The organism is Nostoc favosum CHAB5714 (assembly GCF_020829495.1).
Classification (GTDB): Bacteria; Cyanobacteriota; Cyanobacteriia; order Cyanobacteriales; family Nostocaceae; genus Nostoc; species Nostoc favosum.
The window spans coordinates 56984-114654 of record NZ_JAIVFQ010000009.1; the positions used below are offsets into that span (position 1 = coordinate 56984).

The following is a 57671-nucleotide window of genomic DNA, read 5'->3' on the forward strand; positions in this document are numbered from 1 at the left end:
TAGAACCCTTCACCGATCGCTTTACAAATCAGAGGCAAAAAACGCGATTTTGTGAGGTTTTTAAATTAGGAATTATGAATTAGGTTGGGCTACGACTACGCCAAAAACTAATGTCAGTAAGAATGCTACCATGTTTATTACATTCAAGGACACACACTAAGTTTTTTATTTTCTTCGGGATGAGTTATAAAGTAATCTTTGAGGCGATCGCATCCTTGATGCAGCAGTTCATCTAATCCCCGCATACGCCACACAATTGCTGTATTGTCCTCACTGGCTGTAGCCAGCAGTTTACCATCAGGGCTAAAATCTGCGCTTCTCACAGTGCCTTGATGACCCGTAAATTCTGCCACCTGTTGTCCTGATAAATTCCACAGTCTAGTTGTGTAGTTTGCTGAAGATGTAGACAGCAGCTTACCATCCCGGCTGAAAGTTATTTGTGTGACTCTACCTTCATAAGTCTTAAATTCTTTTAACTGCTTTCCTGAATAATCCCATAACCTAACGATACCATCATCTCCAGCTGTAGCCAGTTTCTCCTCTTTGGGGCTAAAACCGACAGTGTTAACATAGCCCCTATGACCCAGCAATGGTTTAAACCGCTTGCTATTAAGATTCCACAGCAATGCCGTCCCATTTTCTCCAACTGTAGCTAGCAGCTTGCCATCTGGACTAAATCTAGTGGTCTCAACTTTACCTTTGTGCGGAAATTGTTGCAACTTGGTTCCTTTGAGATCCCACAGTTTCGCCATGCCATCATCTCCAGCAGTAACAAGCCTATCTCCTTCGTTATTAAAATTGATACTCCGTATTGCTTGAGTATGTCCCTCGAAAGGTTTCAAAGGCTTTAACGGTTTTCCGGTGCGCGTCCAGAGCTTTATTGTGCCATCTTTTCCACCTGTAACAATTAGGTCTTCTGTTTGTTTTGGGCTAAAACGCACACTGTTGACACCGCCTTGATAGGCTTGGAATGGTTTTATCAGCTTCCCTTCAAGAGTCCAAAGCCTAATGTTATCATCCTCTGAAGCTGTAACTAGTAAGTTGCCATCTGGGCTAAAACGCACACTGCTAACAGCTTTTTCATACCCCTTTAGTTTGATTAAGGGATTTTTGGGTTTGATTAATGATTTTCCTGGAACTGCCCAGAATCTTACCGTGCCATCATCTTTTCCAGCGGTGGCAAGAGTCTCTCCTTCGCCATTAAACCGGATGCTCACAACACTGCCCTGATGACCCAGAAATTCTGCTTCTAGTGTTCCCTTGAAATCCTTCCATAGCCTTACTTTGCCATCGCTACCTGATGTAGCAATCAAACCATCGTTGGGAATACGAACTGTCTCAACACCTTCCCGATGAGCCTCAAATTTTGCCAGCTCTTCTCCAGCAAGATTCCATAGCCGAACTGTACCATCATCTCCAGCAGTTGCAACTTGCTTTTTCTTGGGGTAAAACCAGACACTGTTAACACTACATTTTTTAGTATCCTTGACACTGCATTCATGACCCTTAAATGTTGCCAATTCTGCCCCCTTGATATCCCAAAGCTTTGCCAAGCCATCCTCTCCAGCCGTGGCAAATTGCTGAATATTATCAGGATTAGGATTAAGGCTTTTGATACTTCCTTGATGGGCATCTATTGTTAAAACAGGTTCTCTATTGAAACGCCACAGTTTGACTTTGCCATCATCTCCAGTTGTTGCCAGCAGGTTGCTCTTGGGAAGAAAACGAACGTTATTGACACTACATTTATCACCATTTTTTGGTCGGTCGTATTCTTTTAACTGCTGGCCATTGACACATTTATGATGCATGGATGTTATTAAAGGAGGTGACTGCTGAGTTGTTGAGACATTCCACACTTTTACCCAACCGTTACTTGCACCTGTAGCCAGTATTGTTTGATCTTCACTAAAATCGATACTTTTGATACTGTTATTGTGCAGTATGGGCTTTTTCAATTCCTTTCCCCGGAAATTTCGCCATGTAACCGTGCCATCTTCTCCACCGGCAACAATTAACTCTTCTTGTTTGTGTTTCTTAAAAAAACGGATACTGTTTACACCTTTTTGGTAAGTATTGATTTGATTTGTTTGATGAATATTATCCAGAATCTTCTGCAAAGCTAGCAGTGGACTTATGGCTGGACAGTCTTGCAAACATTGACTATTCCAAAAAGCCATCTTTTTGACCTCTTGTCCGGCTTCCATTGCTGACACTAAAGTTTCGATTTCTCCAGCGCCAGACTCAAAATTTCTTAAAGCAGTGACTCCTGAGCCTTCAACCTCAGCTGTCCATCGTAGCCAAAATGCAACCATAGCTAGGATTGAGACTATTACTAAACCACTAGTCAGCCCAAATAGAGTAAGCTTGCGGCGGCGTTCTTTTTGTTTACGATCGCGATCGCGCAATGCTAAACTCTGCTGGATGAAATCTTGCTCTGCTTGGCTCAACTCATCTTGGCGCTGCTTGAGCCAATTTTCTGCCTCCGCTAGGGGGACACCTCGCAGCAATGGCCCCTCATCTTGTCCGGCATTTTCCCACTGACGCATTCTCGATCGCAATAATTCTTGCCAAGTGCGAAAAGAGCGATCGCTCTCCATCCAACCGTGCAGTCGTCCCCATTCCCGAATCAAGGTTTCATGGACAATCTCTACTGTTTCTTTACCAGCAGTTTGATCACGTCCAGTTACCACTAGCCGCGCATCAGCCAAACGCCTCACTAAATCCCAGTTACTTTCTCCCACCTCATTTTTGGTAGCTAGTCTGCGGGTGTCTTCTGTGCCTTCCCCAGGCCGCACCAGTTGGACAAATATTTGCTGTGCTTGTTGTTGCTCCTCTGGATTGAGCCTAGCAAACTCGGCTTCTGCATGGTTCGCCAACGACTTTTCTACACCACCGATGGCTTCGTAAGCAGCATGAGTCATTTGGCGATTTTGCTGTTGTGCCCACAGTTGCGTCAAAGTAAATTCTAGTAATGGCAAATTCCCTGGTGAATCCGCCACTGCTCTGAGAATCCGCTCTGCAAGCCCCTCTTCTAACCTTACCCCTTGCTTGTTTGCAGGTCGAGCGATCGCTTGCTGCAATTCTTCTCGGTTCATCGGAGCAAGTTTTAAATCAGCATTCTGCAAAGCATCGGCGAAACGACGATCAGAAAGTGCATATCCCAGAAAGTCAGCTCGCAAGGTCAGCAAAAGGGTAAAATTCTGTACCAGTTTAGCCGCTTCTAATAATTGATTTAAAAATAGCTGGCGTTCTTTAACATCTGAGCAAGAAGTATAAAGTTCCTCCAATTGATCGACCACCAGTAACAGGCGGTTATCCTCGTTCTCTGACAAAATTCGGGATAAAAAAGTATGTGCTAGTTCTCCCTCTCGCAACGCACCAGCTAATTTTCTGGCATCAATATCTTGTTGTATCTTCGTTTCATTTGGTTCACGCAGGCGTACAATTACTACTGCTAATTCATCTACAGGATGAGTTTTTGGGCGAAAAGATTCGATGAGCCAATTGCCTTGCTGGCGTAAATGCGGAATCAAACCTGCAAACACTACGCTAGATTTACCACTACCAGACGCCCCAATTACCGCTACCAATGATTGTTTTTGGACTGTATCTACTAGTTTCTGTGTGAAAATATCCCGCCCAAAGAAAAATCTTGTATCTTCTTCCCGGAAAGGAAATAAACCGCGATAGGGACAAGAGGCAATAGCTTGCTCACGCAACACAGACCATTCACTCACCAACACTTGTGTGGGAATCATAAACCCAACTTTAGCTTCTGGTCGGTTGATGTCTACTGCTACTGCTATTCCTGCTATACCCTGAAGCTCACGATCCCATATAGGCGCACCACTGAAACCAGGCTCTAGTTTATAACCTGGTTGTTTCACATCCTCTACCTGCACCCAACCTTTAGCTGTGCGTCCACGTAAAACGCCAGTAGCCCAAACCCCATCTGGTTGTCCCGCTGGAAAACCCAATACTCCGAAAGGATGTCCCGCCCAATCATCAGATGTAATTAATGGTGCGAGTAGAACTTTATCTGGAGGAGAATGTTTTAATTCCAATCCAGCAATATCTTCTACTGCCATACTAGGATTCACAGGTAGCCAGAAAACAACCTGAGCTTGGAAGAGTTGTTTAGCTGCCACTAACGGAAAGTCCAAGGTGATTTCTGCATCTGGCATTTGGGCAGTTGTTCTAGAAAGTCCCAAGGCATCAGCTACCACATGGGCGCAGGTGAGGATGTACTTTTGGGAAACTAAGAAACCAGCACCAATTACTTTGCCACCGTTAGAGTAAATCCTGACAATAGATAACTCAAGGGGTGCTGCCATTTTGTGAATCTCTTTTCCACTTCAGGGTGATTTCATAGTTGACTTCACTATTACCTGAAGCTACAACCGCCCCAAGTTGAGCGCTAATCTTGATGCCAAACTTGACTTCCACTTCATCTGCCGGCTGTTTGATGCTGCCTATTTTGGTAATAATCGCATTAGCTATCGGCTTGACGGTTTCTAGGGCTGACTCGAAAGTTTGTGTAGCTTTATCAACCACTTGGTCTCGCAAACCGATGCGATCGTCGGTCTGTGCTGCTTCGTCTACTTCAACAAGAATGGATTCGCCACTTTCAAGAGGAAATTCTACTATGCGTTTCACAACAAACTTATAAAATTGGGTATAAATACGTAAAATTCAATTTACATTGATTGTAGAAGGTTTTCTATTACTTGAAGTTCCCAGATAATGCGACTTTTAGAATCTAACGATAATTTTGCAGATCCAAATACGTTGATCAGAAATATGCCGAAAACCCTTGAGGTTGAAACAGATTAAAACTGGCTCAAATCAACTAACCACCGCCAACAATAGTTACTACTTCTAAGCGATCGCCTGGTTGCACTTTTGTTTGCGGCCAAAACTGGCGATGTAAAATTTCGCCGTTATACTCCACAGCCACCAAGCGGGGGTTAAAACCCAACCGTTGGAGCAAGTCGGGTAAAGAAGTTTGAAACGAACAGCTATGGGTTTCCCCATTTACCTGAACCGTAATTTCATTAGACATAAATAATGTGGGGAATGGGAGATTGGGAATTGATTGTTTACTTTGGACTAATGACTAATGACTAATGACTAATGACAAATGACTAATGACTCTTTCAAAGTTCTGGTTTAATGCGATTAAGTTGGGAGAGCAAATATTGCGTCACTAGAGTAGGTTGTTCGGCTTGCATGAGCGATCGCACCACCGCTACACGTTCGGCTCCGGCATCGATCACATCATTGATATTATTGGCATCTATTCCTCCAATGGCAAACCAGGGAATTGAGCAATTTTTCGCAGCATAGCTGACATATTCTAGCCCTGTTGCTGCTTTACCTACTTTTGTGGGAGTTTCATAAACTGGCCCCACGCCAATATAATCTACACCTTCAGCAATTGCTCCTTGCATTTCTTCTTTATTTGTGGTAGAAAGACCTATCAGACGCTGCGAACCTACTAATTGCCGAGCAACAGCAATGGGCATATCTTGTTGTCCCAAATGCACCCCATCTGCATCCACAGCTAAAGCTAGATCCACGCGATCGTTAACAATGAATAAAGCACCGTAGATATGGCATAAGTGCTGGAGTTTTCTTGCTTGTTCCAGACGCAAAGAATCATCGGCGGTTTTGTCGCGGTATTGTAAAAGCGTTAATCCTCCTTTGAGTGCAGCTTCGACGTTGTTCAACAAAGTTTCATGTGGGGAAGTAACAAGATACAGACGCGATCGCCACAATAATTGATGGCGCTGATGACCCATTAAACTACTTTCTAGGGTATAAACCTGATAGCGCATCTGCTTGCAAGCTTTAGCCATAGTTGGGTGATAAAGCTTGCCGTATTCTTCCAAAACCCGCAATGCTTCTTCTATACGGCAAAAATTAGCTTGCAACACCGATTTGATACTAGCTCGTTGTTCTTCTTGAGGATGGGTTAACTCAGTCCCAGGATCGCCTGGTGTATCTCGCGCCGCCCGCAATTCCGGGGTATGCCACTTGGCTACATCTTGTCGCAACCGCTTGCATTCAAGAGCCAACTGGGCATTATTCAACCCAAAGCGACACCATTCCTCGATAATTCGCAAGCCCTCACGAGCACGATCTAAATTCGCGTCTAAAATGCGGTAGACAACTTGCTGGATTTGCTCTTTTTGGCTGTATGGCTCGACCATTACAACAACCCCATTAGTGCTTTCATCGGAATGTGAATTATCATATGTCCTAGTAACCATAAGTTAATTAATTTGCTTTTTTTTACTCAATTTTTGCAGAATATACGCAAAATAACGTAGTAGTGAGGGTTACGGGAAATTATCCCATTTTCCTATAGGCAGTGATCAGGGTAGTTTGAGGCTACAGTTTCGCACTAAGGTTAGTCAAGTATTTTAGGGTAAACGACAAGCTTACAAAGGACTAGCCAGAGCGGATACACTGGAAAATCCACAATGGGCAAATTAAATTTGAGACTGCATGGATACTATTTCGAGAGCATTTATACAGTAAATCTTAACTTTGAAATAGAGCGCTTTCTCGCCCAAAATATCATCCAAGCCGATTATTAAAGCTCACAATATATATCGCCTCACTGATGGTCAACAAATTTTAGAGTGAGTAATATTATCGACATAATACTCTTAGAGAGTATAAGAATTTCTTGTTACTTCGAGGAGTTGTGTTAAATATGATTCACCATCGTGTGTTTCCTAAGTACCATAGGGTAGATGTTATGCTTGCAAAGCTGAAGTTTATCAAATCAGCAAGGCTTTTATTTTTTATTTTTTCAGTATTATTTTTTACTGTAAACATGGGAGCGGCAAGTATGGCGTTCCTGGGTAGCGCGTTAGCGGAGCTCGCCGAAGGCGTTGCCTCTCGTAGAGAAGGCATCGCTCAGATGCCATCGACACCAGATTGGGCGCCTCTGGTTGAGAAAACAAATTCTCAGGTTAACGTCCTGTTTGTCAACCCAAATAGTGGAGATGACAGTGCAGGCAATGGCAGCGAATCCACTCCTGTGAAAACGATTACCCAAGCGTTGCGATTAGCTAATGCTAATACTGTAATTATGCTCTCCACGGGCACTTATAGCGCCGAGACAGGAGAGATATTCCCTTTAATCATGAAACCAGGTGTTTCAATTCAAGGCAATCCTAGCAATCAAGGTAAGGACATTGTAATTCAGGGAGGTGGTGATTACCTGAGCCGGAGCTTTGCCGGTCAAAATGTCACAATTGTTGGAGCAAATCAAACCTTGCTCACTGGGGTGACGGTGACGAACCCAAACCGCCGTGGTTACGGTTTATGGATTGAATCTAGCAATCCGGTAATCGCGGAAAATACCTTTACTGGCAGTACCCAAGATGGAATTTCCGTAAGTGGTAATGCTGCACCCACCATTAGTAAGAATTATTTTGATCGCAATGGAGCTAATGGCATCACAATTGCCGGGAACTCCAGTCCCCAAGTGAAAGAAAATGTCTTTCACGAAACGGGTTTTGGCATCAATATTGCCCAAAATGCTGCTCCTATAGTCATAGGGAATCAAATTCAAAACAATAGATCGGGAATTGTGGTGCAAGCAAATGCCCGCCCGATTTTGCGGAATAATGTTATTCAAGATAATAAAGAAGATGGTTTAGTTGCGATCGCTCAAGCAATGCCAGATTTAGGCAACGCATCCGAACCTGGGGGTAATCAATTTCAAAATAATGCCCGCTACGACATTAACGCCAGCGCTGCTAAACAGGTAATTTCTGCTGCTGGTAACAACCTTGTGAGCGATCGCATCACTGGCAAGGTAGATATAAATGGTACAACAGCACTTGCAACACAAAATTCTCAACCTGCTCCTGTCCCCAACAATGTATTACGAGAAATACCAGCAAATGGGGAAATCACCTTCTCGGCTCCCGAAATCTCTGAAACTACTAATGGGCAAACCAGCAACAGCATTTCAGCAAATAATCCTGTTTCTGGGCAATTAAACAGTCAACTGCTGCCATTGTTGCCAGCCAATGTGCCGCTTTCCACGCCTATATCCAATCAACAGCAACCCACCTCTAAAGTTGCCGATTTTCCTACTCCTAGCAGCTTGTCGGCTAGACAAATACCAACCAACACTTCAAGAGTTGCAACTCCCAGTGCAGCACAGCCACCTGATACACCACAGTTGAATTATGTGCGGATTGAGCCTAATACGATAGAGTTTACTGCTCCTGAGTACCCATCCAATTCAGTAGCACAGCCACCAGATCCAAGTATGACGGAGCAAACACAGCAGCCATTACCAATACAAGAAACTGCTACTTTAGGTGCTTCTGCACTTTTACCACTTCCCGATCGCAATATCCCTATTAATAATACTCGCAATATGCAAACAAGTTCTGCAAGTATTCCAGATGGCGGTAACTCTGCAAGACAATTAGGTGTACGTTATCGCGTAGTAGTTCCACTCTTCACTGATAAAGATCAAGATTTAGTGCGATTCCTTGCTCCTGGTGCGTTTCCCACAGTTTGGCAAGGTCAAAGAGTTATGCAAGCAGGAGTATTTAGCAATGAATATAACGCTAAAGAAATGCTAAAAACACTCTCTAGCAACGGTTTAAGAGCCATTATGGAGCCGTTGAATTAATTGGGCATTGGACATAGGGCAAAAGGGGTGGAGGGGAAAGACTTACATCATTGGTGTCAACTTAACCTAAAAGCCATGTCCCGCAAGGAACTAAAGTTCCTTGCTAATAGCTCAAGTCATCTAAAGATGACTGAAATATACCCAATAATCTTTAGTCTACTTCAGTAGACTTTAGCTAAAAGCCAAAGAACTTTAGTTCCAGGCGGGTGAGTCAAGCCTTCAGTTAAGCTACTTTTTGCTTAAGTTGACACCGATGGACTTACATCCCCTCCAGTCTTTTTCCTCAATTTTGAATTTTGATGTAAGGGAACTCCAAAAAATAAATTATCCAATTTCTGGACTTCACTACGACTTTCCCTCCCCCAGCTAAGAGCTCCCTGCCTCTATAGCGATGGTATATTTTTTTATTTGGAAGTCCCTAAGGGCGATCGCTCTTTAACGGCTAAAGTAAACTCAAGACAGAAATACCACAAATCCAAGAATTGCCCCCATGAGCGTTCAAATCGAATTTCAGGTTACCGCTCCACCGTTTCGTTGGGATGAAGCTGGAGGTATTCGCATCGGTCAAAGCCGCGTTACTCTCGATAGCTTGCTAGCAACATACCATAACGGCTCTACACCTGAAGAAATTGCTGTTCAGTATCCCGTTCTCTGTTTAGGGGAGATATACGCAGCGATCGCATACTATCTCACCCATCGCCAAGAAATCGACAATTACCTAGAGCAGCGTTGCAAAAAAGCTCAACAACAGCGAAATCAATTTGTCCAGCAGTATAATTTAGCTAATCTTAGGCAGCGCTTGCGCGATCGCTATCAGCCCCAAGGAGAATTCTAGCCAGTGCGTCTATTGACTGATGAGAACTTCAATGGCTCGATATTGCGGGGCTTGATAAGACGTTTACCTGGATTGGATATTGTTCGTGTCCAAGATGTAGGTCTAATCCATACTGATGATTCCACTATCTTAGAGTGGGCAGCCAATGAAGAACGCATCTTGCTTACCCATGATATAGCAACGATTACTGTCCATGCTTATGAGCGAATCAACAAAGGTTTGTCTATGCCTGGAGTTGTTGAAGTTATTGCAACGGCTCCGATCGGACAGGTCATTGACGACTTATATTTATTCGTTTGTTGCAGTAAGTTTGGTGAATATGAAGGTCAGATCCTTTTCATTCCCTTTTCTTGATTGTAATGGCGATCGCGGGTCAAAATGAAATCAATCGACTTGAGAGAGCGATCGCTTTCCTACTGTGGGGAGGCATCGCTCTTTTAGTCAAGGGGGCGATCATATTTTAGGAAGTCAGACCTGCTGGGATTGCTGACGCACAGCTTTAATTTCAGCCCTGATTTCATCGTCTGTAATCTCATTCACCGGGGGTTCGGCATAAAGTTCTTGAATTAAAGCCGTCAAATCTGAACGTAAATCTATTTGAATCAAGGCTCTAGCGACTTTTGCTCGTTCGTCTGGCTGCAACTGTTGTACCGCCGTAATGAGTTGTTCCAAAGTAATTGGGATCGATACCATGTCAGTACCCATCATGATGGTTTCTTAAATTTTAGTGCGTTTGTGCGATCGCTATCAGTCCCAAGGAGAATTGACGACTTGTATTCGTTCGTTGCAGTCAGTCTGGCAAATATGAAGGTCAGTCAGATCCTTTTCATTCCCTTTTTTTGATTGTCATTGGCGATGGCGGGTCAACCCCTTCGCTACGGGACGATGTTATCCTAACTTGTCACGAATGAACCGATTTAATTTTATTCAATGGTAAGAGGTATGGAACCGACCATCGAGCAACTTAAAGCATTCTTTGATTTTTGCGTTCGGGCTAGTAATTTGCTTAGAGATATAGCATTGGTTAGATTTGATGAGAGGACAAGCCAAATCGTGATTTTGATAGGCGAAACCATCCAAGTAGAAATTCTGGCGTTGCTGAATCAAGGGATGATTCTTGTAGGGTGGGCGTCTCGCCCGCCCTGAAATACAAGGGACGGGCAAGATGCCCATCCCACAAAACTAGCAAAATCATCCCGCAAATATGCAACGCCGAAATTCTTAGTAATGGGGAGAACATTATCCGATGACAGACTATTTAACTCTTAATGAGCAAGAATTAAGACAATATGTGATATCAAACCCCCAGGATGAGGAGGCATTTCAGCATTACCTCAGCATCATGAGAGCGAAACCGGGGGTAGTGGTCAGCACTCCAGAACAATTAGAGGCTGAGTTAAAACGGCGTATTAATCAAGCTAGTTAACATAGAACCCGTTACTGACATTCCAGTAACGGGGTTTTTTCAATTTAGCAGCTTGACTCAATGTGAATTTTGGGACTTGCCTTCAGCCATTATCTTCTTGGATATTCCCGCGATCGCACACCCTTATATCTGCGCTGATTTGGCGACTTGCGTCTGGATACAGCAGGCTCAGTTTTTTCCGTTTTACCAACTTTCGGTGATTGGCGATCGGCTAAGATATCCAGGGCAGACAAATGACGAAACTCGACGGAACAAGGGGTAGCGTTACCGTCAGTATGCCAGATTTTTCTCGTTTTACCAGCTTTCGGTTATTTATTGGCATTTAAATCATGTACACTCGCGAGTAACCAAATTGCTACAGTTTATATGTAACCCTTACTAGGAGAGTGATTGTCCTGTTATATCTGCCCCTTACCCCCATTAATCTGTGATGGCGGGTTATTTTCGACAAGCGAGGTGCGCGAACCGAGGAAAATAAACCGTTCTAGGGATGTGTTTCACCTTAATGCCCTTTGGTGTAATGCTGCATGAATCACGAACCGGAAAGATAAGCTAACTATAAATTTTTTACCTTAATTGCGGAATTTAGAACAAAAATCATGTGGTAATAAATTAAAATGTCGGTAAACAAGGTAGGACATGGAGCCATTAACTGCTGGTGCGATCGCCACTCTCGCTTTCACAAAAGCTTTTGAAAAGACAATCGAGAAATTTACTGAAGTAGCTCTTGCTAAGATTGATGTGTTACGGAAGAAGATTTGGCAGAAGTTAAGGGGAAATCCGAATGCTGAAAAAGCTTTAACTGCTGTTGAACAAGGCAACAAGGTAGAATTAGATAAAGTAGCAGGCTATTTGCAATATGTGATGCTTGAGGATAAAGAGTTTGCGACTGAAGTACAAGCCCTTGCTCAAGAAATCAACGCAGGTAAGCTTCAAGACAACAGCCACATGACCCAGTACAACTCTGATAATGCTAGAGGCTGGCAAACTAAAGTTGAGGGTGGAACTGCTTACGTTGGTGAAAATCATTTCCACGGTCAATAGTCTACCCCCTGAATCCAGTAATTTGTAATGGCTGACTTTGCTGAACAATTGGAATTGCTACTTACCGAGGTAGCTAAAAAGCTAAAAGATGAGCCGCAAGCAAATTCAAAGCAGCTTGTCGCTTATTTTAAAGCTGTTTTGTTAGAGAATTCTGAACTTGCGAGTGCAGCAAGCCGCATGATTCAGATCAATCAAGATAATGCTAAAAGCTTTCAAACTCTAGTGGAGGGTGGGATTGCACAGGTTGGGGTTCACTATCATGTCGATAAAGATACACTCAAAGACGTTCTAAATACTTTCATCCAAGAACAGAAACCCAGGCTTGTTGGCATCCCTCAAAATCTCCCCCGCATTTGCATACAAAAATTTGTTGGTCGGGAGAAAGAATTAGAAATACTACACCAAAAATTACAGGAGAAAAACCAAGTTGCTATTTGCGCGATCGCTGGTATGGGAGGTGTTGGGAAAACGGAATTAGCATTGCAATATGCTCATTACCATTGTCAACATAACACTTATCCTGGAGGTATTTGTTGGTTGCAAGGGCGAGATGTTGAGGTAGGGAATCAGATTGTGGCATTTGCAAGAACACAGTTAGGCTTGCAGCTACCAGATGTTATCGACTTAGAGAATCAAGTGTCTTACTGCTGGCGACACTGGCAAGAAGGAGAGGTACTACTGGTACTTGATGATGTCAACTATTTTGAAAAGGTGAAGCCGTATTTGCCACCCCAATCATCTCGATTTAAGGTGTTAATCACAACGAGGCTACAATTAGTAGAACTTCCCCAGCCATTGACCCTTGACGTACTAGAAGAAGAAGCCGCACTTGATTTGTTACAGCAGTGTATCGGGAAAGAAAAAATTCTACAAGAACTGGCGAATGCCAAAAAGCTGTGTCAAAGATTAGGAAATTTACCCTTAGCGCTGCAATTGGTTGGACGATACGTTAAGAAACAAAAGCTGTCTCTAGAAAAAATGCTAGAGCGGCTAGAGGGAATATGTTTGAGACACAAATCTTTGGATAAAGATGATAATGACCGTACTTTTACACTCAATATCAAACGGGGAGTTGCTGCTGCCTTTGAATTGAGTTGGGACGAGTTAACTAACGAAGGCAAGCAGTTAGGCTATTTACTAAGTTTATTTGCGTTGGCCCCTATTCCTTGGTTCCTTGTGGAAAGCGTGAAGACGGTGCAAGATACCGATGATTTGGGAGATGCCAGGGTAAACCTAGAAGATTTCCATTTTCTACAAGGGGATCAAACCTATCATCTACATCAACTTATTCGAGAATTTTTTCAAGAAAAATTTTTTCAAGAAAAATTAGTGCAGCCGGAACAGGTAAATGAACTTCAGCATTCATTTTGTCAGGCAATGATAGCAGTTGCTCAAAAAGTTTCTGAGTCACCCACTCAGCATGATATTCAAGCGATAGCTCCTGCTATACCTCATGTAACCGAAATTGTGAAAAACAGAACCATACTTATAAGTAATATTTTTTTAACTGATGAAGATTTTTGTTTGATTTTTGTGGGTATAGGCAGATTTTATACAGCCCAAGGTTTATATAAAGAAGCAGCACTGTGTTATCAAAATTATCTATCAAATGCAATAGAACGCTTTGGAGAAGAAAGTTTAGAGGTAGCTTCTAGTCAAAATAGTTTAGCTAATGTATATAAAGATTTAGGTCATTATGATGATGCAAAAATATATTATCAGCAAGCTTTAAATTTAACTATAAATAGATTAGGAGATAATCATCTTGATGTAGCCACAATAATGAATAATTTGGCGTTACTTTACTCTCAGCAAAATAACAATACTCAGCAAGAAAGATACAATCTAAGTGTTTATAGAGAAACAGAAGAACGTTACTTAAAAGCTAGAAGGCTTTTCCGTAAAGCTTTAAAAATCAGAAAATTTCGTTTAAGGGAAGATCATCCACTTGTGGCTCAAAGCTTGAACCATTTAGGTACGTTATATGCAGGACTAGCGCACTACTCTTGGCAATATTCTAGTTACACACAAAAAGCTGAACGACTCTTACAGAAAGCTTTTGAAATTAGAAAGAATACTATAAATACAGAACATCCTGATATTGCAGAAAGCTTAAATAATCTTGCCTGTCTTTATACAAAAATGTATCGATATAGTGAAGCAGAAAGTTTATTTTTTCAATCATTGGCACTAAACCAAAGTTTGTTAGGAGAAACACATCCAGTTGTTGCTCTTGGGCTATGGAACTTAGGTGAACTTTACGTGGCTCAACATCAATACAATGGAGCTAGAGACTTATTTCAAAAATCTTTAGAAATACTTCAAAACTGTCTAGGTAATGATCATCCACTTGTAATTTCCGCTTGTAAACTCCTTGAAGATTTACGTTATAGAATGTAATCAGATGAATCTATAGCTTTATCTTAAGCTATCATTCAAAATACTAATTTTTATTCTTACTTTAATAACATGCTTTTGAATGGTAACTTCCTGAGCAAATTAGTGGTTACACTGCCATCAAAAAATAGATCTTTATTATCTTTATTTAGTAGTCATTGCCATGATATTAAATAACATCAAAAATTGCAATTATTCTTATAAACTTAACTAGTATGTATCTGTCAATACAAGTACTAAATTAGTAGAGATGTTATTAACATCCCTACTAAAATTATTGGAGTAACTTAGAAAGTATTGAAGATTCTCTTCACTTACTAAGATACTGTTTCTTCTAACCTTCTTCTCAAGTCATTTTCCAATCTATGTAGCTTCCAGCTATGCCATGAGTTTGCCCTATTTGCGTAAGAAGATAAAAATCTTAGACGGTCTTTTGCTTTTTCCGGTTGCTTATCATTATCATTAAGCAACTTAACTCCTACAAGATATGCAAATCGTCCATATAACCAAGGGATATCTTTACCTTTTACATCTTCTTCAAATAAGCCAGCACGCATTGTATAGGCTTCCCATTTAAGCAACAACTCATTATCGCTACATCCTAATTGGTCAAGTTTATTTGTTTCGCAACTTTTGAGGTAGTTATCAGCAGAATTATAGGCTTCTCTCAGTGCCTTACGCTGTAAATATTTCATGCGGAAATCAATCCACTTTCCTTTCATCTTGAATTCTTCTTGATTATTACTCTGCATGATTGAAGCTACAGCATGACCTAGTTTTATAGCCTCGGAGGCTTCTCTAGGGCGATGAGAAGAGTATTGAATAGCATTTTTTAGGTCTTCTTCAGCTACATACAACTCTCCATTCCAAGCATCAACAACAGCTAAAGCTCCTTGCAAAATAAAAGATTTTTTGGGGACTGTTTGATAATCTTTGAAGTGTTCTGCTGCTAATTTCTGTGCCTTATTTGCAACTAAAAAGGCAGATTTTTCTATTTCTCCCATGACTTTATTATTTTCTTCATCAATCGATCTATCTATGTCTCCTTTATTTTCTTCCTCATTTCGCTCTAAAGCTGTACGCTCTCTGTTTTTTTCGATGAACTCAGCAACATCTTTATGCTTTATACCTTGTAGCACAGCATTATAGGGAGCATCCCATGCGTTTTTTTCTGACTCAAAAGTTTCAAGACTACGCTCTAACCATTGATATTTTAATAGCTCTATACTCTTTGTTTGGGACATTATTCCCAGCAAATCCAGTGGTCTAGAGAAATTGTTATTATCTTGTTGTATCCAAGTAGTAAAAAGCTTTTTAGGCTGTAGGTTAGACATCCACGTTTGGTGTTGCAAGTGTTTGCAAGATTCTGCTTCTTGGCAAGCTGCGGCAACAAGACCCATTGTTGCAGTTATAGATGCAGCTTGATTTACAAGAGGTAATACCTTTCGATATTCGTCGGGACGAGCTTTCACATCTTGAATTAACTGTTTATAAGGAATTTCACCAAGTTTTTGGTCTTGGTCTTCTGCTTGAACGGGATGACCATAAGGCGAAAGAAATGTTATCTGTGGCTTATATTCCAAATCTACTAAGCCAGATACCACATCAGGGTTTGGATTAAAGGATAAAGTTATTTGTGGCCAGCTTAGAGGGGGAAGTGCCCAATTTTTTAATAGCCTATTATAGGGGGAATTCTTATCTTTAAGTAACTGACTAGCCAGATAGTTTGGTTGCTTGGATTTAGAGTCTTTTGGTCGCAACTTTTCATTTCCCCATGCCATTGAAGCAAATTCACTATCTGCACGTAAGAATACTTTCCCGATTTCTGTATTCCTTAAAGCCTCATCTGTATAAAGAATACCATTTTTCCCAGCAAGTTGGTCTTGAGATACCTGAAAACTTCGGTTTTTAGTTTGCTGCACTACATGAATTGCTTCTCGCAGTATGTTTGGACTAACTGTAATAGGAATTTTCTTATCTTTAATATTGGCATAAAGCGTTTCATCTTGATAAGACAAATCTGATGGCTTGAGTACAAGACTACTTGCAATATTAGATTCTAGTCCACCAATACCTCTTGCAAACATCGAATTTAAAGCAGAAGCAAAAAAGCTTCCTGAATCAAACGGGGGAGTAGAAAGGGATTTTTTTGGAATAAATACCGTTACAAAAATTAGCGCTATGAGAAAAATAGCTGTCAACCGCTGACGTAGGGAATACATATTTAACTCCTTTTTATTTGGCACCATTTTCTTACTATTACTAACGTCTTGCCCAGTATTTTTCTCCCATTAAGAACACACCAATTACAATGCCAATAGGTGTCATTGGGTTAGAATAATCAACAAGTAATGGCTCGATACCAAGTATAATTTTTACAAAAATACCTAAATACAAACATATAACTAATATCCATAAACTGGAAGTATGGAATACAGTTCTTAATGGTTGCCGCTCACCTATATGGATAGCCAACGCACCCTCTCCCAAAGCAATAGTCAAAGGCATTAAATAAGAACCTAATGAATCTTCGTTCACTGTGTTCCATATTTTATGTATTCCAAATGAGTTCAACAAAGCTTGCTCTAATAAAATCTCGTTAATTGCAATTACTAGAGTAGCAATAGTAGAAATAAGAATTATTTTTAACAAAAATGGCAATCTCAAGCGATGTAAATTCATGCTTTTCATGTTTTTACCTTTAACGTTCTAAGGTTGTTCAACGCTTTCTGAAATAGCCAAAATCAAACAATAACCTCTATGAGACTATTGCTTGATTTTGGTTAGTTTCGTTCAAACTAGACAAAGTTGAGGTAGACCGAAAACTTCATCACTGCCATGAGCTTTCGGCATCAAAGCGTATTTTTTGCTTTGATCGCTACATATATATATGAAATTATTTTATAATACTTTAAAAAAACCGTGTTAATACTGAGCTAGGACAGTTTTTTATCTGGCATATAAATGATTTCTTATTTTTCGCTCTCCAACTAGTCTGCAAACCTATAAACTTTCAAGAAACACAGGGGTGTAGGGGTATAGGGGAAAAATGTTTCTTTCATTCGTAGCGGGTGGTGTGCGAAGCGCAGCGTAAGCGCAATAAGCAAGCAAGAGGCAAAAGGCACTCTTGCAAAAGGATTCTAGAAGATTAAGGTCTACTGAGTTTTTTTCACGCAATCAAATAGGACTCCTATAGTTGAATTATATTTATGATACTTTTCAGTGCGATCGCCTTCGCCGTAAATCGGGTTAAGGCAAGAAAACTCATCATCTAATACCTCAACACGACTTTAAAGTACCTCAACACGACTTTGAAGTACCTCAACACGATGTTGAAGTACCTCAACACGACTTTGAAGTACCTCAACACGATGTTGAAGTACCTCAACACGACTTTTAAGTACCTCAACACGATGTTCAAGTACCTCGACACGATGTTCAAGTACCTCGACACGATGTTCAAGTACCTCAACATGACTTTGAGGTATCTGTTGCTTATTTGATGTTACTTTTTTGACAAAATTAATAAATACCTCAGTACAATCCACTAAAAATAATTAGGTCGATCTGAATTTGCTTTAATTTTTCCGAATTATCTCTCAGAGAAATTTATGGTTGCATTGGCTAGAGTACATGCAGTAATCCGATAACTTCCTTCAGGAGCGCATCTCATGGCACGACTAAAACGCAGTTCACGCACTCTCGAAAAGGCTCTCCGTCGAATTGCAGGAATGCGATCAATTAACCCGACGCTAGAATTTGGCAACGGATTAAATTTGACAGACTACGACAGCCGCATCCAAACCTTGCAAACCCAGCTATCTACCTACAACACTTTACTCTCTAGCATAGATGAAATGGCAGGTCGCCTCTCTCTAATTGAAGAAGAATTGGGCGGCTATTCTGAAAAGATGTTAATGAGTGTGGCAACCCATTATGGCAAAGACAGTTTGCAATATATCCAGGCGGGAGGCAAGTCACGTAAGAAATTATCACGCCGTTCGAGCAACACTCAATCCCCATCTGAGGTACAGCTACAACCTTGAATGGTGCAAACAACAATGGTAAAAAAACCTCTGTTGTTTTACCCTAATGTTTAACTGCATCATGCTGGAGTGTTGCTGATTCTGGGTATAAATTAGAAGTTGTATGAATTAAAATTGAACTGTTTCAGTGGGCAATTTTGCTTTAGTGAGGCGATCGTCGCCTCACACAGCTAGAACAATACCTGTGGAATTACCTGATCATTCCAGTCGATCAATCCCTTTGTCAAGAATGGGCACAGGTTCGTGCCAATCGACAAAGCGCAAGACGACCAATATCCCCACAAGATGCTTGGATTGCCGCAACGGCTCTACTGGTCTGTCAAATTCATTTTGACCGTTAAAGAGACGCGATAAATCGCCGTCTCTACAGGAAATTTATCCATCAATTATTTATTGACAGACTACTACGCTACGACTTACTGCTAGTCAAAATGAGATCAATTGCCTTAAGAGAGCGATCGCTTTCCTACTGCGAGGAGGCGATGTCTAACGACAAGCCACTCCGTGTCTACGTTGTTGAAGTAAAGGGGCGATCGCAGTTTGGATATGAATTAAAGAGCGGTCGTTAACTGCTTCAGACATCATAGTGAAATCGACAACTCAAAATGATGATTTCAGTTTCAGTCACTTCATACACTAAACGATGCTCATCCGTAATTCGTCGTGACCAATATCCGCTCAGTTCATGCTTTAGAGGTTCAGGTTTGCCAAGTCCAGTAAATGGTTGACGAACAATATCGTTAATCAGGGTGATGATCTTGCGATGAATTTTCTTATCTTGTGCTGCCCAGTCGTTGAATTGTTCAAATGCCTCAAGAGCGAATGTTATATTCTTCATTCCATTCCTCAGGCGTAAAACTGACCAAGTTGGTCTTTGTTTCAATGTTTTGAATAGCGGTCATCAAGTGGTAACGATTGGCTTCAGTAGACAGCAAATACTCTGTCACATCTTGTTGAATAGATTGGTTAGCATTTGTCTCAACAACATCTTGTTCAACCAAAACAATCACTTCAACAACAGTTCCTTCTGCTAAATCAGACTTTTGAATCTCGATTTTGCCATCCTTGCCAACGACCACTTGCTGTTTAATGCCACTTAACATGATTAAACCCTCATGGTGCAATATTTCACATTAGTTTTAGCTTAACTTAGTATGATCGCAATGGCTGAAATGGTGAACGGGCGATCGCCAATATTGTAAGTTGGGTTTGGCTCACTCTGGAGACAACCAAGGATTCATAATCTCAATATTCGTTGCATCGAGGGTTAGCTTTTATTCTTCAGTTTGTTTAAGTCCCGTTATTCCCCTTATCTCCCCACTCCCCTATCCCGGTTTATGATCCAAACGAGTCGCTTGCTCTAGGGCGGCTTTTTCTTTGGCTCGGCGGACATAAGGCTGTAATTGGGCGCGATCGCAACCTGTTAAAATAATCAGGTTTTCCAAGCTGATCCCTCGCATTAACATTTCTACACGCCAGGTTTGTTGTGCTTGGGCGATTACTGGCGTTTGTCCTTGGGGAGTTAACAGTCCCTCACTCCATACTTGCCAACGTATCTGAAGCTCTGATTCTGAGATGGGTGTGCCTGTTTCATTCAAAAACATGGCTGTTTGAGTATCTTTACGGCTTTTGAGCCATTTGATTAGAGGATTATTGGTAAAAGAACCGTAGCGTTTGCCCAGAATCCATTGATTCACAGGTACTTGTCGGACAAATCCTGGAATTGTAATTTGCAGAAAGTGCCCTTGAGTATCGTAGATTTGGTGCGATCGCTCCAAGCTAATTATTTCTGTGGCAGATAACCCAGCCCCAAATAACACATAAACCAAGGCATAATCTCGTACTCCCCATTTTCTGGCTTGTTGCAGAATTTCGTGAACTAAAGTAGCAGGTAAATCAGCTACTTCTGTGGTAATGAACCCTCCTTGTAAGGAGTTTGTTGCTAGTTCTGCTGAGGATGACATGGCTCCATGTAAAAACAATTCCACCAAATTTTCCAGAAAATCATCCCGATCCTCCCAAAGTTCGTGAAATTCGCTGGTGAACTCAATTACGGCATATCCCAAGATCATCCCATTTAGCAAACTGGCTAATTTTTCTGCCGGTAAGTAGGTATTTAAATGTCCTTGCTGGATTACAGTAGCTAAATACTGAGCTACATAGCGGTTTGCCTCTGTGACTCCCCTGCCTAGTGCGCGGCGATTTTCTGCCGGGAATTGGTCGGCTTCACCCACCACAGACCGAACGAACTCTGGCACTCGTTCTAATGCATGTAAGCTGTCACTTGCATAATCTTTAAGAGCTTGGTAGACATTGCCGGGAGGCGTTGCCCGCCGCACCAGCGACTCACCTAAATCCTTAAAGGCTGCGGACTCTTCCAGCACAGCCAAAAGCAGTCCATGCTTATTGCCAAAATTCCGAAATAGAGTCACTTCGTTAACTTCGGCTTTTTCAGCAATTTGGCGAGTTGTGGTAGCGCTGACTCCGTGAGCAGAAAACAACTCAAGTGCAGCTTGAATCAGGCGTTGACGAGTGGAAATGAGTTGAGATGACATAGAAAAATGCAAGTGGCACTTGCACGGAAATTAGAATCCTGCTAGCATAACAAATGTAAGTGATACTTGCTTTACTCTACTGTAACGAACTCGTGTACAGGGTGGTAAATCCTAGTGGGATTATGCCCAAGAAAAAGCAAATCGCTTCATGATCCATCAACAGGAACTTTTATGACCGCAAATTTTGGGGCGATCGCCCCTGAGAGAGGCAACTCACCTCAACTCAGTTGGACAAATGTAGTATTTTTTGCTACATTTCATGCCTTAGCACTTCTGTCTCCTTGGTTTTTCTCCTGGCCAGCATTAGGTTTGCTAGTGTTTCTGCACTGGTTATTCGGGAGCATTGGTATTTGCTTGGGATATCACCGACTACTGAGCCATAGGAGTTTCCAAGTTCCTAAGTGGTTAGAGTATGCGATCGCCCTCATCGGAGCGTTGGCTTTGCAAGGTGGGCCAATTTTTTGGGTAGGTGGACACCGCCAGCATCACGCCCACACAGAAGACATTAATTTAGACCCCTACTCTGCCCAAAGAGGCTTTTGGTGGAGCCATATACTGTGGATTTTCTACCCACGCCCAGAATTTTTTGACTATGAAACCTATAAAAAATATGCCCCTGACCTAGCAAGACAACCCTATTATTGCTGGTTAGATCGTTACTTCTTGCTGCTGCAAATACCCTTCGGGCTGCTGCTTTATGCCTTAGGAGGATGGCCTTTCGTGTTCTACGGAGTATTTCTCAGATGTGTCTTGCTTTGGCACTCAACCTGGTTTGTGAACTCAGCATCACACCTGTGGGGTTATCGCACCTTTGATGCCAATGATGGCGCTCGTAATCTTTGGTGGGTATCCATCGTCACTTATGGAGAAGGATGGCACAATAACCATCATACTTATCCCCACATGGCAAAATCTGGATTTTCTTGGTGGGAGATTGATGTTACTTGGTGGAGCATCTTAGTTTTGCAGACTTTGGGTTTAGCCAAAAAAGTTGTCTCGCGTCCTCCTCAAGGTGCAACTCACGGCTAAATTGCAACTAATTCATCATGAATTTGTTATGCCGATTGCTTACCGCAGTCGGCTTAATAAACTGTTACGCATTCTAATTGCATATTTAGTAGAAACACTTTCAATTGCCGATTCCACGAATGACTAACTACGTAGAATTAATAATTTTAGCTGTTTTAAAATTGAGAAATCACTCTGCTGCACCTTAATTAAATCACCACAATGCATCGAATTTTAATATTTGGCAATTCCGATCCTGGAAAAAGCACTCTTGCAAATAGACTTGGTAAAGACTTCAGGATTCCAATTCTTGATCTAGATACTATCGTTTGGGAACCCTGATGCCTTAGCGATGGATGCACTGTTACAGATTACAATGTGGAAAGTAAGGACGATGATTAGAGGTAGAAGATGACTAGCAAAGAATTATTAATCCAAGAAATAGAAACTTTACCACCAGAATTGTTAACAGAAGCACTTAATTTTATTCGAGAAATCAAAACCAGTCATACAGCAAAACAGTCAAGTACAAATAACTTACGTGGTTCTACAGCTGAAGATTTACTAGAATTTGCAGGAACTTGGTCAGGTGATGATATCAGAGAATGTCTTCAGCTTGTTCATGATACTCGTATGCCACTGGAATTTTAAGAATGTATTTGCTTGACACAAATCATTGCACTTTTTTGATAGAAGGTGAACCAAAAGTTGTCAATCACTTTCGGAAATTAGGTAAAATTACACTCGCCACCAGTGCTATTGTGGCAGGTGAACTCAGATTCATGGCACAAAACTCCCAACAAAAAACTGCAAATCTCATCAAAATTCGCGCATTTCTCAACCGAATTGATATTTATCCAATTGATGATGAAACGGCAGAAATTTACGGAGATTTCAAGTCGGAAATTATTAAAAGATTTGCAGCCAAAGAAAAGAGTAAACGCAAAACAACTCAACTACAAGAAATTGGCATCGGTGAAAATGACCTGTGGATTGCTGCTACAACTTTACGCCATTCATTAATTCTCGTTACATCAGATAGTGATTTTCAAAGAATGCGTAAAGCCAGGGAATTTCCTGTAGAAAGTTGGATTTAATTTAGGCTAAAAAACTGGTTGTATATTAAAGAACTTATACCAATTCTGGATGAAGATGCGCCTATAGTGCAAGAAATAAAGAACGAACCGCCAAGAGCGCCAAGTACGCCAAGAAATAATCAATTAAGAGATTTGGCGCAGCTTCACAAAGAAATGGTATTAGCAAGCCCCGCTCCATATTCCTCGTAATTAACCTGTAACAAGGCACGACCTAAGGTGCTATATGAGGGCAGGGCTATTTTTCGCAGGTTTTAATAGTTCTATCAATTCTTCGTGGTAGCTTGCAATCCAATCTCCGATTGAAACTGCATCATTGCCAGTTGGAATTGCTACGATGAAATTAGTGGTCGATGAAGAGGAGACAGCAATTACATCTGCTAGGCAGTTAATAGACTTCAAGCCAGCAAGAAATCAACATTGAACCACAACGGCGGCAGTTACTAGAATTGATAGAGACAATACTAGTTTACAAGTTTCCGACGATGAGTCGAGAGGAGATTGAAGGTATGTTTGGGTTAAGTGATTTGAAACAAACACGAGTTTATCAAGAAGGCAAGCAGGAAGGTAAGCAAGAAGGAGCGCGTGAAGAAAAGTTTAGAATGATACCTTTGTTGTTGAGATTGGGATTGAGTTTTGAAGAAACAGCGAAAGAGTTAGGTTTGAGCCTAGAAGAGATTCAGCAAGAAATGCAAAAATATCCTCCAAGTCAGGATATGTAACCTACCAGGGCTATTTCGTTCTAGCATAAACCGCCCAGAACTAAAGTTCTGCGGCTCAGAGCTACAGCTACTCGCTTAGTGGACTAAAAGCCTTTATGAGTCGTCTTGAGACGACTTTTGCTATTAGCCTCAGAATTTATTCTGAGGTGGGCTAGATGAGAATGAAATAGCCCTATGTAACCTACAATTACCCCCATCGCAGATACCTCTAAATATTTCTGCTATTTTCCATTCCCATTAATTTTTTATTTTTTGTATGATTTCGCTCTCTCCCATTCTCCAAGCTAGACTCTCCCAACCCCTCAAGATTGGCTCCTTTGAGGTAAAAAGTCGGGTTCTCCAGTCGCCTCTATCTGGGGTGACAGATATGGTGTTTCGCCGGATTGTGCGTCGCTATGCGCCAGATTCGATGATGTATACCGAAATGGTGAATGCTACAGGGTTGCATTATGTCAAGCAGTTACCCAAAATTATGGAGGTAGATCCCAATGAACGCCCAATTAGCGTTCAACTATTTGATTGCCGTCCAGATTTCCTGGCAGAAGCAGCAATAAAAGCAGTTGCAGAAGGTGCTGATACTGTAGATATTAATATGGGTTGTCCGGTAAATAAAATTACTAAAAATGGTGGTGGTTCTTCGTTGTTGCGGCAACCAGAAGTAGCAGAAGCAATTGTGCGGGAAGTGGTAAAAGCTGTTGATGTACCTGTGACAGTAAAAACCCGTATTGGCTGGAATGATAACGAAATTACTATTCTCGACTTTGCCAAGCGGATGGAAGATGCCGGGGCGAAAATGATCACAGTACACGGACGCACCCGCGCCCAAGGATACAATGGCAATGCCCGTTGGGAATGGATTGCCCGTGTGAAAGAAGTGCTTTCTATCCCAGTTATTGGGAACGGAGATATTTTTTCCGTTGAAGCGGCGGTGAAGTGTTTAGAACAAACTGGCGCTGATGGTGTGATGTGTTCCCGTGGAACTTTGGGTTATCCGTTTTTGGTGGGAGAAATTGATCACTTCCTGAAAACTGGAGAGATATTACCGTCACCAACCCCGATTCAGCGTTTGGAATGTGCAAGAGATCATTTACAAGCCTTGTGGGAATATAAAGGCGATCGCGGTGTACGTCAAGCCCGTAAGCACATGACTTGGTATGCTAAAGGTTTCGTTGGTGCTGCCGAACTTCGAGGACAACTAAGTTTAGTTGAAAAAGTAGATCAGGGTTTGGCAATGATTGACCAAGCAATTGAAAAATTAGCTAATGGTTATGAACTAGAGGAAGAAACGCAAAGTAGTTTGGTAATGCTTTGAAAAATGAATATTACTCTATACTTTGTATATTTAACTAGCCAAAGTGGAGGCTCACAATGTTAGTTTCCAAACACAACGATGTTGTATCCGTCCCCGAAATCCTCTCTTTAGAAGACTTCATGGCAAATCCTCCAAAAGGGATGGAATGGGTAGACGAGCAACTAGTAGAAAAAACAGGGATGACATTAAAACATAGCGAAATTCAAGGCAACATCTACTTTTCCTGGAGAAGTTACATTAACTCCAATCAACAAGGTGGGAAAGTTTATACTGAAGTACCTTGTCGCACATATAAACAGGGGCGTCGTCCTGATGTAGCTTATCTGACGCCGGATTTGGTAGCTCAATTTGGCAATGTTCCCACTTTGCCACAGAGTTTCCCGTTGATTGCTGAAATAGTTTCACCCACCGATTTAGCTGAAGAATTATTTCTCAAAGCGCAGGAGTATTTGCAATCTGGTTGCGAGGAAATTTGGCTAGTATTTCCTGAAAGTCGGTTAGTTTTTGTAATGACTGATAATCAGGTTTTAGGGTTTAAAGCTGGTGATGTGGTTAGCACTCAAAAAGTATTACTGGGTTTGAATCTAGCTGTAGATGAATTGTTGGGTTGAAAAGGCGATCGCTTTAGTCAAACAATTTTGGATTTTAGATTTTAAATTTTAGATTGACCGAATAATTATTAATTCATAATTCATAATTCATATCATTTGAGCCAGAGAGTACAATCCCCTGGAAGCCCCTTAAAATCTACTTTTTGAGTAACAGGCGTTATGGATGGACTTTCTGCGGGAGCAGCTAACGCTCTCGTCATCTTACAACCCATCGCCTGAAACCCTTATGATTTCGTCAAGTTTCAAAAGGTTTCGATCTACTGAATGTATGTCTGTATAATTAATTTCCCTGACTTTCTTAACTTTTATATCAGTAAGTGGGGATGGCTTTGCTAGCGATCGCTCACTTTTAGTTTACAGCTATTTTCAGGTAAATAGACCACGCGGTAGGGGCACAGCATTGCTGTGCCCTTACGACAGATGTGGTTCAAATACATGATTTCTGCTGTAAACTCCAGTAATATGTGATTAAGGCACCTTGATAAATTAATTTCAAGTGGTGGTTTATGGAAGTATGGGTAAATTTGCAATTTGGCGATGGTGATTTTGAGCAGGGATTTAGTAAAATAAAACTTCAGATAGACGCTTTTTCTACTCAAAGTAATATTACGCAACTAGAAATCCAATTACCTCCAGCCGAAGAAATTCCAAATAGCTATGAACGTTGGAAAAAAATCTATAACTTGTTAGTTCAACCTGACAGCAGAGGTTTTAAAAGTAACCAAGTTACAAATGTATCCGCAGATATCTGTTCTGAATATGCTAAGTCTTTACGTGAAAAACTAAATCAATGGCTACTACCAATTAAGTTACAGTTAGAACCAGCAATTACCTCAAATACTAATATTGATATTCGTTTAATTGTCAATACGCACGGAGTTACATCACAACCTACAAAAAACATCTTACATCGCATACCTTGGCAGGAATGTTATTTATTTGACCAACATTCTTCCTCGGAAGTAGCGCTTTCTTTTAAAGATTACCTGCAAAAAACGGCTGTATCTACAAATAAGTTAAAGTCTGAAATTTTCCGAAGAATTAAAATTATCAGTATTTTTGGAGATAGTAAAAACCTGGATACAGAAACCGATGAAAAATTAATTATACAGCTAGAAAAACAAGGCGCAGAAATTATTTCTTTGAAAGAACCAAAGCGGGAGTCACTTCAAAAACTTTGGGACGAGCCTTGTGATATTTTGTTTTTTGCGGGACACAGTGAATCTCAAGAGGATGGAAAAAAAGGTATAATTGCTCTTAATCCCAACGATAGTTTAGATTTAGAAGAAATTCCCAATACTTTAAAATCAGCAATTAGTAAAGGTTTAAAATTAGCAATTTTTAATTCCTGTGATGGTTTGGGTTTAGCACAACGATTGGCAGATTTAAATTTACCTTACGTCATAGTTTGGCGGGAACCAGTACCGGATAAAATCGCGCACAAGTTTCTCAAGTTTTTTCTTTCTTCTTACGCTGGTGGAGATTCTTTATTTACCGCTGTTTTGAAAGCAAGGGGTAAATTACAAGAACTGACAGGAAAATCTGAGGGAGAAAAGCCCCTACCAGGAGTGAGTTGGTTACCGATTATTTGCAAGAATACATTAGAACTTCCTCCCAGTTGGTCAGATTTGGGTGGATTATCTGGGAAGTTACCTGAGTGTCCTTATCAGGGTTTGTCGGCGTTTGGGGAAGAAGAGGCAGATTTTTTCTTTGGTCGAGAGAAGTTTGTTGATGAGTTGGTAGCAGCAGTTCAAAGTAAATCTTTGGTTCCTGTGGTTGGTGCATCTGGGAGTGGGAAGTCCTCTGTGGTGTTTGCGGGGTTGGTTCCGCGTTTACGAAAAGTTGGGAATATGGAGATTATTTCTTTTCGTCCGGGGAATAATCCTCTTGGTAATTTAGCGATCGCATTAAATCATCATTGTCATTCCCCTGCACCACTACAAGGAGAAAATTCAACAGATATACAACGCAGATTAGACCAAATGGTTTTAGAGGTAGACTTGCGGCATGAAGAGACAAGGTTAGCCCAGTTTATAAATGATATTATCACTAAAAGACATCTAGTACTTATCGCCGACCAATTTGAAGAACTCTACACCCTCGCACCGCCAGAGGAACGCCAGCCTTTTTTAGATGCATTGATCTACGCTATCAACCACGCTCCTAGATTTACCTTGGCTCTAACGCTGCGGGCAGATTTTTATGGCTATGCTTTATCTTACCGTCCTTTTAGCGATGCTTTGCAGCAGGGAATTTATAATCTTGGCCCCATGAACCGGGAGGAGTTGCGTAGGTCGGTTGAAAAACCAGCACAAAAAATGAAGATTGTACTTGAGGAAGGGTTGACAGATACTTTAATCAGAGATTTGGGTAATGAATCGGGACGTTTACCTTTACTTGAGTTTACCCTGATGCAGCTTTGGCTCAAACCGAGAAAATGGTTTCTCACCCACGAAGCCTATCAAGAAATTGGTGGTTTAGAGAAAGCTTTGGCTAACTACGCCGATACGGTGTTGGATAAGCTGAGTCAGGATGATCAAAAACGTGCGGAAAAAATATTTATTCAATTAGTGCGTCCTGGGGAAGGTACGGAAGATACCCGACGTGTAGCGACTTGCAACGAGGTAGGAAAAGAAAATTGGGGTTTAGTCAAACGTTTAGCTGATGAACGTTTAGTGGTGACTAGGTGGGATGAAACTGAGAAAATAGAAACAGTAGAAATTGTCCATGAAGCGTTGATTCGGGAATGGGGAACCTTGCGGGAGTGGATAGAAGCAAACCGTGAGTTTCGCATTTGGCAAGAGCGGCTGAAGGTAGCATTACGAGAGTGGAAAGATGATAACCATGATGCTGGGGCGTTGTTGCGGGGTGTGCCGTTGAGTGTGGCGGAAGATTGGTTGTGCAAACGTGTGGATGAAATGACGCAGGAGGAGCAAGATTTTATCCAAGTTAGCGCCCAAGAACGGGATAGGGAGAGACAAGAAGGGGAACGCAGGCGACGGTTGACAATTATCGGACTTGGTAGCCTCTCCATCATAGCCTTGGGTTTGGCGGGGGTAGCGAGTGTTGGTTGGTGGCGTGCCACTATCAATGAGATTAATTCTCTGGCTCAAAATTCCGATGCGCTTTTGCGTTACGGGTCGAAGGCTTTGAAGACAAGTTTAAAAGCGGTTGTGCAAATGCGACGTACACCTTGGGTAGATGCCGATACCCACACCCAAGTAGAACTGGGATTATTGCATACAGTTTCCAACGTTGTAGCGCCCAACACCTTGGGAGGACACGCAAACTCGGTTAATGGTGTCAGCTTCAGTCCCAATGGCAAGATGCTGGCAACTGGCAGTGCTGACAACACGGTCAAAATGTGGGATACCACCACGGGCAAACAAATCAAAACCCTTATCGGCCATACAGACTGGGTTATGGGCATCAGCTTCAATCCCAATGGCAAGATGCTGGCAACTGGCAGTGCTGACAAGAGTGTGAAACTGTGGGACACTACCACAGGCAAGGAGATTAAAACCCTCAGTGGGCATACAAACTCGGTTAATGGTGTCAGCTTCAATCCCAATGGCAAGATGCTGGCAACTGGCAGTGCTGACAAGAGTGTGAAACTGTGGGACACTACCACAGGGAAAAAAATTAAAACCCTCAGTGGGCATACAAACTCGGTTAATTATGTCATCTTCAGTCCCAATGGCAAACTGCTGGCAACTGGCAGTGCTGACAACACGGTCAAACTGTGGGATACCACCACAGGCAAGGAAATTAAAACCCTCAGTGGGCATACAAACTCAGTTACTTGTGTCAGCTTCAATCCCAATGGCAAACTGCTGGCAACTGGCAGTGCTGACAACACGGTCAAACTGTGGGATACCACCACAGGCAAGGAAATTAAAACCCTCAGTGGGCATACAAACTCGGTTAATGGTGTCAGCTTCAATCCCAATGGCAAACTGCTGGCAACTGGCAGTGCTGACAAGAGTGTGAAACTGTGGGACACCACCACAGGGAAAAAAATTAAAACCCTCAGTGGGCATACAAACTCGGTTAATTATGTCATCTTCAGTCCCAATGGCAAACTGCTGGCAACTGGCAGTGCTGACAACACGGTCAAACTGTGGGATACCACCACAGGCAAGGAAATTAAAACCCTCAGTGGGCATACAGACTTGGTTTGGGGTGTCAGCTTTAGCCCCAATGGCAAGATGCTGGCAACTGGCAGTGCTGACAAAAGTGTGAAACTGTGGGACACTACCACAGGGAAAAAAATTAAAACTCTCAGTGGGCATACAAACTCGGTTAATTATGTCATCTTCAGTCCCAATGGCAAACTGCTGGCAACTGGCAGTGATGACAAGAGTGTGAAACTGTGGGATACCACCACAGGCAAGGAAATTAAAACCCTCAGTGGGCATACAGACTTGGTTTTGGGTGTCAGCTTCAGTCCCAATGGCAAGATGCTGGCAACTGGCAGTGCTGACAAGAGTGTGAAACTGTGGGACACCACCACAGGCAAGGAAATTAAAACCCTCAGTGAGCATACAAATTCGGTTAATTATGTCATCTTCAGTCCCAATGACAAACTGCTGGCAACTGGCAGTGATGACAAGAGTGTGAAACTGTGGGATACCACCACAGGCAAGGAAATTAAAACCCTCAGTGGGCATACAGACTTGGTTTTGGGTGTCAGCTTCAGTCCCAATGGCAAGATGCTGGCAACTGGCAGTGCTGACAACACGGTCAAACTGTGGGATACCACCACAGGCAAGGAAATTAAAACCCTCAGTGGGCATACAAATAAGGTTTGGGGTGTCAGCTTCAGCCCCGATGGCAAGCTGCTGGCAACTGGCAGTGCTGACAACACGGTAAGAATGTGGAGATGGGATTTTGATTATTTAGTTAAGGAAGGATGCAATTTCATAGACAATTATCTCAAGCCTAATCCTGATGATGCAGATGCCCTTGAAATTAACAGGGATTTGTGCAAGAAGCTTTGACAATTTTAGATTTTAGATTCAGGATTGAGGCTCGAAAACTGCCCCTTGATTTATCGCCTTTTCCTCTACCCTTGACAAATCCTGCTTTTCCTTAACTTGTTACGAATGGCTTAACAGTCATATTAACTATGCCTCACATTTACGTTTGTTCTCCGTCCAAGCCTATTGATCCTAATTTATCTAACCCTACTACTTCCATCGAAATTCTCAATCAGTTGGGTTATGATGTCACCTTATCTTCCCACGCACTGGATAACTGGGGTAATATTTCCAGTCCCATTGCTATGCGAGTATCGGATTTACAAGAGGGCTTTATTAATCCTCAATACGATATAGTTATGGCATCTGTGGGAGGCTGGTGTTCTAATGAAATACTCCCACATATAGACTACAAACTAATTGCTAAATATCCAAAACCTTTTATTGGTATGAGTGACATTACCACTCTATGCTGGAATCTTTGGCAAAAGGCTAACATCCCGACCATTTATGGTCTAAATTTGCACCACTTTGCTGAAGATACGCCACTATCAGAGTTTTGGCAGTTTCAAAAAACATTAGCAAGTCCCCTGGAGTTTTCCGGGTTCACGCGAAAGCCAATTCAAGAATTCCAAGTTTATCGTTCAGGACGTATGTCTGGACCTTTAGTAGGGGGTAACTTAGCTGTGATGTGCTGGCTATTAGGTACGCCTTTTGCTCCTGAAATTCCCAACGGAGCAATTTTGTTTTTAGAAGACGACATTGAAACCAACGGCTACTACTGGCAAATGTATTTAACCCATCTCAAGCTAGCTGGAGCATTTGAAAAAATCAGTGGTTTAGTTTTCGGTCAAGTAGACAAAGGTACTGTATTTCAGCCTAAGTCGTCCTTTAAAGAGATTTTAGACATCCTTGTAGGCGAATATGATTTTCCGGTCTTGATAGAAGCCGACTTCGGTCATATTACTAATCCTATAAGTATTCCCTTTGGAATTTACTACGAGCTAACAATTTAATTACTGATTTTCATAAAAATTGCACCTATCACTTTTTGTCTTCATTCAGCATAAGCCTATACATTAATTGATACTGTTGGCGAAAATGATTGCTACTGCCAGTGAGCATAGAACTGTTAAACTTTGGACAACTGAAGGTCAATAGTAAGAGCGATCGCACTTTGTGTAAAGGTATCGGCACTCAAAAGTGAACTACTCCTCCTTATTTTGGTAATAACATCTGAAAATCTGGGTCATATTTGGCTTGTCGCCAATTCTTGGCAGTATAGACTTGCTTTGGAGTTAAATTTTTAGCTTTTCTGAGGTCGGCTTCACTACACACAAAAGATTTGATTGCACAGATAAGGGAATCCCTACCTCACGTCGGGTACAAGGACGAACCAAGAACGTTTGTGGCGTGTACTCCAGTTCTAAGATGGCTGTTATAATCAAAATATTTAGACAATTTCTGGAAATACAAAGGAGCATAGTGTATTCCTTTATAGAAATATTTGTGCAGAAATATTTGGTTGTATCTCTGAAATCAAATTACTTGTCATCCATGTTTGGTTAGATGTGATACATTAGCAGTTAACTATAAAACTAAAATCAAGGCTAGTTACTATGTCTGGAGAATCTAATGATATTGGTTTGAGTGAACTAATTGCCAAAGTAAAAGAAGAGTTGGCGAATACTAACAAAGAATCCCCAGTATTTTTCGTAGAAAAGATCGAGTTAGAACTTCAAGTCACAATTTCCAGAGATAATGAGACTAAAACTCAGGGTAAAGCAAAAGCTGGTTGGAAAATTTTTGTTGTCTCCGGTGGACTAGAAGGTAGCAAAGAAGCTACTACAAAGATGAAACGAGAAAATATACACAAGATAAAAGTCACCCTCACTCCAGCCATACTTACTACTGAAGAAATATGGAAACGAATAGATCCAAAACTACAGAAAAAAATTAGCGATTCAACTTCACAGACAGTTATACATGGTGATGATGACAAAATTTAACTATAGCAATCCGATTTGATTTCTGAAATTACTGGCGTAGCTAGGGAAAAGGGAACAGGCAACAGGGAACAGAGAAGAAAGAATAAAAGTGTACGAAGTTTTGTTCAAAAATCAAATAGGAGTCCTATACTTTGGAAAGTGAATGATAACGCTAAAGCTAAATCTATTTCCAATTGACAGAATAAAGTTTCAAATATCCGCAGACAAGTATGGTAGCGAAGAGTCTAAGTTACCCTTTTCTGATGGTGATGCTGATCCTAATCTATTTACCATACTTAATGCACTAAATGCTCTAGATCGTAGATACAAATCTAGTAAAAGTGATGACAAGAATTGGATGTTACAAGAAGGCTTACTCGTTAAAGATAATAAGCGGTTTTTTTATGCGTCAGAAATGCATAAAAAGATTGGGATAAAACTCTACAATGCCTTATTCACTGGTGAAATTAAAGAAGCACTGCTTGAGGCATTGGGAAAAGCTAGTTCAACGGAAACTCAAGAGCGCTTACATATTCAACTTCAGTATGAAGCTGACGCGATTCAGACATCTAACTTACCTTTATATCCTTGGCAATTGGTACATAATGAACAGGATTTTCTAGCAAAACGCCGAGTTATCTTCTCATATCTAATTGCCCATAGAAATTCCCTACCAAAGGGAAAACGATCGGTTGAGCAGATGAAAGTTTTACTAATCTCATCAACGGCATTTGAAAATGACAATCAAAGAATTCAGTCGCAAGAACTAGCAATACGTCAGGGTTTGAGAAAAGCTGAACTGGAGAACAGTGCTTGTTTATTGTCCTGGTATCAACCGCCAAAAAAACCAACCTGTGAGAGATTACGTGATTATTTGACCAATCATAGAAATGAAAGTAGCAAACGTCCTGACATAATCCATTTCAATGGGCATGGCTATTTTAAGAGACGATGTTATACTCCTTCTTGTCTTAAAGACCATTCCAATGAAGTTATTTATCCAAAAAACGTTAATAAATGCAAAATTTGCAAAGTTCCTTTAAATAAACCTGAAGGATTTCTTCTGTTCGAGGATGATAACGCACAGTCTAATTACATAAATGCTGAAGCCTTTGCTAATCTGGTGAGTATTAGCAAGCCAGCACCAGCATTAGTAGTCATCACTGCTTGCAAATCAGCGCTAGCTTATGAAAGTGATTCAGTTTTCAACGGTATTGCTCAAAAACTTCTTCTTGATGTGTCAGCAGTTGTAGCAACACCATTTAATATCAGTGAAGATAGTGTAACTAGGTTTATAGAACAGTTTTATCGTGCCTTGGGTGCTAAACAATCGTTGCTAGAGGCAGTAACACTAGCTTCTAATGCAATGCGCTATTATGACTACGAATGGTATCGTCCAGTTATCTTCATGCGTTATGATGGCAACGAAGATGGATATCTGTTTGAATTTGATGATAGCTCAGAAACTAAATCAGAAAAAAAATCAGATGAACAGCAACAAGCAACATTAAATATCCCAGCGAACATTCCCCATAGTGGCATCATTGAGGATCAATTTTTTGGACGGGACGAGGAACTCAAAAAACTACAGAAGCTTTTCCAAGATAAAAATATAGTTGCTATTACTGGTATGGGTGGAGTTGGTAAAACAGAACTAGCTATTCAATATGCCAATCATCATTACAAGCAACAGACCTATGAAGGTGGGGTTTGCTGGGTTCAGATGGAGGAAGATGAAAATCAGGAAGACTCTAATCTGGGATTTGGAGAAATGCTACTCTTTGCTAAATCCGAATTAAACTTGCAGCCACCACCATCGGATTTAAAGAGTCAGATTAAATATTGTTGGAAGTACTGGCTAGAAGGCAATGTGCTTTTAGTGGTGGATAATGTTACGAAGAAGAATTTTGAGAAAATAGTACATTATCTACCGCCCACCACAGATAAACGCTTTAAGGTGCTAATCACCACACGGGACAAGTTAGGTTCGCCTACTGTACCACTGGACTTGAATGTACTGTCTCAAGAAGCAGGGTTGGATATATTGAATTCGCTAGTGGGAAAAAGAGTACAAGATGATTTAAAAGTTGCTAAAGAACTTTGTCAGTGGCTAGATAATTTGCCTTTAGGGTTGGAGTTAGTAGGACGCTATTTGAGCATAGACGAAAGTTTATCTCTAGCAAAAATGCAAGAAAGGTTAAAAAATCAGCGTCTGGAAAGTAAAGTTTTGCTAAAGAGGCAAGTGATGACCGCTCAGCGAGGTATTGTTGATGCTTTTGAGTTAAGTTGGAAACGTTTGGATGAAAATCAAAAATTTTTAGGGTATCTACTAAGTTTGTTTTCCTCCTCTCCTATTCCCTGGTTATTAGTAGAAAAAGTAGAAAGTGCAGGAAAAGTTGAAGAATCAACTGATTTAGAGGAAGCCAGACATACTCTAATAGAATTCAGTTTAATTAAAAAAAGTGATAAAGAAAGTGACGATAATGCTTACCAACTGCATCCACTGATTCGAGAATTTTTTAAAGATAAACTGAAATTATTAGAGACAAAGGTAAATGAAGAATACAAGCGCAATTTTTGTCAAGCGATAGCAGAAGTAGCTAGAGAAATTCCCCAGAGACTTACTATTAAAAAAATCTTAGAAGTTGAACAAAGCATTCAGCATATACAAGAGGCAACAGAAGAAGCTTTGAATAAATATCTGAGTGATGAGAATATAATCCAACCTTTCATTGGTCTGGGAAGATATTATGAAGGTCAGGGATTGTATTCAGAAGCAGAAAAGTGGTACAATAAATGCCTGTCAACTACTGAAGAACGCTTGAAAGAGGTGTGTTCTGATGTAGTTAAAAGTCAAGTAGTTAAAAGTCAGAATGCCCTGGCAGATTTATACTTATTTCTGAAACGCGATCAGGATGCTGAACTTCGATATCGCAAAGCTTTAAAGATTGGAAAAAAGCTCCGAAAACAGAAGCCTTATGATAAAGATAAACAATACGCTCTTGATGTAGCCAAAAGTCAGGCTGATTTGGGTTATCTCTACTCCTTGCAAAAGCGCTATTGGAGAGCTAAGCCCCTACTTGAGAGCGCACTAAAAATCAGAAACGAATATCCAGAAAATCACTCAGAAATTGTAGAGAGTTTAAACTACTTAGCATATTTTTATCGTGTGCAGGAGGACTGGGATAATGCTCAAAAGCTATATGAAAAAGCGTTGCAGAGGAGTGAAAACTTCTCAAACGATGAGGATGAAAACTTGCTTATTGCAGCCGAATGTTACCATAATTTAGCTACGTTTTACCATTCACGGGAAAACTATGACAAGGCTGAAGATGGTTATCATCAAGCGTTGAAGCTGAATCAACAATTACAAGGACAGGAGAATCTAGAGGCAGCTCATATTTTGAGTACCTTAGCTAACCTCTATAAAGACAAGAAAGATTATAAAAAGGCTGAAGAACATTATCTCAATGCCTTAGATATTAGAAATAAACTTTTAAAAAAGCACTTAAACATTGCGGAAAATTTGAGAAAACTGGGTTACCTATTTTATGATCAACAACGCTATTCAGAGGCTATATCTTGGTTTTACAAAACATTAGAAATGATAAAGGATCTGATTGACGATAAGGAGCCATCTGCATCTAATAATAAAGATAAATTAGTTAAATGGATATACGGTATTTTGTGTTCATTGGAAGACTTAGTACATAAAAGTAAACGTCAAGATGTAGTTTTTCAATGGGGAAAGATAGCTAAATTTGACGAAAAGCAAACGCTTCCTTTACCGACAATATCTGATGAAATAATCGCTCCTGTCTTAAAACTCCTGGGTTGTGATAAGTAAATAGGCGGAAATAAACATTACTATGTTAAGAAATATAAAATTACTGAAACCCTTACTAATAAATAATGACAAATGAAAAATGACGATCTAACTAGTTAACTTTATTTGTGCCAACCTACTTAGTGAAATTTAAGAGTTCAAAAAGAAAAAGAGTGCCTAAATAGAGCCTCTATTTTTATAGGCTGAAGGAATTGATAAATCCTGGCAAAGAGAGGCAAATCTTCTTGCCAGGATCGCTAGAGAAACCTAAATAAGGATACGTTAGTAAAGCTTTTCCATCAGGAATCACTCAGTTGCGTAAAATCTTGTTAATAGGTGGCTTGGAGTGTATAAGGGACTTAATTTTCAACAAGTCTTGCTCTTTGTGTAAGCACTCCTCAAACTCTATGCAGTAACCCTCTTCATCGCGTCTTACACACTGTGGTTTGCAATTTTCTTTTTGGGTTATCCGCTTAGCACGACTGTCAACAGTATTCGCTTCTTGTGAGCACGCTTTTGGTTGATTCGGTTTTTGCGTGTCGTTTGCTACATTAGTAGAAACAGCATTTGCTCCTTCTTCTGCGTTTATCCCCACAGGACGAGCATTAGCCGCGCTCATCCCAACCGCAGTAATACCAAGAGTTACAATCAAGGAGATTGTGTCTTTGACAATTCTGTTTTTATTCTTCATAGTTGGTCAATCCTTGTAAAGCCAAAAGTAAGGTGTCCCAATGTCAACCAAAAAAAACAATTCCAGCTTTAGTCAGAAAATCATTACTGACTTGCTAATAAGGCACACTTCTGGAAGTTTTCAAAGCTCTTTCTCTTTCAGATATATGCGTTTGCACAGGAGTTTTCTCAATTACATTCGCTGCGGATACCTGTGTTGGTGAGGACGTAATAGCAAATGGGAGAATAAGTAAAGGGCTGGTAACGAAACGTTTCATACTTTCTGAACCTTTATGATTGATAAATAGTTAAGAAGAAGTAATAGAAACAAGGAGAAAACAAGCAATAAATGATATTGATATTGCTCAGAAGGTATTTACTTGTTTATCCTGCTTCTACTTTTATATAAGTTCAAGTCCAATCGACCTATACACTTGTGTGAGGCAAATACAAATTTACTTTCAAGATAAAAAATCTCTAACCCTTATATATCAAAGCTTACAGGAAATTATGTTTCTTCAAGATGTAACACCATTTCACAAAATTCATGATACAAATAACATTCGGGAGAGACGCGATTAAGGTGAAACAGTATAACGGGACGCAATAGACTCACATTTTGCATCAGACCTCGATGATTACAAATCGCACGACAGTCACACACCGCTTTGCTCTCAATTTTCACAAATCATATAGGATTGCTATAGTTCAGAACTCTCAAAAGTGTATAAGCTGAAAAAAACAAACCTATATATATGATGTAGCCCCCGGAGGATAAATTAAAAAATAGTCTCTGGTGCTAAAGCTTCGCTGTTAATGTCATGTTTTCAAGAGACTTGAGGTAACTAAAATTACTATGGTGTCACCGTCAAAATATTGGCAAATGCAGATACTTCCTATAGGGGAAAACGTTCAGCTTAAAAAATATAGAGAAATCGGTAGGGCTAAGGAGTTTTTTAAAATACAATTCCCTCACCTAAGCAACAAACCCACGCTATCGATAGAAGAAAATAAGCAAGTTCAATCACTTCTGTGGGAAATGTTTCGTTCAGCTGATGACATTTACCAACGGGCGATCGCAGGGCTTTGTTTGCGGTGCTATGTTTCACACAGAATTCTCATCACCTGCAAAACTATCCCTCACATCTACAACGTCAGTGCAGAAAACCTTTTTAGGTACACCGATTTACTTCCCTTCGTTTTAAACGACGATGGTACAGCACTGGTGATTGTAGATAGTGAGGGTAAAAATCAACATATCTTAAACCATCATGATAGTACAACTCAACTCATTCCAAAAGGCGGAGGATTTTTTAGCGTTGACATTTTGCAAAGATTTAATCCCAACTTAGGTTCTAAAGAAAGCTTAGATAATTGGACTACCAGACTTACCCGCCAGAATGAAGAAATCAAATCATTTTTGTGGGAGTTTGGGTTAGCAACTCCCAGTGATTGGGGATTACTATGTAAATCTATTCCTCGTTCTCTATCTGTGCTTCTCTCCAAAAAAGACCGTGAAATCGTCAAAGCTTTTCAAACAGTTTACCAACGAAATAGACTCAAAACACAGCAAAAAGGGCGCTGTTTTGAACCTACATCAACCCAATTACAAGAAATGTTACATTTGTTGCAGCCCGAAAATATTATTTTTTCTTCACAAGAATTAGTATCTCATCTCAAAGACATCGCAGAAATATTGCGTCAAGACTGGCTTTTTAAAAAAACAGGCACTACCAAAACTATACCCACAGAAGTATATGATAATTCAACAAATGATTATCTTCCTAACCCAGATCTACCTTATTATACAGACCGCGAACCGGAGGATATAGAATTAGAAAAATTACAAGAAATCTGTAAAAATTTGTTTGAAAAAGTGTTATGTAAAATAATAGCAGAGGTAATTAACCAGCGAATTGAAGATTTGAAAAAAAGTAGAGGTTACAAAAACTTTGCTCAACGGTTTCCGGAAGGTTTACGACTTTATTACCAAGAAAATAAGTCCTTGAGTGAAATTGGGAAACTTTGGGAAATCGAATGGAGTAAAGCCAGACGAATTTTTCAATTAGAAAACTTTTTGGAAGTTGTGCAGTATCGAACCGAAGAGATTTTTTTAGAGGAACTTTTACAATCAGTTAATAAATATCAGTTAACTAGAATTTCTCATGAACCTGATTATCTAAAAAATATTGTTGCTGAAATTAGAGGATTTGCCTATGAGAAAACATTTAAAGAAGCAAAAGCAGAATTAGCTGCTAGTAAAAAACAGATAAAAAACAGCTTATTTGCTCAAATGATCCGCATCTACCTTAATAATTAATAATTTATGATAAAACATACATAACTATTGGATCATACAATGAATCACGGAGGAAATATGGTTAACTCACACATTTATATAATTGGTACACAAAACATAAAAATAAACTTGTCACCAAAAATTGTTTGGCTAGAACCAGAATATTTTGACGAAGCGCGAGTAATTAGTGAGAATCATTTTAGCCAGTTCGGCGAGTTCGGCGCATGGAAAATATATTTAAATGCACTAGCACAACTTGGTTTTGAAAAGTGTCTGAAAGAACGAAATCCAAATATCAAAATTAAACCAGACAAGAGTGCTAATGCAATTGATGATGTCTGTTATCTCACTGTAGGTGAATTTCGCCTCTGCTTAATTACTGTAGATAACCTGATTGATGATTTTGTCATCGTACCAGCAAAACTTGTTACCTCAGCCAAAACGGCTGCTCATTTCTATGTCTTGCTGGAGGTGTTAGAAGAAGAAGAACAATTAAATATTCATGGCTTTTTACGTTATGATGAACTATTTAAATATTCTCAAACACCAGATTTTAAATCTCAGCTAGATGGTAGTTATCAATTACCCCTGTCTTTGTTTGACACGGAGTTAAATAACCTCTTGCTATACACTCGTTTCTTAGAACCATCTGCGATTAAATTACCTGTAGTAGTAACAAGTAATAACAAAGTTAGAGAAGTAACTCAGGTAACAACTCAAGTAGGTAAAGCATTAGTCAATCTGGGTAAATGGTGGGATAGAGTATTTGAAGAAGGTTGGCAATCTACAGATTTTATTGGGAGTAGAATTCCAAATAACTTAACTTGGGGTTATGTTAGAAGCCGGAAGGAGTCAAATAATTTTCCTATTTCACAAACTAAATTATTTGATTTTGGACTATTGCTGCAAAATCAACCCTTAGCTTTAATTGTCAATCTTAAAAAAGAAGAAAATGGAGAACAAGGTGTGCTTGTACAAATTCTTCCTCCTCATGAAGAATATTTACCTTCAGGCTTGAACTTGAAAATTACTCTTAATCCCAATACCCCTGATTCTATAAGTCAGGAAGTCAGTGCGAGGCAAACTGATAATGCTATTCAGTTAGAATTTAGTGAAGTAGTGGATAAAGAATTCCAGGTTGAAATCAGTTATAAGGGAGCTGTATTTACTGAAGAATTTATATTGTAAAAAGGGAAGGAGAAAGCTTCTCAACTAGGAATGACTCGATATCTGACACAAGATACAAATCGCTGAAAACCAGTTCCCATAAGGTGCGCGGATGGTTTAAGAGTACCATTGCCCTGAAATTGTTGTATAGAAGGAGCGTACAGGCTTTTTTGCCCTTTCTCATTTTGTACACCTACCCATCCGCGCATTTGGCAAGGAAATCAGTCTAATTACCGATCGCTACCTCTATTAAAATAAGCGATCGCCTAATCCTTGCACACCTTAATTTACCAAATCAGGAAATACCTCTTGCACAGCAGGATGTACTAAGCGATGATTCTGCACATTCACACCCTTAGCTAATGCTGGGTTAACTTCCAATGCCTTAATTCCTAAATTCGCCAACTGGACGACATAAGGTAATGTACTATTATTGAGTGCCTGGGTTGCTGTCCAAGGTACTGCTCCTGGCATATTGGGAACGCCATAATGTACCACACCCTCTTCAACGTACACCGGATTTGTGTGAGATGTGGGGTGTAAAGTTTCTATACAACCACCTTGGTCAACAGCTACATCAACTATTACAGAACCAGAACGCATTTGTTTGACCAATTCGCGGGATACTAGTATTGGCGCTCTACGTCCCAGTACTAAAACTGCACCAATGAGCAAATCGGCTTGTTTGACGGCGGCTTCGATATGAGCAGAGTTGCTGTAAACCAATTCGACTCTAGAGCCAAACAGGGTTTCTAAATAAGATAAGCGCTCGACACTCACATCTAAAATCTGGACGCTAGCACCCACGCCTACGGCAATTTTAGCTGCTTCTGTCCCAACAACGCCGCCACCTAAAATTACTACTTTGCCTGGTTGGACTCCAGGGACACCGCCTAAAAGAACTCCTCTACCACCTTGTTGGCGTTCTAGAAATCTCGCCCCAAATTGTACTGCTAGCCGACCGGCAATAACGCTCATAGGGGTGAGCAAGGGTAGTCTGTTAGCACCAGGTTGTTCTACGGTTTCGTAGGCGATCGCAGTTGTGCCACAATCAATTAAATTCTCTGTCAATTTGCGATCGGCTGCTAAATGTAAATAAGTAAATAATATCTGCCCTTTCTGCAAAAATTTATACTCGGATGTTAGCGGCTCCTTGACTTTAACAACTAATTCCCGATTCCAAGCCGTTTCTGATGTAGGGACAATCTCGGCTCCAGCACTTCTGTAGTCGTCATCTGAGAATCCAGCACCATTACCTGCTTGCGTCTCTACGAAGATGCTATGACTATTTTCCCGCAGTACCCGCACACTAGAAGGACTTAAACCTACCCGAAATTCTTGATCTTTATTTTCCTTGGGAACGCCAATTTCCATATATCGCCTCTGATAATTTTTTTGTTTAACTGTAGCCTGGGAATTTTTTGCTTGCTACTGATCTATTACAGATAGCTGTATTAGAGATAGTTAATCTGTGTCCTAAGTTTCTCAATTTAATTTGAGTAGACTCAAACTCTTACCCTTGACTATTGCCCCAGTATTTATACAATATATAAAGAATAGTAACAATTTATTAAAAGAGCGATTGTATAGCTTCCTACTATGAAGCTTTTGCTGAATTTCTCAAGTCATCTTGGTATTCAAGCCTGCAATCAGCTTATAAGCTACCAAGTCTAGGGTAAAAGTTAAGGGCAAATAATTCCTTTAACCTTTAGCGTTTATCCTCACCTTCTTAGACAATTGCTGCGAAGTCTAATATCAAGTCCCGTTTGCCGAAAAAAGGTTTCTTAAAAATGACACAAATACAACCAACGATTACACCTAAACTAGAAGAGCCTAAATTTGGCTTTAATGAATATGCTGAACGCTTGAATGGTCGAGCTGCAATGATTGGCTTCGCTTTGCTGCTGGTGATTGAATATACAAGTAATCAAGGGGTGCTATCATGGCTGGGTCTGAAGTAGTGCCACCCAAAAGCACAAGGTAGAAGTTGTAAGCTAGTAATTAAAAGAGTTTCAACCAGCTGGAACAACCAGTTGGTTTTGACTTTAACAATTGATAGCCAAGTACTTCGCCCTAGATACTTTAATTAGACTTATTCGTAAATTATTGCCCTAGAATGTAAGCAAGAGAGGAATCAAAATATTTATTAGTCATAGAAATATTATAGACTTGCAACTAGTACAGTACGGCGGAAATCCGGCTACTATGTCAATTAACAAGACTTGGCAAGGGGCAAAATCCCACAAAATCCCACAGTTAAAGGTAGGCAAACTTCCCCCACAGTCTACTAGTATATACAAAGCGATTAATGAGTCAACTTCCTCGCCTACCTAAGAAAATCATATATTAGTATCTGCCTTGGATGAGAAAGGCAAATTATGGGTGAGGTATTCTTGGTAAATATACACAAAAGGTGAACTGGAACCAACCAAGCTGTGATGAATGCTGTATTACCTCGTTTTTTGAAGTCAACCTACCGAAAAGAGCCACTAATCAGTGTATTGATTACGATGGGCGCTATAGATGCCCTGATTGGCGGATTGAATGATAGCTGGTCGTTGTTCGCTTTTGGTTTGGGAACAACAGGGATAGCGCTAGCTTTTAAGTTGTGGCGTTTCCAGCAGCATCGTCCTTTACCAGAGGAGCCTGTAGTGCAACATTATTTGCCCTCTCGTTCTTCTAGTGCGCCTTTACCAATGTTAAGCGTTTCTAAGAAAAAACCACCTCTTTAGGAAGTGCAGAGTTATTACTTAATAACTCTGCAAAATTGATGGGAGTAACCGTATCTATAAAAGTGAGGAAAAAAAGTGAGTAGTGAGGGAAGAGGTAGGGGTAATTTTCTACGCCCGTATATTATCCTGGCATTTATGGCAGCTGTTGCCCTTCCAGTGACTACCTGGGAAGGGTTTTATATTCATGAAGCTCATGCTGCCATTGAGGTAACACCAAACTCCCAAACTACCAACAGCTTTGCTAATGCCCAACTACTTTACACACTCAAAGGACATAACGGAACTGTTAAATCTCTCGCTTTCAGTCCAGATAGCAGAGTTCTTGTGAGTGGAGGCGCAGAAAACGAGGGTGTAATTCGCCTGTGGAACCCAGCAAATGGCAAAAAGTTGGGGAATATTAACAAAGCGCACCAAACAGCCGTAGAATCTTTAGTGATTTCGCCAGATGGGCAAACCCTCGCTAGCTGTAGTGATGACAACACGATTAACCTGTGGAACCTGAAAAATTTTAAATTTAGCCGCTCTTTTGTTGGACATACGAGTAACGTATTATCTTTAGCGGTGTCTCCTGATAGTAAAGTTCTCATTAGTGGAGCTTTGGATGGGATTCGGATATGGGATTTGCTACAGCAGCGCCCGCTTGGTACTCTAGTACGTTTTGATAATTTAATTTATACCCTAGCCCTTAGTCCTGATGGGCAGACCTTAGCTAGTGGTGACAATAAGGGTGTAATCAAACTGTGGAATTTGAGTACTGGTAAATTAATTAATGAATTTGTAGCTCATGATAATGTTGTTAGGAGTGTGATCTTTACACCAGATGGACAAACATTAGCTACTGCTAGCCGCGATCGCACGATTAAACTGTGGAATATTAATACTGGAGAATTAGTCCGCACCCTTACAGGACATAATAACTGGGTGAATGCGATCGCCATTAACCCCGATGGACAAACCCTTGCTAGTGCTGGTAGAGATGGAATTAAATTGTGGAATTTAACTACAGGTGAGTTAATAAATACACTAAGTGGACATACAGACTGGGTGAGTGCGATCGCTTTTAGTCCTGATGGTAAAATTCTTGCCAGTGGTGGATTTGATCAACAAATCAAGATTTGGGGAACTCCACAAAACTTAATCAACACTGAACACCAGTTACTCAACCATTTCAAGAAGTCGGGTAACTGAATGATACATGGTAAAAAGTGCGTAGTTTACCGCCGTAGGCATCGCATCATAGTAGTACTAAGGTGATAAATATATGAATATTGAGCAAGCAGTTTTGGAAAAATTGCGCCACCTACCTATAGATAAGCAGCAAGAGTTATTGAATTTTGCAGAATTTTTGTATCAAAAAAATATTCCCAAAAGTCCCTTACGTAGCGTTAGAGGATTATGTGCTGATTTAGCAGTGGATATTACTGAAGAAGACATTACCCAAGCTCGTCAAGAAATGTGGGGGAATTTTCCCAGAGATATTGTTTGATGACATCAGTAGTTGCAGATACACACGCTTTAATTTGGTATGTTTTTGACCTAGATAGACTATCAAAAACTGCCCAAACAGCTTTAGAGCAAGCAGTCAACAGTGGTAATCCTATTTATGTTTCAGCGATTTCAGTGGTTGAAATCGCTTATTTGGTTGAGAAGGGACGTTTTGCAGAAGAGGTATTAACACGAATTTTAAATGCTCTGGATGACCCTAATGTAGGTATTGTATTAGCACCTTTAGATCGTAATATTTCGGGCGCAACGAGACAAATTGACAGAGCAACTGTTCCTGATATGCCAGACAGGATCATAGCAGCTACTGCTTTTTGTTTAGGTCTTCCTCTAGTTACCCGTGATTTCCAAATTCAGGCATTAACAACTATTCAAACTATTTGGTAATAAATTGGGAAACCTGATACCAGTCGCTTATGGGGTTTTCCTAAAACCGTGCTGGCTCAGCGCGCAGCCTAGTGATTACTGTCCAGGTTTCTAGCCTGATAGTGATTTTTAGATTGTTTGCTAAAATTTAATATTGCATTGCATTTTTAGAGTTTTTATAGTAAAAAATCAACCAAAGCCCAGATAAAATTTTGCCAAAACTAGCTAAAATCAATGCTGGTAGCAACCAAGAGCGATGTCTACGATGGTCACTGAGCGGCTGGTCCTGAGCCTTGGGAGAGCGTAGCCGTAAAGCCTGCGGCATAGCTACGCTTAGGGCGCAGCCTAAGAAGAGAAGGGCGCAGTCGTTCGCGTTAGCGTCTCCGACAGGAGAAGGGAGTCGAACCATGTCGTACCACTTCGGGGATCTTGCTACGCGCAGCGTCTCCAAGAGTTGTGCGGGCTACGCCTACCCCAATTGTTGAAGAACTGTGAATCCTTGATGAAAATACAGCCGAGCTAATATCTTATCCAGCAAATTATTGTAAGTATAAACATAGGTTATTCTAAATCATCTATGCAGCTACTTACCCTCTAAATTGGAACAATTTCTGAACTTAGACAATCTTAGAAATGGTCATCTTCAGTAAATGCACTCAGGTAAATATCAGTATCTTGGCTCAAGCAAAGGTTTATAGCGCTTAAACGCTGCTTGAAACGGAGACAACTTGCTACTTAAATAATGTTTAATTTTCCCGAACTGCTTTTGATCCCCATTTCGATAGAATGACTAGGCAGAACCCTAAAACTAAAAACCGCTTTTGACTGCGACGCCCATGAATCAACTGAACAATGGTTTTACGATATTTCTAAGTCTGCTAGTCGAGGCGATGCCTTTTTTGCTTCTTGGGGTTTTATTCTCCAGTTTGCTGCTGTTTTTTGTTGATGAGCGCAAATTAGTAGAAAAAATGCCCAAAAATCCGCTGCTGGGTGCTTTAGTTGGCAGCATGATCGGCTTTTTATTTCCGGTGTGTGAGTGCGGGAATGTACCGGTAGCACGGCGGTTCCTAATTCAGGGAGTACCCACACCAGTCGCAATTGGTTTTTTGCTAGCAGCACCAACAATTAACCCAGTTGTAATTTGGGCAACTTGGACAGCATTTCGAGATCAGCCAGAAATAGTGGTTTTACGAGTCGTATTTTCTCTAGCAATTGCCACAATTATCGGTTTTGTTTTCAGTTTTCAAAAGGACTTAAATCCCATAGTCCAACCTGCGATCGCTCGGTATATGAAGTTTAATCCCCCCGCACAGCCCCAAACCAAACGCCGTGGTAAACGTTACCAAGTACAACAGGAAGCAACAGTACCGAATCTGTTACAATCCGGGACTTATATCTTAGGGGGAAAAGCAAGTATACCTATGCGGATAGATGCGAATTTGGTACCGCCTACCTTAATCTCTACCTCCGATAAACCGCTTGCAGCTAAACTGCGCCTAGTTGTGGATAATAGCATCCAAGAATTGCGAGAATTAGGCGGAGTGATGATTTTAGGAAGTGCGATCGCTGCTGCTATTCAAGTGCTAGCTCCCCGTGAATTAATTCTCAGTTTGGGTGCTGGGCCTATTACTTCAATTGTGGTCATGCTGATATTAGCTGTAGTGGTGTCAATTTGTTCTACAGTCGATTCTTTCTTTGCACTATCTTTTGCCTCAACCTTTAGCAGTGGTTCATTGTTGGCATTTCTGGTGTTTGGGCCAATGATTGACATCAAAAGTGTTGGTTTGATGTTATCTATTTTTAAACCCAAAACTATCTTTTACTTATTTGCTTTAGCAGGACAATTGACATTTGTATTCACCCTTTTTCTGAATTTGCACGTTTTTTAAAAAAATATTAGTCATTTGTCCAAAGTCCAATTGTTAATGACCAATGACCAATGACTAATGACTAATGACTAATGACTAATGACCAATGACTAATAAAAATCCCAAGTCTAAAATCCCTAATCTGTTACTCCCTTGGCTGGATGCTCTAGCAATTACAGCTTGGGGCATTTTAATGTTGAGATATTGGCTAACTAACAAGTTGAACCTTTTGATTCACCCAAATTATTTTTGGTTGGTGATTGTGTGTGGTATCAGCTTCATCATTATTGGTTTCTTTAAGATGCAGGAACTTTGGCAACGGCGTCGCCGTGATGTTACGCCAAACACCCAGCATATTAGTTTATTTCCCCCTGGTTGGGGCAGTGCTTTGTTGTTGACTACAGCGATTTTAGGTTTTATAATTACACCGCAAGTTTTTGCTAGTGACAAAGCACTCCAAAGAGGTGTGACGGCTGATTTATTGGGAAGCACGCGTGTTAAACCCCAAGCCTTTCGAGCTACTGTTCGTCCAGAGGAGCGATCGCTTGTAGACTGGGTACGCACTGTCAATGTCTATCCAGAACCAGATACATATACAGGGCAAAAAGTCAAGGTAGAAGGATTTGTTATCCACCCGCCAGATATAGGAAAAGAATATTTGTTCTTAGCGCGATTTGTCTTAACTTGCTGTGCAGCAGATGCTTACCCTGTGGGATTAGCCGTCAAACTCCCAAACAATCAAGAAGCTTATTCCCCTGACACCTGGTTGGAAGTAGAAGGAAAAATGGTAACAGAAAATTTGGCAGGTAAACGCCAACTTACCATTGCCGCTACGTCTCTCAAAAAGATTTCTCAACCGCAGAATCCTTATAGTTATTAGTCATTAGTCATTAGTCATTAGTCATTAGTCATTTGTAGATGCCCAATGCCCAATGCCCAATGCCCAATGCCCCATGCCCAATGCCCAATAACCAATGACAAAATCTAAAGCATTTATCCAACCACTAGATCGGATAGCGATCGCACTAATGCTACTGCTGAGTGTGCTGATTGGGTTAATCATATTGCAAGGTGATGTGGTGACTGCTCGTGTCCGGGAATTTACCTGGCAAAATCAACAAATTGGGGCAGAAGATAATTCTTTCACCCTCACCTTCAGTCGCCCAATGGAAGTAAAAAGCGTAGAGGAGAACTTGAAAATCGAGCCACCCCTAGCAGGTAAATTCAGTTGGGCTGGGCGGCGGATGGTTTATACACTGATAACACCGGCACCCTATGGCACGAATTATAAAGTGCAGTTGCAGGGAGCCAAAGATAAGTTTGCGGAGCAAGAAGGCAAAAATCAGGTAATACAGCCCTTTGTTGGTAGCTTCCGCACACGCGATCGCATCATTCTTTACATAGGAAGTGATAAAGAAGAACAGGGACGATTAGTTCTTTACAACTTAACCCAAGAGCAAAAAAGACTACTTACCCCTAAAGATTTGATAGTAATGGACTTTGAGTCCTTTCCTGATGGGGAGAAAATTTTATTTTCGGCTCGCACCGCTAACAACCAAGACTTACTTTCAGCCCAATTGTACACAGTAACAACAGGCGTTCCTGGTAAATCTGAACAAGAAGTAGAACCAGCAGGTAGAGTTGACCTGATTTTAGATAGTAAAGATTATCAAAACCTGAAATTTGACTTATCACCTGATGGGCAAACTATTGTGATCCAACGGGGAAATAAAACTAATCCCGGCGACTTTGGACTATGGTTTATGCCAGCAACCAGTGACGGTTCAGCAGAAAAACCCACCCCTAAACGTCTGGAAAGCCAACCTGGGGGAGACTTTATGATCACACCAGATAGTCAAGCCGTAGCAGTTGCCCAAGGACAGGGAGCAGCCATCCTACCACTGCAAGGTGATGCTAGTAAGCCCTTAGATTTTCTGCCGCAGTTTGGCTTGGTACAAGCTTTCTCTAAAGATGGTTCTCAAGCAGCGATGGTAAAGTTTAATACAGATTACACACGAGATTTGTTTTTAGTGACAAACCAAGGTGTGCAGAAACAACTATTAAAAACTACAGGCTCAATTCTCAGCTGCCAATTTGATATCGCCTCACCCACCCTCTATTGCTTGCTGACACAGCTAGTATCCAAGGAACAATACATAGAACAGCCTTATGTGGTGGCAATTGATCTGAAAACTGGGCAACAGAAACCACTGCTAGTACTGCCTCCCGCTCAACGAAATGTGCAAATGAGTTTATCTGCTGACGGTTTGGGCTTGTTATTTGACCAAGTAGTACCGCAGACAAACCCCCCAGCATCATTACCCACAAACACTTTGAAAACTGATGACGGAGATGCGATCGCAACCAGTAGCTTATGGTTAATGCCTCTGTTACCCATTACTGATGCTGCAACTGTTGAAATTAGACCAGAACAACTCCCCTTAGCCGGATTTCGTCCCCGATGGCTACCTTGAGCGAATAATTCGTAAGTCGATTTCGGAAGTTCAGTTAAGGTGTCGCCACCAAAACTCGAGTTGAACCTAATGGAGTTCAGTTCCATTCTTACGGAGCAGATAGCGATCGCTAATCAACTTCAAGACTACTCTACCTATTTCTGGATGGGTTTTCTCAATGATCGGTTGCACAACAACGCCTTCCATGATGCAATTGGGACTGACTACACTATTGGCATTATTAAACTGAGACACTGCTTCCCAAGTGTAAGCACCGATATAAAGCACAGGCACTCTCGGCAAAGCAAATTCCTCGCAAAAAGCCACAAAATCGCTGTAATTGAGAAAATAACTGCCGCGACGCACAGCAAATATAGCAATTCCAATATTGCCATTATTCAAGCCATATTTTATATCTTGTACGCCGTAGATTTCCCCAAAAATCTGAGTTCCTGGCGGAAGTTTCTGCAAAGCTTCATTTTCGTTGTAAGCACGAATATAAACTAATTTTTTATTGACTTCGCTGTTTTTCCAGAAGTAATTATGGCTGCCAATTTTAGTTGTGCCATCAGCATCAACTAAGACAGTGAAGTTAGTTCCGTGCAACTTCTCTGTTACAACAATTTCTTCACCTTCAATTAGTATATTTTTGTAACGTTTCAGGTTTTCTGGGCTGGGGAATTTGTAATGTCCAACAAAACTTTCTACTTGCCCACTCATCCCTTGAGGAATTGGATATTCGTACTTTGTTACACCAAAATACTCCGTGTAGTCGTCTCCGACATTTCCCATAAAGTTATTACCAACGGGAATAAGCAAACCCTCAGAAAAAATTCCGCGAAGTTTGGCAGCACGCAGTTTTTTCAAGTAGTAGTTACGAATACCAAACTCATCCAAAAACTTTTCTGGAATAACACTATCAATAGGAAAGTAAAAAGCTAAATCTCCAGGGTGAAAGTGACCTTTGACTATAATTACTTGATACGCCATATCTTCAATAGAGGCAATATCTAGCCTATCAGCATTAGGATGAGAATTAATGCTGTTGATTTTGACAACTTAAACTTTAAAAATACTCATATAACCTCTTTTAAAAATCTAGACTTTAGCTCTCTTGTAGTGGCGTAGCAAGGCTAAAATGGTGTAATAGCTAAAGTGCAACTATCAGCCTTTAGCTATTACACCATAAATCTAATGTACAAATTTAGTCTTGCTACGGTACTAGGTGCGTTAGCCTTTGGCGGGGTCAGGTTCTCTGGGTTTAATAAGTAATTAAGCAGACATGATATTACGAATTACGAATTAGTAATTATTTGTTAATAATTTATCTCGGCTTCCCAAAAAATATAAATTGATAAGCTGATATGCGTCTAAATTATATAAACATTCTTTATAATCGTTGACGGTTGACGGTTGACGGTTGACGGTTGACGGTTGACGGTTATCGGTCATCAGTCAACGGTCAACGGTCATCAGGTAAATGTACTAGTTTTATGCGTAACAGCTTAGTATTCCTAAACTCACAGTATAATAATCTGGTAGTTTTGGCAATGTGCGAGTACTCATCGATCTCCCTTATCTGAGTGCCACGAGGTCGCAACTTTGGAAATAGCATCAACTGCAAAATCGATATCAGCCCGCGAAACATCTAAATGAGTGACTGCCCGAATAGAATGACCAACGGCTCCCATTTTCACATCATGCTGCTGTAACAGAGTGAGAAACATGGCTTTGTCGAGTCCTAGTCTTGAAACATCAAAGAAAACAATGTTTGTCTCAGGTTTTGGATCTCGAACTGTAATTCCTTCTATTTCACTCAGTCGTTGAGCCAGATATGTTGCGTTGTCGTGGTCTTCTTGTAGACGTTCAACATGATGGTCAAGTGCATAGAGACAACCTGCTGCAACAATGCCAGCTTGACGCATTGCGCCACCAAAAATGTGTTTATATCGACGTGCTTCAGCAATGAATTCTTGTGTGCCCGCAAGAACAGCACCGATTGGTGCGCCCAGTCCTTTAGTAAAGTCAATCCAGACAGAATCAACACAGGCAGCAAAATCCTTGGCTGTAGTTTGAGATGCAACAACTGCATTTAAAAGTCGTGCCCCGTCCATGTGGGTAGCTAAACCTTTTTGACGGGAGAACTCGCAAACCTCACGTAGTTCATTGAGCCGCCAAACCGAACCCCCTCCAAAATTGTGGGTTTGCTCAACACACAATAACCGTGGAATTGCAGAGTAAAGGTAAGGAGCAGTCCCGACTCTTTCAAGTGATTGAGCCAGAGCATCGACTGTAAAAATTCCTCGATCGCTGGCAATCGGTTCCATCAGTACACCAGAAGTCATCGCTGCACCCCCCGATTCAGCTCGAATAATGTGTGCCATCTGTTCTACTAACACCACATCAGCAGGGCGAGTATGGGTTTTGATTGCCACAAAGTTGCAAATGGTTCCACAGGCAAAGAAAAGAGCGGCTTCTTTGCCTAGTAAATCTGCAACCCGTTCTAGTAATTGGTTAACGGTCGGATCTTCTCCTTTTTGCTCATCTCCAACTTCAGCAGTGGCGATCGCCTGTCGCATGGCCTGTGTCGGCTTTGTTTCAGTATCGCTTGTCAGCAAAATCATCAGCACTCCTAGAGCAGGTATATAGTGGTTTACATACTCGAATGAAAAGGCAAGCCTGATGAGCGTGGTTATTTTGTTCTAATCGCATCCAGAACTTTGGCTGACTTTTCTCCAACAAAAGTATTATTTAGCATTGTATGGGAATCATCAGTTGGGCCTACATCAGAATCGGGATGATAGATAATGATTCTTAAGGAATTATCAATCGCACTGAAGCTATGTAACTTGTTTTCTGGAAGACAGAAGACCGTTCCCTGCTCCATTTTGAACGTTCCTTCGTCCACCTGACAAGTTCCACTACCCTCAGCGACAAGCCCAATCCGCAATGAGGGATGGGTATGGGGAGTTTGCGATACACCTGGAGGAACATAGAGGAAATTCAAGCAGGGTTCTCCACGTCTTAAAGGATTAATCAGAACCGTTGAAGAGCAGCCATCAATATAATTCAATCGCCCTAATGGTTCAATAGGCCCCCCAATTGTGAAAAGTCCAGTGTAGTTGAGTCGCGTTGCGACTAACACTTGGGCTGAACCATCTAAAGAAAAGTTCCCTGGAATTGCGGCAAAGCAGTTTTTTCGCAATAAGAACTCTCCGTTACTGCTGTTGAGGCTAACTTCGCCCTCTGAAACAAATAGAAAGTGCGTGTCTTTTTCACTCTCATTAACTTTGATAGAATTGATAACCCAACGAGCACTCGATGGATGGGCCGCCATCGTGTAGTCAAGTTTTGTCGCCTCTAGGAATCGCTGACAGTAAAACTGTTGGTAGTCCTGTATAGGAATGCTAAATAGTTCGGACTCAAGAGAAATGTTTTGGGCTTGTTTTTGCAGGGCAATTTCTTGCTCTATATTTAAATCCATCGCAAGCACGTCGGTCATCTTTAGCACCCCTATTTTAAATTTTTATTTTTTGGAAAAGTCTAACTGCTATAACGCTTTATCTAACGTAACAATCATATTAACTAGCAGTAATCATGGTCTTTATAATTACTTCATTGCTAGTAGAAAACTCGGTTATTCCAATTATTATTTAATAAATAAACTGAAAAGGGTAGCCGTATTATCACTTAATTATAATATAATTATAGTTTTTTATTATACAATGTATTTTATGCTATAAGTAGCCAAGTATACTTTAAACAATTTTCTTGTAGTCATTAAACAAACTTGACACATTGAAGGCAAGTTGTTAGAGAAAGCCTCTCGCTAACTAAGCTTGAGATTGCTTACTAGGACTGTATTTACTCAGAAAAAAGCCTGTATCAAGTTGAGATTATTCTTTAAAAAAGTTTTATGAATTTACTTAGCTAGGTTGCTACTTTTTGAACAAATATTTATAAGTATTTATTCGTAATCATCATGGTTTCCTAAGATTCCAGTTCTCAGAGAAGCTCTTAGTTGTTTGCTGACATTAAATAGCGATCGCCCAAGATAACAGAATAGGATCTTAGGTACTTGATACATTCTCCGTGATGTGCATGATAAGCTTGTTAAGCTAAAAGTCTTGCTCTACCTTGTTCCCCGGCTCTGCCTTGTAACTAGAGGTAATTCACAGCTAGTTGTCTCTGTCAATGCGTAAGTACTACAGAATTATGAAATAATAGTAGATACTTGTACTGACATCTATCCTAAGTAATAAAAAACTCCGCATAAAAATGTATTTAAATATACATTTTTAATTTAAATATTAAGGCGGATGCGCTTATAGACAATAATTTATGTTGTGAGGCAGTTTTTCCATGTAGAAAAACTTCATCAGCCAATACAGTTTAGTTTTTAAGCATCGGGTTTGTCTTCTCTGCCGCCTATCCCCAAAGGCGGCCCGAATTTCGCTTCCGTCTCTTCTTGACGGGAAAGAGCATCATAGTGTTATAACGGCATCAGTCTAGATACAAAATCGGGAACACCAATTGATGATTAATTGCTGGTGCTTGGAGAGAGTTAAACTTAGCTTCTAGAGCAAACCCTGATTAGACAGAGTTGATAAGCAATGCTAATGCCAGCACTGCTGAATATTTTTAAGCAGGTGAGTCAAGAGTGATGAATGAAGCTAACACCTCAAATAAGGGGGCTGTGATGGAATCCCTAAATTCTGCTAATTCGCCACAATCGGAGCAGGCGAGTTGTCCCTTTTACTCAGTTGTACCTAATGACAATATGGTAGTCAGCAAACTACCACTCCTCATGCCAGCTGAAGATACACAATTTTCAAAAGATACCACCCAGCAGGACTGGGTTGCAGAGCCTGAAAGCGGCAAACAAGCACTTATTGACTCGGAATTTCAGAACCTGCTGGCATTGAACGAAGAATTGCGTGCGGCTAACAATAACTTGTATGAACAAGTGGAGCAGCTAAAAGACAACCTAGCTGAGTCAGAAAAGGTTTTGCAGTGGCAGAAAACGCGTTCCAGCGTTAGTGAGTCGATGCTCAACCAACACGCAAAAGAACTGGCTGCGGCTCAAGAACAGATAAAATCCCTATTTCAACAATTAGAAACTGCTGTACAAACTGTTAAACGCCAGGAAATTCTCACCGAAAGTTATAAAGCACAGCTACAAATCAGCCAACAACGCCTTGCCCAGTTAGAGCGAGAATGTACGTTGCTACACACTAACAGTAGCGAACAGTCTCAGCAGTTATTGCAATCAGAAACTGTTTGTCGGGAGTTACGTACTAGACTGATGCGACAACAACGCCAGACGCTGCAATATAAAGCAGCTTTGGAAAAATGTCTAGATACATCGGTTCCTAACTATGACTCCCTAGAAGATACTGCAAAACATCCCAAAGACATAACTAGTGGGCAAGGAAGATTCTCTAGAAAAGCTCGATCTTTATTTCCTAACGCCCAGCCAATTCAACCTTGGTCAGCAGAACCCGAATCCTTGACTGATGATCTAGATAATTCTTGGGGCGAACCGTCAGCACCAATCCCATTCCAAAGAAATGAACCGACTCCGACGCCATCATCTTGGAACTGGTCAGTTAAGCAAAATCCCTCAACACCACCAGAATCAGTCCCCTCTCCCAAAATTGAGGATTTCCCAGATACACCGGAAGCTGTTTCAACTTCTGGGTCATCAAATTTAGATCAGCAATTAGATAGTCTCATCCAAATGTTTTTCACCTCCCAGCCTGCATCTGCATCACCACCACCTGCGGCGAAAACGAATGTGGATAGTAATCAGGGTGATGCCCCTATCTGGGAGACTTTAGCAACAATCTTAGAAGACGATGAGGAATTAGAAAATCCACAGGAGAAGCAGTTGGAAGCAGAAATTAATCCTCCTACAACTACCTCCACTTCTTGGACAATAGATTCTGTAGTTTCACCAGCCAATAACTTACCAGTTTCTTCTACTTCACCTCACACTGAGACGCCGCCTGAAGGAACTGAAGATTACTGGTCAGAAGTTTCACAATTGACACAGTTGGAATTATCGGCAACTGATTTGCCTCCAGAGTCATTAGGTGATAACACCAATGATACATCACCTTCACCAGTGGTTTATCCCCAGCGTCCACCCAAGGGGCGTAAGTCATTGGCATCTGTGGAACTGCCAAATTTTCGCCCCAAGAGTCAATAGTTAGTTGTCATTAGTCATTTGTCCTTAGTCATTTGTTTAATACTAATGACTAATTCTTACTTCTGACTTCGGAATTATGGCTTCTGGGTTGGCTTTTACTACTTGAGCGCGCGATCGCGGTTTGCCTGTGGCGATCGCATAATTAATCGCCAACAGCCACAGCCACAATCCCGGATTCCGGGGTTCTAACCAAAAACCTACCCGGTTCAAGAAGCGCCCGAACCACGGACTCAGCAAAGCACCAACCAGGGCATGACGACCGAAGTTGAAATAACTACCAAGCCATCTGAGCAAATCCCTTGGCCCAGCAAGTTCCCAAATCCATAAAAGCAAGGCAGGATTTTTGCTCGCTGCTTTGAGTGCTAGGCGGTTAAAGGTTAACCAATCACACCTATCTTTAATGAAGTTATCTGCTACTTCTTGGGGTTCGTCTGCTAACAGTCCAAAGAAGGTGTTGAGCATGGAGTTAATGCGCTGGGGTGGTAAAAATTTCCCAGTGGGTACCATCATGCCTTTGGAAAATAGCCAAGTGACGGAAACGTTGCTTTGGTAGGCGCGAATTTGGTTCAAGTGGCGGAAACTTAACAAGTCATGTTTGAGAGCAGTATCCAACAGGGTTGTTAAACGCTCTAAGTTGCGAACTAGCGAACCAAAACCGGTGAAGACGAGGGGAGACTGGAGTGATGCTGCATCACCGATCGCAATCAATCGATCAAAGGCAACTGTGCGATCGCTACTTCCCACACTAAAATGCCCCGGTATATACCCAAATGTCGGCTTCTTCCACACCAATTTGTCCATATCGCACCTGCGATACTCTGGCAAAATCGTGAAAAAGTCCTCGTACATCTCTAGCAAGGAACCGGGATTTTCAGCATTGACCTCATGGTAATGAAATAAATAAATCGTCAGTTCATCATCTGCCCCAGGAAACAGTTCCCAAATCAACTGCCTTCCCCGCGAGATATCCCCATGACTGTAAAGAACGTCTCCATACTGGGAATCCCATACTTCCGGCTCAAATCCGCTCTCAATTGCCGCTCCCACCGTCGGACATACACTATCAAAAGCCCGACCACCATTTAATTGCCAAGCGATGGGGGACGCAGTTCCCATTGCATCTATTAGCAGTCGTCCACTTACTTGCTTCTCAACCTGACTGGGTAAGTGCTTGACTTTCAAAAGAACTTGTGATATATCAATATCTGCACGGATAAACTCTGTTTCATCCCAGATTTCACCGCCTGCCGCTTGCAGTTTTTGCCCACACATTTGGAGCCATTTTTCGGAATCTAAACCTAAATTTAGGACTGTGGGTGTGTGGAGGACGGGCGATCGCAGTTTGGATGGATTATTAGCATCAAAAAACTTATTGAATCCGTCTTTGTATTCCCTGGCAATGATGGTTTCTAACTCAGCGGGGGTGACTAAACCCAGGTTAACTAAGCTTTGAATCTCATCGCGGGAAATATTCCATTCTCGATTCATCCGCCCAAAAGGCATTCGTTCCAGCAGCAAGACTTTATATCCGAGTTTTGCCATCAGTGCTGCATGAATCGCGCCTAGTGCGCCACCGATGTAGATGATGTCGTAAGTAGGGGATGAGGGGGATGAGGAGGATGAGGAGGATGAGGGGGATGAGGAGGATATTATTTTTCCATCTCCCTCATCTCCCCCTGCTCCCTCATCTCCCCCTGCTCCCTCATCTCCCCCTGCTCCCTCATCTCCCCCTGCTCCCTCATCTCCCCCTGCTCCCCTGTCCCCTTGACTGGAAAACACCACTTGACGCGGCTGCTGCGGATTCCGTACTCCTTCGCGCCATCGTTGTTCCCACCAGTAGGCACGCGTTAGATCGTATTCACCGTTGGGCATTTTCTGAAAATACTTGA

At 41.0% G+C, this 57671-nt stretch carries 49 protein-coding genes (2 of these 49 running past the window's edge); 33 read left to right on the forward strand and 16 right to left on the reverse strand.

The genetic code is table 11. The features are described from left to right. Positions 1–55, forward strand: partial view of a glycosyltransferase family 4 protein gene (locus LC586_RS09125; RefSeq protein ID WP_229484247.1) — the 3' end only. It extends 1178 nt beyond the left edge of the window; 55 of the gene's 1233 nt are visible here — the last part of the coding sequence; its start codon lies off the left edge, out of view; the stop codon is at positions 53–55. Between the two features lie 88 nt (positions 56–143). Here LC586_RS09125 and LC586_RS09130 read toward each other — a convergent pair whose 3' ends face one another. The 4 genes from LC586_RS09130 to LC586_RS09145 form a co-directional block, all read right to left on the reverse strand. Next, entirely contained in the window at positions 144–4337 is a 4194-nt protein-coding gene (locus LC586_RS09130; RefSeq protein WP_229484248.1) for an nSTAND1 domain-containing NTPase, read from the reverse strand. Then, positions 4321–4659 (reverse strand): CU044_2847 family protein, encoded by a 339-nt coding sequence (locus LC586_RS09135; protein ID WP_229484249.1) that lies wholly within the window; start codon positions 4657–4659, stop codon positions 4321–4323. Before LC586_RS09135 ends, LC586_RS09130 begins: the two co-directional genes overlap by 17 nt. 193 nt (positions 4660–4852) lie before the next feature. Then, the gene (gene thiS, locus LC586_RS09140; RefSeq protein ID WP_229484250.1) at positions 4853–5065 is read right to left on the reverse strand and encodes a sulfur carrier protein ThiS; all 213 of its coding nucleotides are present in this window, start codon (positions 5063–5065) and stop codon (positions 4853–4855) included. 94 nt (positions 5066–5159) lie between these two features. Further along, positions 5160–6275 carry a thiamine phosphate synthase gene (locus LC586_RS09145; protein ID WP_229484251.1) on the reverse strand — a complete coding sequence of 372 codons (1116 nt, stop codon included), beginning with the start codon at positions 6273–6275 and terminating at the stop codon, positions 5160–5162. 494 nt (positions 6276–6769) lie between these two features. On the opposite strand from LC586_RS09145, the gene LC586_RS09150 reads away from it, so the two are divergent. From LC586_RS09150 to LC586_RS09160, 3 genes are all read left to right on the forward strand, one after another. Next, positions 6770–8671 (forward strand): DUF1565 domain-containing protein, encoded by a 1902-nt coding sequence (locus tag LC586_RS09150; protein ID WP_229484252.1) that lies wholly within the window; start codon positions 6770–6772, stop codon positions 8669–8671. Positions 8672–9161: 490 nt separating this feature from the next. Beyond that, entirely contained in the window at positions 9162–9506 is a 345-nt protein-coding gene (locus LC586_RS09155; protein ID WP_229484253.1) for a DUF433 domain-containing protein, read from the forward strand. A 3-nt stretch (positions 9507–9509) separates the two neighbouring features. Continuing rightward, the gene (locus tag LC586_RS09160; RefSeq protein WP_229484254.1) at positions 9510–9860 is read left to right on the forward strand and encodes a DUF5615 family PIN-like protein; all 351 of its coding nucleotides are present in this window, start codon (positions 9510–9512) and stop codon (positions 9858–9860) included. Between the two features lie 114 nt (positions 9861–9974). Here the strand turns inward: LC586_RS09160 and LC586_RS09165 are convergent, their stop codons facing one another. Then, entirely contained in the window at positions 9975–10199 is a 225-nt protein-coding gene (locus tag LC586_RS09165; RefSeq protein WP_229484255.1) for a hypothetical protein, read from the reverse strand. Between the two features lie 249 nt (positions 10200–10448). On the opposite strand from LC586_RS09165, the gene LC586_RS09170 reads away from it, so the two are divergent. The 5 genes from LC586_RS09170 (at position 10449) to LC586_RS09190 (ending at position 14376) form a co-directional block, all read left to right on the forward strand. Then, entirely contained in the window at positions 10449–10652 is a 204-nt protein-coding gene (locus LC586_RS09170; RefSeq protein WP_229484256.1) for a DUF6888 family protein, read from the forward strand. 100 nt (positions 10653–10752) lie between these two features. Further along, on the forward strand, positions 10753–10932 hold the full coding sequence (locus LC586_RS09175; RefSeq protein WP_100899738.1) for a DUF6887 family protein: 180 nt from the start codon (positions 10753–10755) through the stop codon (positions 10930–10932). 76 nt (positions 10933–11008) lie between these two features. Next, on the forward strand, positions 11009–11194 hold the full coding sequence (locus LC586_RS09180) for a hypothetical protein (RefSeq protein ID WP_229484257.1): 186 nt from the start codon (positions 11009–11011) through the stop codon (positions 11192–11194). Positions 11195–11571: 377 nt separating this feature from the next. Beyond that, the gene (locus tag LC586_RS09185) at positions 11572–11976 is read left to right on the forward strand and encodes a hypothetical protein (RefSeq protein ID WP_229484258.1); all 405 of its coding nucleotides are present in this window, start codon (positions 11572–11574) and stop codon (positions 11974–11976) included. A 27-nt stretch (positions 11977–12003) separates the two neighbouring features. Then, positions 12004–14376: a tetratricopeptide repeat protein gene (locus LC586_RS09190; protein ID WP_229484259.1), complete on the forward strand. Its 2373-nt coding sequence runs from the start codon at positions 12004–12006 to the stop codon at positions 14374–14376. Between the two features lie 314 nt (positions 14377–14690). On the opposite strand, the gene LC586_RS09195 is transcribed toward LC586_RS09190, so the two are convergent. Then, positions 14691–16622, reverse strand: coding sequence for a hypothetical protein (locus LC586_RS09195; protein WP_229484260.1), 1932 nt, complete (start codon positions 16620–16622; stop codon positions 14691–14693). 13 nt (positions 16623–16635) lie between these two features. Then, positions 16636–17064, reverse strand: a complete 429-nt coding sequence (locus LC586_RS09200) for a hypothetical protein (RefSeq protein WP_229484261.1) — start codon at positions 17062–17064, stop codon at positions 16636–16638. A 620-nt stretch (positions 17065–17684) separates the two neighbouring features. On the opposite strand from LC586_RS09200, the gene LC586_RS09205 reads away from it, so the two are divergent. From LC586_RS09205 to LC586_RS09215, 3 genes are all read left to right on the forward strand, one after another. Then, positions 17685–17876, forward strand: coding sequence for a hypothetical protein (locus LC586_RS09205; protein WP_229484262.1), 192 nt, complete (start codon positions 17685–17687; stop codon positions 17874–17876). Positions 17877–18044: 168 nt separating this feature from the next. After that, the gene (locus LC586_RS09210) at positions 18045–18419 is read left to right on the forward strand and encodes a hypothetical protein (protein ID WP_229484263.1); all 375 of its coding nucleotides are present in this window, start codon (positions 18045–18047) and stop codon (positions 18417–18419) included. Positions 18420–18850: 431 nt separating this feature from the next. Beyond that, complete coding sequence (locus LC586_RS09215) at positions 18851–18988, forward strand: hypothetical protein (protein ID WP_229484264.1); 138 nt, start codon at positions 18851–18853, stop codon at positions 18986–18988. A gap of 5 nt (positions 18989–18993) precedes the next feature. On the opposite strand, the gene LC586_RS09220 is transcribed toward LC586_RS09215, so the two are convergent. From LC586_RS09220 to LC586_RS09230, 3 genes are all read right to left on the reverse strand, one after another. Then, a complete protein-coding gene (locus LC586_RS09220) occupies positions 18994–19257 on the reverse strand; it encodes a Txe/YoeB family addiction module toxin (protein ID WP_229484265.1) in 264 nt (87 codons plus the stop codon). Next, entirely contained in the window at positions 19232–19522 is a 291-nt protein-coding gene (locus LC586_RS09225; RefSeq protein WP_229484266.1) for a hypothetical protein, read from the reverse strand. The genes LC586_RS09220 and LC586_RS09225 overlap by 26 nt, the downstream gene beginning before the upstream one ends. Before the next feature lie 222 nt (positions 19523–19744). Then, positions 19745–20974 carry a TetR family transcriptional regulator gene (locus tag LC586_RS09230; RefSeq protein WP_229484267.1) on the reverse strand — a complete coding sequence of 410 codons (1230 nt, stop codon included), beginning with the start codon at positions 20972–20974 and terminating at the stop codon, positions 19745–19747. 171 nt (positions 20975–21145) lie between these two features. Here LC586_RS09230 and LC586_RS09235 point away from each other — a divergent pair, with 171 nt between their 5' ends. The 10 genes from LC586_RS09235 (at position 21146) to LC586_RS09280 (ending at position 36535) form a co-directional block, all read left to right on the forward strand. Next, positions 21146–22003 (forward strand): acyl-CoA desaturase, encoded by an 858-nt coding sequence (locus LC586_RS09235; RefSeq protein WP_229484268.1) that lies wholly within the window; start codon positions 21146–21148, stop codon positions 22001–22003. A 390-nt stretch (positions 22004–22393) separates the two neighbouring features. Beyond that, positions 22394–22633, forward strand: a complete 240-nt coding sequence (locus tag LC586_RS09240; RefSeq protein ID WP_104902398.1) for a DUF2281 domain-containing protein — start codon at positions 22394–22396, stop codon at positions 22631–22633. A gap of 2 nt (positions 22634–22635) precedes the next feature. After that, positions 22636–23079, forward strand: coding sequence for a type II toxin-antitoxin system VapC family toxin (locus LC586_RS09245; RefSeq protein ID WP_229484269.1), 444 nt, complete (start codon positions 22636–22638; stop codon positions 23077–23079). A gap of 482 nt (positions 23080–23561) precedes the next feature. Continuing rightward, the gene (locus LC586_RS42570) at positions 23562–23798 is read left to right on the forward strand and encodes an RpnC/YadD family protein (protein ID WP_438822883.1); all 237 of its coding nucleotides are present in this window, start codon (positions 23562–23564) and stop codon (positions 23796–23798) included. A gap of 256 nt (positions 23799–24054) precedes the next feature. Further along, positions 24055–25110, forward strand: coding sequence for a tRNA dihydrouridine synthase DusB (gene dusB / locus LC586_RS09255; RefSeq protein WP_229484270.1), 1056 nt, complete (start codon positions 24055–24057; stop codon positions 25108–25110). A gap of 56 nt (positions 25111–25166) precedes the next feature. Next, the gene (locus LC586_RS09260) at positions 25167–25721 is read left to right on the forward strand and encodes a Uma2 family endonuclease (protein WP_229484271.1); all 555 of its coding nucleotides are present in this window, start codon (positions 25167–25169) and stop codon (positions 25719–25721) included. 506 nt (positions 25722–26227) lie between these two features. Then, positions 26228–30721 carry an nSTAND1 domain-containing NTPase gene (locus tag LC586_RS09265; protein WP_229484272.1) on the forward strand — a complete coding sequence of 1498 codons (4494 nt, stop codon included), beginning with the start codon at positions 26228–26230 and terminating at the stop codon, positions 30719–30721. Between the two features lie 128 nt (positions 30722–30849). Further along, entirely contained in the window at positions 30850–31716 is an 867-nt protein-coding gene (locus LC586_RS09270; RefSeq protein ID WP_229484273.1) for a S66 peptidase family protein, read from the forward strand. Positions 31717–32319: 603 nt separating this feature from the next. After that, complete coding sequence (locus tag LC586_RS09275) at positions 32320–32709, forward strand: trypco2 family protein (RefSeq protein ID WP_229484274.1); 390 nt, start codon at positions 32320–32322, stop codon at positions 32707–32709. A 142-nt stretch (positions 32710–32851) separates the two neighbouring features. After that, a complete protein-coding gene (locus LC586_RS09280) occupies positions 32852–36535 on the forward strand; it encodes a CHAT domain-containing tetratricopeptide repeat protein (protein WP_229484275.1) in 3684 nt (1227 codons plus the stop codon). 289 nt (positions 36536–36824) lie between these two features. On the opposite strand, the gene LC586_RS09285 is transcribed toward LC586_RS09280, so the two are convergent. Further along, positions 36825–37205 (reverse strand): hypothetical protein, encoded by a 381-nt coding sequence (locus tag LC586_RS09285; protein ID WP_229484276.1) that lies wholly within the window; start codon positions 37203–37205, stop codon positions 36825–36827. A gap of 1017 nt (positions 37206–38222) precedes the next feature. Between LC586_RS09285 and LC586_RS09290 the strand changes: the two genes are divergently transcribed. Together LC586_RS09290 and LC586_RS09295 are read left to right on the forward strand one after the other, a co-directional pair. Further along, positions 38223–39503 carry a hypothetical protein gene (locus LC586_RS09290; protein WP_229484277.1) on the forward strand — a complete coding sequence of 427 codons (1281 nt, stop codon included), beginning with the start codon at positions 38223–38225 and terminating at the stop codon, positions 39501–39503. Positions 39504–39611: 108 nt separating this feature from the next. Continuing rightward, positions 39612–40670: a DUF1822 family protein gene (locus LC586_RS09295; RefSeq protein WP_229484278.1), complete on the forward strand. Its 1059-nt coding sequence runs from the start codon at positions 39612–39614 to the stop codon at positions 40668–40670. 261 nt (positions 40671–40931) lie between these two features. Here the strand turns inward: LC586_RS09295 and ald are convergent, their stop codons facing one another. Next, positions 40932–42023, reverse strand: a complete 1092-nt coding sequence (gene ald, locus LC586_RS09300; RefSeq protein ID WP_229484279.1) for an alanine dehydrogenase — start codon at positions 42021–42023, stop codon at positions 40932–40934. 416 nt (positions 42024–42439) lie between these two features. Here ald and LC586_RS09305 point away from each other — a divergent pair, with 416 nt between their 5' ends. From LC586_RS09305 to LC586_RS09340, 8 genes are all read left to right on the forward strand, one after another. Continuing rightward, positions 42440–42610 carry a CAB/ELIP/HLIP family chlorophyll-binding protein gene (locus tag LC586_RS09305; RefSeq protein ID WP_229484280.1) on the forward strand — a complete coding sequence of 57 codons (171 nt, stop codon included), beginning with the start codon at positions 42440–42442 and terminating at the stop codon, positions 42608–42610. A gap of 477 nt (positions 42611–43087) precedes the next feature. Next, positions 43088–43381: a hypothetical protein gene (locus LC586_RS09310; RefSeq protein WP_229484281.1), complete on the forward strand. Its 294-nt coding sequence runs from the start codon at positions 43088–43090 to the stop codon at positions 43379–43381. Positions 43382–43516: 135 nt separating this feature from the next. Then, the gene (locus LC586_RS09315) at positions 43517–44569 is read left to right on the forward strand and encodes a WD40 repeat domain-containing protein (RefSeq protein ID WP_233715530.1); all 1053 of its coding nucleotides are present in this window, start codon (positions 43517–43519) and stop codon (positions 44567–44569) included. Positions 44570–44642: 73 nt separating this feature from the next. Beyond that, entirely contained in the window at positions 44643–44867 is a 225-nt protein-coding gene (locus LC586_RS09320; RefSeq protein ID WP_229484283.1) for a DUF2281 domain-containing protein, read from the forward strand. After that, positions 44867–45271, forward strand: a complete 405-nt coding sequence (locus tag LC586_RS09325) for a type II toxin-antitoxin system VapC family toxin (RefSeq protein WP_229484284.1) — start codon at positions 44867–44869, stop codon at positions 45269–45271. The genes LC586_RS09320 and LC586_RS09325 overlap by 1 nt, the downstream gene beginning before the upstream one ends. A gap of 815 nt (positions 45272–46086) precedes the next feature. Next, positions 46087–47139, forward strand: a complete 1053-nt coding sequence (locus tag LC586_RS09330; RefSeq protein ID WP_229484285.1) for a permease — start codon at positions 46087–46089, stop codon at positions 47137–47139. An 85-nt stretch (positions 47140–47224) separates the two neighbouring features. Beyond that, positions 47225–47998: a TIGR03943 family putative permease subunit gene (locus tag LC586_RS09335; RefSeq protein WP_229484286.1), complete on the forward strand. Its 774-nt coding sequence runs from the start codon at positions 47225–47227 to the stop codon at positions 47996–47998. A gap of 94 nt (positions 47999–48092) precedes the next feature. Further along, the gene (locus LC586_RS09340) at positions 48093–49592 is read left to right on the forward strand and encodes an Ig-like domain-containing domain (RefSeq protein ID WP_229484287.1); all 1500 of its coding nucleotides are present in this window, start codon (positions 48093–48095) and stop codon (positions 49590–49592) included. A 66-nt stretch (positions 49593–49658) separates the two neighbouring features. Here LC586_RS09340 and LC586_RS09345 read toward each other — a convergent pair whose 3' ends face one another. From LC586_RS09345 to LC586_RS09355, 3 genes are all read right to left on the reverse strand, one after another. Next, positions 49659–50621: an RNA ligase family protein gene (locus LC586_RS09345; protein ID WP_369010518.1), complete on the reverse strand. Its 963-nt coding sequence runs from the start codon at positions 50619–50621 to the stop codon at positions 49659–49661. A gap of 512 nt (positions 50622–51133) precedes the next feature. After that, on the reverse strand, positions 51134–52195 hold the full coding sequence (locus LC586_RS09350; protein ID WP_229484289.1) for a threonine aldolase family protein: 1062 nt from the start codon (positions 52193–52195) through the stop codon (positions 51134–51136). Positions 52196–52263: 68 nt separating this feature from the next. Further along, complete coding sequence (locus LC586_RS09355; protein ID WP_229484290.1) at positions 52264–53073, reverse strand: cupin domain-containing protein; 810 nt, start codon at positions 53071–53073, stop codon at positions 52264–52266. A gap of 1161 nt (positions 53074–54234) precedes the next feature. On the opposite strand from LC586_RS09355, the gene LC586_RS09360 reads away from it, so the two are divergent. Then, a complete protein-coding gene (locus tag LC586_RS09360; protein WP_229484291.1) occupies positions 54235–55782 on the forward strand; it encodes a hypothetical protein in 1548 nt (515 codons plus the stop codon). Positions 55783–55824: 42 nt separating this feature from the next. Here LC586_RS09360 and LC586_RS09365 read toward each other — a convergent pair whose 3' ends face one another. Next, positions 55825–57671, reverse strand: partial view of an NAD(P)/FAD-dependent oxidoreductase gene (locus LC586_RS09365; protein ID WP_229484292.1) — the 3' portion only. Its footprint extends 394 nt past the window's final position; only the last 1847 of its 2241 coding nucleotides appear in the window; its start codon lies off the right edge, out of view; its stop codon occupies positions 55825–55827.

What these genes read in the sequence shown, in the direction of transcription:
- LC586_RS09130 (WP_229484248.1), bottom strand. Translation starts at nt 4,337, where the DNA reads ATGGCAGCACCCCTTGAGTTATCTATTGTCAGGATTTACTCTAACGGT.
- thiS (WP_229484250.1), bottom strand. Translation starts at nt 5,065, where the DNA reads ATGTCTAATGAAATTACGGTTCAGGTAAATGGGGAAACCCATAGCTGT.
- LC586_RS09145 (WP_229484251.1), bottom strand. Translation starts at nt 6,275, where the DNA reads ATGGTTACTAGGACATATGATAATTCACATTCCGATGAAAGCACTAAT.
- LC586_RS09150 (WP_229484252.1), top strand. Translation starts at nt 6,770, where the DNA reads ATGCTTGCAAAGCTGAAGTTTATCAAATCAGCAAGGCTTTTATTTTTT.
- LC586_RS09155 (WP_229484253.1), top strand. Translation starts at nt 9,162, where the DNA reads ATGAGCGTTCAAATCGAATTTCAGGTTACCGCTCCACCGTTTCGTTGG.
- LC586_RS09165 (WP_229484255.1), bottom strand. Translation starts at nt 10,199, where the DNA reads ATGGTATCGATCCCAATTACTTTGGAACAACTCATTACGGCGGTACAA.
- LC586_RS09170 (WP_229484256.1), top strand. Translation starts at nt 10,449, where the DNA reads ATGGAACCGACCATCGAGCAACTTAAAGCATTCTTTGATTTTTGCGTT.
- LC586_RS09175 (WP_100899738.1), top strand. Translation starts at nt 10,753, where the DNA reads ATGACAGACTATTTAACTCTTAATGAGCAAGAATTAAGACAATATGTG.
- LC586_RS09185 (WP_229484258.1), top strand. Translation starts at nt 11,572, where the DNA reads ATGGAGCCATTAACTGCTGGTGCGATCGCCACTCTCGCTTTCACAAAA.
- LC586_RS09190 (WP_229484259.1), top strand. Translation starts at nt 12,004, where the DNA reads ATGGCTGACTTTGCTGAACAATTGGAATTGCTACTTACCGAGGTAGCT.
- LC586_RS09195 (WP_229484260.1), bottom strand. Translation starts at nt 16,622, where the DNA reads ATGGTGCCAAATAAAAAGGAGTTAAATATGTATTCCCTACGTCAGCGG.
- LC586_RS09200 (WP_229484261.1), bottom strand. Translation starts at nt 17,064, where the DNA reads ATGAAAAGCATGAATTTACATCGCTTGAGATTGCCATTTTTGTTAAAA.
- LC586_RS09210 (WP_229484263.1), top strand. Translation starts at nt 18,045, where the DNA reads ATGGCACGACTAAAACGCAGTTCACGCACTCTCGAAAAGGCTCTCCGT.
- LC586_RS09215 (WP_229484264.1), top strand. Translation starts at nt 18,851, where the DNA reads ATGAGATCAATTGCCTTAAGAGAGCGATCGCTTTCCTACTGCGAGGAG.
- LC586_RS09220 (WP_229484265.1), bottom strand. Translation starts at nt 19,257, where the DNA reads ATGAAGAATATAACATTCGCTCTTGAGGCATTTGAACAATTCAACGAC.
- LC586_RS09225 (WP_229484266.1), bottom strand. Translation starts at nt 19,522, where the DNA reads ATGTTAAGTGGCATTAAACAGCAAGTGGTCGTTGGCAAGGATGGCAAA.
- LC586_RS09230 (WP_229484267.1), bottom strand. Translation starts at nt 20,974, where the DNA reads ATGTCATCTCAACTCATTTCCACTCGTCAACGCCTGATTCAAGCTGCA.
- LC586_RS09235 (WP_229484268.1), top strand. Translation starts at nt 21,146, where the DNA reads ATGACCGCAAATTTTGGGGCGATCGCCCCTGAGAGAGGCAACTCACCT.
- LC586_RS09240 (WP_104902398.1), top strand. Translation starts at nt 22,394, where the DNA reads ATGACTAGCAAAGAATTATTAATCCAAGAAATAGAAACTTTACCACCA.
- LC586_RS09245 (WP_229484269.1), top strand. Translation starts at nt 22,636, where the DNA reads ATGTATTTGCTTGACACAAATCATTGCACTTTTTTGATAGAAGGTGAA.
- LC586_RS42570 (WP_438822883.1), top strand. Translation starts at nt 23,562, where the DNA reads ATGAGTCGAGAGGAGATTGAAGGTATGTTTGGGTTAAGTGATTTGAAA.
- dusB (WP_229484270.1), top strand. Translation starts at nt 24,055, where the DNA reads ATGATTTCGCTCTCTCCCATTCTCCAAGCTAGACTCTCCCAACCCCTC.
- LC586_RS09260 (WP_229484271.1), top strand. Translation starts at nt 25,167, where the DNA reads ATGTTAGTTTCCAAACACAACGATGTTGTATCCGTCCCCGAAATCCTC.
- LC586_RS09265 (WP_229484272.1), top strand. Translation starts at nt 26,228, where the DNA reads ATGGAAGTATGGGTAAATTTGCAATTTGGCGATGGTGATTTTGAGCAG.
- LC586_RS09270 (WP_229484273.1), top strand. Translation starts at nt 30,850, where the DNA reads ATGCCTCACATTTACGTTTGTTCTCCGTCCAAGCCTATTGATCCTAAT.
- LC586_RS09275 (WP_229484274.1), top strand. Translation starts at nt 32,320, where the DNA reads ATGTCTGGAGAATCTAATGATATTGGTTTGAGTGAACTAATTGCCAAA.
- LC586_RS09280 (WP_229484275.1), top strand. Translation starts at nt 32,852, where the DNA reads ATGATAACGCTAAAGCTAAATCTATTTCCAATTGACAGAATAAAGTTT.
- LC586_RS09285 (WP_229484276.1), bottom strand. Translation starts at nt 37,205, where the DNA reads ATGAAGAATAAAAACAGAATTGTCAAAGACACAATCTCCTTGATTGTA.
- LC586_RS09290 (WP_229484277.1), top strand. Translation starts at nt 38,223, where the DNA reads ATGTTTCGTTCAGCTGATGACATTTACCAACGGGCGATCGCAGGGCTT.
- ald (WP_229484279.1), bottom strand. Translation starts at nt 42,023, where the DNA reads ATGGAAATTGGCGTTCCCAAGGAAAATAAAGATCAAGAATTTCGGGTA.
- LC586_RS09305 (WP_229484280.1), top strand. Translation starts at nt 42,440, where the DNA reads ATGACACAAATACAACCAACGATTACACCTAAACTAGAAGAGCCTAAA.
- LC586_RS09310 (WP_229484281.1), top strand. Translation starts at nt 43,088, where the DNA reads ATGAATGCTGTATTACCTCGTTTTTTGAAGTCAACCTACCGAAAAGAG.
- LC586_RS09315 (WP_233715530.1), top strand. Translation starts at nt 43,517, where the DNA reads ATGGCAGCTGTTGCCCTTCCAGTGACTACCTGGGAAGGGTTTTATATT.
- LC586_RS09320 (WP_229484283.1), top strand. Translation starts at nt 44,643, where the DNA reads ATGAATATTGAGCAAGCAGTTTTGGAAAAATTGCGCCACCTACCTATA.
- LC586_RS09325 (WP_229484284.1), top strand. Translation starts at nt 44,867, where the DNA reads ATGACATCAGTAGTTGCAGATACACACGCTTTAATTTGGTATGTTTTT.
- LC586_RS09330 (WP_229484285.1), top strand. Translation starts at nt 46,087, where the DNA reads ATGAATCAACTGAACAATGGTTTTACGATATTTCTAAGTCTGCTAGTC.
- LC586_RS09335 (WP_229484286.1), top strand. Translation starts at nt 47,225, where the DNA reads ATGACTAATAAAAATCCCAAGTCTAAAATCCCTAATCTGTTACTCCCT.
- LC586_RS09340 (WP_229484287.1), top strand. Translation starts at nt 48,093, where the DNA reads ATGACAAAATCTAAAGCATTTATCCAACCACTAGATCGGATAGCGATC.
- LC586_RS09350 (WP_229484289.1), bottom strand. Translation starts at nt 52,195, where the DNA reads ATGATTTTGCTGACAAGCGATACTGAAACAAAGCCGACACAGGCCATG.
- LC586_RS09355 (WP_229484290.1), bottom strand. Translation starts at nt 53,073, where the DNA reads ATGACCGACGTGCTTGCGATGGATTTAAATATAGAGCAAGAAATTGCC.
- LC586_RS09360 (WP_229484291.1), top strand. Translation starts at nt 54,235, where the DNA reads ATGAATGAAGCTAACACCTCAAATAAGGGGGCTGTGATGGAATCCCTA.